Raw genomic sequence first — 51,975 nt, 5'->3', positions numbered from 1 at the left:
TATCGGCGGCAAACGTGCCCAGCGAGGTGGTCAGTTGCCCTCCACCCGCATTCACCCGGTATAGCGCCGTCCCCGCGGGGGGCGGCGTATCATTGGTAATGGTTACTTGGAACGTATCTTCGACAAACAAGCCATCCGCGTCAGTTGCCCTAATGGTCACGTTTGCGGAGCTTATGGCATTCGGAGCGTACGTTAGCGTTAGGGTAGTTCCGCTGAGGGAGGTAGAAACTACGTTCGGATCTGAGTTAGCGGTGACCGTTAGTTTAAGGTTGGCGGCACCGCCGTTATCAGCAAAAACAGTAGCTAGGTTGAGCTGCGTGGGGGGGCTATTTTTAGGTACTGTAACATCCGCGATAGGAGAACTGACCGTCGGAGCAGAAGTCGTGGGGGTATCATTTACCCCTGATGCCCACTGCACCAAACGCTGCGCGAACAGTTTGTTATCTACGCGGCTAAGTTGCGTACCTGGGCCCGCATTCCAGAAGGCATTGCGGTCAAAAAAGCCTAGGACCCGCCCTTGGCCTACTTTTGCGGATGAAATAGCGGCATCAGCAGGAGTAACGGCACCATCCAAGCTGTTGAGTTTAGCACAGCAGGCTGGCATATAGGCCAGAATGGTAGCAGGAGCGCTTGTACGAATAGGGCTGGCTCCTTCTGCCTCAATCGTTAAGCCGCTGGTTTTATTAAATCCATTAATGTAGTGGTCAGTTGTCCACTGCGTTAAACTAAATGTCGTCACCCCATTATCACGCAAGAACTGCATGCCAAACTGTTGGGTGAGGTCGTTGTCACTTAAGGAGCCCTGCGTGCTATTGATGCCCCCTCCAAATGCTCCATCAGACCAGGCTACTAAGCCACCACCCGCATTCACCCAGGTAGCAACGGCCGCTTTTTCGGCGTCAGTAAAGCGGCGATTATTAGAGCTTAAGATCAATACTTTGTATTGGTTCAGCGTAGTAGCATTTAAGGTGATACTAGCATCAAGCGCTTCTGTTGTCACCATGCCAACATCCTTTAACGCCTGATTGAATTGCGACATGCCTGTTGTGCCGGTGTCTGAGAGTTTCATATCTACCTCGGCAGGCGGAATACTACCATAGAGGTAGAGCACCTTTACTGCAGCTGCGGACCCTGAAACCGTTAGAGACACGGGCAAGGTAGCATTAGGGTACCCTGGTGCGGTAGCGGTAATCGTAGCGGAGTAGTTACCAGCCGATAAGCTCGTTGTGTTCACTGTCAGCGTGACCTCACTGCCTCCTAACAAGTCTAGAGTGCCTGTGGCCGGGCTTACTGTAAGCCATGGGGGGAGCTGGTTTGTGGCGATACTATAAGTAGGCGCGCCACTCAGTGACCACAGCAATACCTCTTTGCTAGTCGTAGACCCTTGCGTAGCCGTTAACTGTACCTGGGCAGGCGAGAAGCCTATTTTATAGTTAGGCGTGCGGGGAAAGTGCCGCTTACGGGCGGTCGTTTGCGGGTTAGTGCGGGCGTTGAGGGAGCCGTTCGAGACAAATAGCTCTTCCCCGATTACTTCAGCGCTGGGGCCAAACAAATTAACGGGAAGCGGCGCCTGTTCAGTCCAAGTGTCCGTTGTTGGGTCATATGTGGTGATCGTATTTAAAATATTATTATTCAGTGACACACCACCCACCAACGTTATCTTCCCATCGGCCACAAAGGTGGCCGATTCACTGTGGGAGCGGGCATAAGGCAATGCCTTCAGGTCGGACCACGTGTTCGTGGCTGGATCATAAACATTTGCCGCACTGACGTCTAGGACGGGCCCATCATGGCCAGTCTGGCCTCCTAGGGCATATATTTTGCCGGCCACGACCGCGCTAGCAAAGTGGCAGCGCGGCAGTGGCATAGGGGCAGCGTTACTCCAGCCCGCCGCGAGGTTATCTAAGTCCAGCACATAGTGGGCGGCATTGCCTGTTTGACGGTCGGGCATCATACCCCCGAACGAGTGCAGTTTACGCCCGACCCGAACGAGTGCATTCCCACCCATTACAGCTGGCAACTTGGGCCCGCTACTCCAGGTGTTGGTGCTTACATCATAGATCTGCAGCGCGTCCGTGTTAGGCTTGCCTGCCTCCAATCCTGTAAAGCCACCAGCTACGTATATCTTGTTCCCATCAGTGGCAACACCTGCGTGGGTGACCGGAAGAGGCATATCAGCTAGATACGTCCACGTGTTAGTTGCTGGGTCGTACGACTCACACTTGGGGGTAGTTCCTGTTTCGGCCGTAAAGAAGCCGGACATAACTTGCATTTTGTTGGCCACCGAAACACTGACACCAACCCATTTAGGGGTGTTAGAAGGGGCAATGGTCACCCAATCGGTTGTTTGCGTATTGGCGGTAACATAGAGAAAATCCCAGGTTGCTGTGAAGGGCGTGGCCCCCCGGGAAGTCGCGATAACACCCACCGCATAGGCTTTGCCAGTCTGCAGCGCGCTTAAAAGCGCCCCGCTTACCTGAATAGGATTGCCTAGGTTAGTGGTTGCCCCCCCATTGATTGCATACTTGGGCTGCACTGCGCCAGTAGTAGGGTTAACAGCAAAAAAGAAGTCTAGAGTGGAACTAGGGATGCCACCGGGTATGGGAAAGGTAGTAGTAACAGGAGTTCCCGCATTTTCATAGACTACTTCGAGCCCACCAGTACCGTTATTGGCAGTAAGCGCTATTTTCAAGTAGTTATCTTGATCCCCGTTGCTGAGGTAAATGCCTTGTGACTGAAAATTTTGAGGCGTCTTATTATTAAAAAAAGGCCCTAGCAGTCGTCCCTGCACCGTGAAAGGAGTTGTTGAAGCCTTCACACCAAATTGGAACGCATTTTCCTGGGTATTTAAGGCTCCCAGTGCATCGCCAGGCGTCGTATTTACTATTGAAAAGGCCCCTACAGCACCCCCGGCAATGAGATTATTTTCATCGTATAGCTCCGTATAAATGGTAGTCTTATTACTAAGCAAGCCTGTAAAGCCCACGCCGAAAAGTCCAGTTCCAGGGCTGTTGTTAAATAAGTCGTACTTAATGGGAAGGGCAGTAGTCAGCCCATTATCTTTATCTAAAGGAAAAAAATCGATGTTATCTGCAATAGCATCGTTATCATCATCTACATCATTTAAATCAGAGACGTAATCGCCGTCAGCATCAGGGGGCATACTGGAGGCTGAACAAGGCTGGGTAGCGTTGTCAATCTCGTCTGCATTCGTATAACGGTCTAGGTCATCGTCGTTGCTATCGTATTTGCCCGTGCAAACCAAAAAGTCCTGGGGCTCAAATATGGTAATAGAATTGGATCCATAGGTAATAGCCCATACTGAGCCGGGAAAGACATCATTATCACCCTGGGCAACAATATCTAAAGGGGTGGAGCCAAAACCGGAAGCAAAGGGTAGATCTTCATTTAATTTATTGGTCGTATTCCGGGGGTTCGTTACGTCGGTGCCATCGGCCGTCAGGGCGATTTTAACGATGTTACCATCGAAGCTGCAGGCGAGCAAGCTGCCTTGCAGGGCTCCTCCAAAATTGGAAGCGGTATACTCCGCCATTCCATTCGTTGAGGCGGTAAAAGTTAGCAGGTCTTTGCTCTGCGTACTTCCGGGCATTTTAAAATCACCTTCTATAGGATTGGCGGTTGCCACAGGTGGCCAGTCAGCAGGCAAGGGTGGCGTCCCGGTTTTGCTGGTACGCCACACACCCGAGGTACCATTATGGGTATAGAGTCCAGCACCACTAGGGTTAGCTCTAGTTGGATTAGGGTGACCACCATAGTAGCTGCCCGGCGTATAGGTGTCCAGGTTGCCGATATAGTCTAAGTTATCGAGATTATTGACCTGCGCTTCAGTAGGCGCTGGACCGGTTGAGCCAGGTTCGCCAACGACGTAGTTATTGTTGGCATTGGCCGTTCCCTCATTCTGTGGATACCCTCCCCACCCCTGGTTAGGACCGTTGTCTATGGTATACATCCGCCGAGACTTAGTAATCACTAAGTCATAAGCATTGCGATAGCCGGGAGAATAGATCTGTACCGGGCCACCGGGTACAATTTTCGCCTGGTTTAGACCGTCGTTGCCCCCAAAAGGATCAAAAGGATCAGAGCCATCCGGATTGTTAGCACGATCCGGGTCATCTAGCGTTGGGAGGTTATATTTATAGGCTGTATTGCCTGTTCCTTGCGTTGGCAAGGCGTCGATGGCGTTAAGATTAACCGAGAGAATAGCGGCTGAAAGCGCATACTCGGGAGTGTAGGCAAAGTTTTTGGATGTACCTCCGGCGTTGGTGTGCCCACCTTGGGCTACATACAAAATATTAGTTTTCTCATCCAACTGCATGCCATTGGATGCATGATTCTCTTCTGATCGTGGTAGTCCACGCACCAAATCCAGCTTGGTCCAGCTAGTGCCACTACGCGTGAGTCTGGAAATAATGCCGGAGTTAGTATCCAAATTAAAATCTCCATCGGGGCCACCGATGCGGCTGTCGCTGGACGTGACATAAATAATTGGAGTAGTCGCTGTGCCCTTAACGAGTATGCCGGTAACCTGTCGGCTAGTAACGCTCGTGTTTAAGCTTCCGTTATCGTTATGATTGGGAATCTGATTGATAATGTTAATTACCTCGGTGCCCGTAACCGAGTAGTCATTGGCTGCATTTCTTTTTATAGTAAAAGCTTGAATAATACCAGCTTGTTGAGCTACGTATAAACGCCCATCTGGCCCAAACTGAAGGGAGGTAGGTTGACCTATTGAGCTACCTTTTAACCCACTTGGGGCGAAGTTATACTGAGCATTCGCAAGCATAACCCCTGCGATATCGATGGGAGGCAGTTTAGCTCCTTTCTTTCTTTCTTTTTGAGCTAGTAAACTTGAGGGGTAAACGCTACATAGAATTATACCTATAATGGCAAGCCAACACGAGTATCTCCTCCCGACATACTGCTTAGCATAAAGTAGGTGCTGATCCATAGTAAGTGATTTTGAAAAAACTGAAAAACCTGAGATCAACCACCCTTATTTCGGGCACAAGTGGTTGAAAATCAATAAATAATAAAAAGGTGCGTTGAGCGCAAGCTATCCTAAGGCCGCAAAGGCCGGTTGGATAACGTGAGGAGTTTGAGTGTGAGGGTTGTGAGGTTGGTAGTGCGCCCCCATCAGGCTAAAGGCAATAGCCTAGGCTTTGACTTCAATGGTGGGTAAGTACAACCACAGTTAACCTTGAAAGCCTGCTTGCTTCTAAGTGATCCGCTCGTGATCAGGGCTAGCTGGAACATTACTAATACCCTGGTAGCTGAGGCAGTACCAATCAGCCTTAGTAGGCTAGTAGGCATTGGGCTGGCGGCCCAACCATAGGCCGAGCGTGCGGGCGATGATATGCACATCCAGCAGTAGAGACCAATTTTGCAGATACCACAGGTCAGCCTTGACGCGGTTTTCCATGGCGATCAGTTCCTTTGTTTCGCCTCGGTATCCATTGACTTGTGCCCAGCCTGTGATACCTGGACAAACGCAGTGGCGCAACATAAAGTAATCAATAGCTTGAGCATAAACTTCTGTCTGTCGCAGCATATGAGGCCGGGGGCCAACAACAGACATATCTCCGCGTAACACATTAATAAACTGAGGCAATTCATCAAGATTGTTGCGTCGCATAAAGGCCCCAACGCGCGTTACGCGCGGGTCGTTAGGGCAGGCCTGCCGCAGGTCGGCTTCGGTATTGAGACGCATGCTGCGAAATTTCAAGCAGTAAAATGGCTTGCCATTGCAGCCTGTACGTAGCTGTTTAAAGAAGACAGGGCCCCGTGACTCAAGCCGAATTAGTAAGGCTAGGAGCGGAGCCAGCCAACTCAGTACGAGTAGAACGGCGATTAAAGCTACTAGAATATCAAAGGTGCGTTTAAGGCCGTGATTGACGATAACTGGAGTATGAGGTACATTAGAAGCTAGTTCATACTCGATGATTTTCGTCTTGGGCGTAGTATAGGAGTGTATCATCTGCTGTTTATATTTTGTTACTTGACGATTACCATATTCCTTTAATTCATAGGCCTTCTTAGCTATACTTCCCAAAGTCCTAAAACAAGTGTAAAAACCCTGCAAAATTCTACTTTTAGACTTATCTCATATTTTTTATGAACATAGTAATAAATGTCCGCTTTTCTGAAGATTAAATCAAAAAAAATCTTCGAATATAAACAGATGAGCTAAAGCTAGCTCATCTGTTTATATTCGAAGATTTTTTAGTATATCACAGATACCCTAATTGAAAGAGCTTAACTTTCAGTTATATACACGGATTATAAATAGGATTCCTTAAATGTTTTTCTATCTAGAAAGGTGGGTACCACAGGTAAAACTTACTAGGAATGGATGATAGGTTCTGCCCAAGAAATCATGAATCACAGGTCATGACGCCCTTCACGCTATTCATTGGGAGGAGAAAAAACTCCCAGCGCGTACGGGTGTGGCAAGCTATGTATCCCCAATTTGCTGAATCAAAGTGCCCTTATCACATTAGTTAAGTAAGGATACCTACTCGCCTGAGGGACAGAGCACATGGTAGGGTACGTACGCTAAAGAGCCAGAATCAAGCAAGCTGGATACACTACATGAAGCTCTCAAGGAACATGATTTATCAGCCTTTTGCTTAAGGCCCGCCTCACGCTGAAATAATTAGTCTAACTGTATTGTGTTTATTGCCTGCTGGCGTCTCATTAGCTCATGACACATAACCCTCACATAGAAAGCAAATGCTTCCCTCGCGACTATTCGTAGGCTGTTAGCTTAAAGCCTACGTTTACGGGAGTTGTCCTTTAAGCTAGCAATTCTGCTTCAAGGATGTAATCTATAAATCGAAACCTGACTTTTACAGAACTACCTATGATTCTTATAGGGAGTAATAATGCTCCTATCTGTCTAATGCAGCTAAGTAGCGTACCCCCCCATAATGCCTTTATGAGTTTACCTAGTTCTTGCGGACTTGTTTCTTATAGTCCTGGCGTAACGCTTCCATTTGTAGTGAGATGGCTTCGAGTTGCTGGACAAGCAGGCCAGCCTGCTTTCCATAGGAGGTTTGTGGGTTGGTCCAAGTGATGAATTGCTTTAACTCCTCTTTTGCGAATCGCATTAGGGTGCTAGCATTCTCTATAAATTCGTCTTCCGGCTCCATAGAAAAGCAGATATACGTTTTATTGTCTCCAACCTACTACAGACAGAATAAAGGATGGGACCCTTAAGGATGAGGACTGCTTCAATGTCATCATGCCAAAATAAGTTACGTATTCGTTAACTACTGGTTTTTGTAATAGGTAGCCATTCGGCGCTGGCTTAGGATCGCCTAATAATACCCCTAACAGCCTTAAACCACTGTTTTTGGAGTATACTCTTGGGGCGAGCGCGGGATACCCAGGCTGTACGTCACCAGCGCACGGTTGATCTATCATAAAACCACGACGCTACGGCCACAACCCTCAGTGAGAAGCCGATCGGCTACGGGATCCAAGGCCAGCTAGAGGAGCACTACATCGTCATCTATTACCAAAAACGTTGCCCAATCATTAGAAGACCACCTACAGCCTCTTTAGGCCGACCTGCTGGTGCCAGGAGGGACATGGGGGTAGATCTCGTGGTTTTTGTAACAGATGGACATCTCTGACGCCCCCTCGGTTCTTTTAGGATCCTTTCTTTAACCGTCTCCAACCTAAAGTCAGCGGGGAGATGCCCAACCGCTACGAGCGGCGCTTAGTTCAATCCACGTTAATGCGCCGCCCCGCAGCACGACGCACGGACGGGAGGCGGGGATAACGATCAGGACCGCCTGAATTTTTATGATTAAGCTTGCGGAGGGGCGCCCCTCGCTTCGGTCTAGGAGCAGGACCCGAATTCAGCAATCGAAAATGCGATGCGTTGGGGCGAAGGTAGCTGCCGGTGCTCCCGCGCTGAAGGGCTATTGGGATGGTCGATCGGGTTCAACGGCGTAGCCGATGCGTCGGCCGGCGACTAGTGGGGGGCATTTAATGTTACCCGAGGAACGTGTTTGACGGGTACTGCTACATGCTTCTTTGATCCGACGACGAAGGATCATCACCCCTGCCTGTGGGCGGCTCAATTCGGTGCGGGCTCTGCCCCGTACCCGTGCCCGCGGAGGACAGGTCCACAAGGTTGTCCGCCCTCGCGCGGTGCCGCCGCTGTTAGTACTATTTGGTCTACGTCACCTTCTGCTTGGTAACGCCCAGGGCACTGGCTACCGCGCTCCCGGGGTGGTAGCCCATGGGAGCCGTGACCGGCACCGCCACCACTGCGTGTGGGGCGAACCTTCCGAGGGCGCACGTACCTTTTGGACCAACCTTTTACCTAAGGCCACACATGCACTGAATTATCAATAAATTAAGCGTTGTATGCCGAAACCTGTAATGAGTTACAAATAAATCTTCGCCGATATCAACAATTGGGGTAAGTTGTTGACTAGCCAATTGCTAATTAACAGACATGTGTAGGTGCCAAGCAATCGTGGAAGAAAACCCTAATGGATCATTACTTCGTTCTTCTTGCTATGCACATCAAGGATAAGGCACTTTCTTCAGCATTAGGATTTCGGCCCGATAGAAGGTTGCCCATTCTGTACTTTAATTCGGCTTTGCCTGGCTGACCTTGCAGAACTTCTGCTCCCATTTCATGATTGTGCCGAAATACCGCCACTTCAAACCCTAGGGGCTCAAGCGTGTTCACAAAGAAAGGTTTCGTCACACCATGTCCCGGCTTATGATGGATTTCGCATTTCAGGCCCCAATACTGTTGGCTGTTTGTTTTGTGAAACCCATGACCCGTAAGTTTATATATGATTAAGCGCCCGTTCCAGAGCAATTTAGCCAGCCCTTTATAATCCCAGGCGCTTAGCTGAGGGTCATGGTCAGTGATTAACAAACCGCCTGGTTTAACTAAGCGAGCGGCTTCTTGCAAGACGACGCTCATATCCTCACAGTGATGTAACGCAGCATTCAAGACCACGTAGTCGGCAAAGCCGGAGATAAAGGGCAAGTTGGTGGCATCAGCTAGCACAGGCAGTTAGCTAACTCTAGTGATTTGGCAGCTACATCAATACCAATAAGTAATTTAGGTTTCGCTTGTAGCGTGGCAAAAATATTACCGGGCCCGCAGCCAATGTCTACTACAATGCTGTCTGCACAGACACCGAGAGCAGCTTCCCAGCGGAGCTTGAATGACTCACTACGGGCAGTAGGTTAAGTAGTCTTCTGCCCATTCAGGATGGTTGAAGTAGTACGCATTCGCTTGGAGATCCGCTGAGGGATTATGAATCGGAAATTCTAAGTACTCTTCCCGTTCAACTACGGTGGCTCCTGAGCGCAAAAAAGGTTGAATTTGAGCAAGCATCATTCCTAGGCATTAAAATGAGACACGGTTCTGCCATTAAGCTTTCACCTGTGGAAGCTTAAACTGGTGGGAATGGGCGAGGGTGGGAGGGCGGCTAGTTAAAAAGCCTACTAAGAAGGCAACTTAGTAGGCATACAGTTAAAGATTGTATACATAAATGATCTGTAATTAATGAGATCATTTGTAGCTAGTCTTAACTTAATTTTTAATCAACTATGAGCATTAGGCTACTCTCAAATTAGTCGACAACTAAAGTACGTTTTTTATAAAGTGCTCTAAGCCCTTAGATGAGCATATGCTAACCCTTCTTTGTATTTGCTGAATACCATCGTAATAAAGGCACCAGAATAATTACAGGGACAGGGGACACAAGGAAATGCAAGAGGTGGCTAGTAAGGATTGTAATGGAAAAATTAGGACCAACCAGTTTGTTGGTTACCAGTAGCAACAGCGAAGCGACAGCTATAATGCCGTAGAAAAGAAGTACGTATCGTCGTTGAGTAGGGTAGGGTAAGAGCAAAAAAAGCAGTGCCAAACAGACCGTTACATACAACAGACTATATAAGATAACCGCTGGAATACTATGCGGTCGATTCATAGTCTGACCGATCACGCCACCTTGTTCAAACAATCTAGGTAGATACGCTGCAACGCCTAGAGCATCGAATAGGCTTTGACAAAAGGTACCGAGTACGGCATATAGCTGCTCAGCGAAAAGCGAAGCACTAAATAAAAGAAGGACTAATAATAAACAGCACCCTATGCGAATAATTCTATTGTCAGTAAGCCTCTCCAATGCTGGTTTGGGATCTTCATTAATGAGGCGTTTAAGCGTGGACATGCGGAGCCGAGTTAATAGGGACGCGAGGTGCTAGCCGTGTAGCCCACCAGATCCATAAAAGAAAAATAAACCCGTATACGATGAAGGTAAATGTAAAGTGATGATTAAAATCTACGGTCTGGTGCCAGTAAATATGATTAAGACAAAGGGCGGCAACACGTAATATATTGATGCTATAGATTAGAATCAAGCCCATGGGAATGAACCACAATTTATATCGGATGGGCCCGGGAAAAGCTAACACAAATCCAGTGAACAACGCGTATAATACTAGTCCGTCACAATAATATCCAACCTTAACGGCAGGTGTATTGGATAAAAGAATCAAATTTGCTTGTTCCGGGGATACGACGGCATCAAAGCCTACCAGGCGCAGTACGGCGGCTCCAGCCATGGCGATATTTTGCGTTAAGGCGGCATCCAATCGACCATCAATAGCCAAGTAATGTTCATACCCAAAAAGCCACACCAAATAAAGGCTTCCGGCTATCAGCATAAAACGTAGAAGAGGATTCATAGCTAGTATTATACCTTTGACATTATATAAATAAGACATTGCTGGATTAAATAGCTCTGCGAGTAAGCAGGCTATTTAATCCAGCTAGTAATGCTTATTACTGTGCCTTACTAAGGCGAGCCTTACTAATGCGGCGCAAGGCATAGGCTGCTCCCCCAGCAAGAAGCAAAGAAGCTCCTCCGTCAATTGGGACATCGGTGGGGCCACCATTCCCTTTACCGTTGCCTTGATTACCTTGGCAATTTCCACACTGGTTGGGTTCTCCAGGATTACCGTTTTGAGCCTGAGCAGGTGTGATTGTTAGCCCTAAGAGGAAGATTAGAGCTGACAGGGAAAAAAAACTCACAAGTTTTTTCATAAGAGTACTATTTAAAAAGGTGAAAAAGGGAAAAATAAAAAGGGTAAAAAGCTACTAGTAAGTTGTTGTTTCCTAAGTAAACTAAAGAAATTTATTCTGGCGTAATAGATAAAATAGGCATGTAAATGGCTAAAGCTCAACAGCTATCAATACGGGCAAGTCTCGATTAGAGAAATAATAATACTACATGAAAATGGGTTTTCAAACAGTTTTATCCAAATTTATTTGGTTTTATTTATATATTATAACATTATTGGTTTTATATAACTTATAAATTTCTTCTATTTGAATAGAAGAATACTTAAATTAATGCCTCAGACATGCGATTGGGCCTGTAGCTACTAATAGTTATTTGTATGGGACGCCTTGGCTTATTGGTAGCTGTATTCACAGCCTGGGAATGTGGTATTGGTTCGCTAGCTGCTAGCGCTCAAACTAAAATTTTTAATGCAAGCCCAACGGGGCGGCCTAGTGAAGCGATTAGTTTACAAGGCCATTTTAGTGCGACAGCCAAGGTTTACCTTGCTCAAGGAACGGGTACAGCTATTACTCCCCCCATCCTAGTGCAGAGTGCGGGGCAGGCTACCGTAGCTATTCCCGACAACTGGCCGTTAGACATGTATAAACTTTGGGTAGGGGACAGCACCACCCAAAGTCCTGTCGTCTATATAAACCGCGCTAGAGGGATGCATTATGACTCCCCCGAAGTCATAGCGGGGGGGACGGTGCGCATCTTTGGCCGAAATTTAAGGCTTGCCGAGGGCAGTTGTAGTGTTCGGTTCGTGCAGCATGATTCAGGTGCTTCTACGGACGCAACCATCGAGGAAAGTGGAGCCGAGGAATACAAAATCCGCGTTAACATTCCTCCCAGTTTAACCGCTGGCAAGACGTACGATGTCTATATAACAAACGGGCTGGGGGGCTTATTAGGAGAAACTAAAGTAGAGCAACCCCTTACTGTTATTGAAAGAAACACTAATCCGTATGACCTCCCTGTTGGCTGGGGCCATAAATACAACTTTACTCGTAACATCTACAATGTAAAAACTGATCCTCGCCTCACAGTAAAGGCTATAGGAGATGGACTAACGAATGATAAACTAGCTATTCAAACAGCAATAAGTGTCGCTAAAAAAGCGGGCGGAGGGGTTGTTTTCTTGCCAGAAGGTATCTATAAGTTGCTCCATAGTGGTTGGGGGGGCTTGGAAATGGGAGACCGTGTGGTACTAGCAGGGGAAGGAATGGATAAAACGGTGCTCCGCTATGGGTACAATAATGAGAGTGGTATCGGACTACGCCTCAATCCTGGGGTAAAAACCACTGGGTTTGCCGATTTAACTATTGAGAATATATCCGATGGTGGACAGTGGTCTACCAACTTAAGTGCATCGGGGATTGAGGAATTCTTTATGCAGCGGGTGCGCTGGAAGCTGAATATAGGTAGATGGCTGGACATAGCCGACGCCAATAAAGTATGTATCGTCAACTGTGACTTCACCCAAGGAATAACAGCTACAACCGGTTATCGAGGTCCCTTGCGCATGGATGGCAGCAAGAATGTTGTGTATGCAGACAATAAAATAGTATATGCAAATGATGGGCTGCACTTTGGCCATACACGCGCAAATGGTGGGGCGCAAAATATTGTGTTTGAGAACAACAAAACCTACCGGGATGGTAGTGCGCGATGGCCTGGTAATGCTCGTGTTATAACGCACGTCACTACGTGGGATTTTGCCCGTAATGTGGCTATCCTGAACAATACATTTCAAGTGATTAATGGACGCCCGCAGAATACTAATGACGGGGAAACCATTCTAGCTGAACAGGGAGCTAATTATGTACCTGATGAGTCCATAGGCACCGTAACCAGTGCAACGAGCAACACCCTAACTGACAATACAAAATCATGGGGAAGTCTAGTGCAACCTCGGGTTGGGGTAGGCATTGTACAGGGCAAAGGAATGGGCCAGTGGCGGCAGATCACCAGTCGTACTGGTACTACCCTTACCCTGAAAAGTAATTGGGAAGTGATACCTGATCACACGTCCCGGTATGCGGTCTGGACATGGGGGGCTGAAAATTGGCTGGTGCAAGGAAATGTAATGGAAGGTAACCAACGCGGGATTATGTTGTCGCAAAACGCTAACCACGATATAGCAATCGTCGGTAACACCTTGACTAATAATGGTTCAATTGATATTGCTCCCTTCCAACGAGAAACGACAAACTGGCACACCACCGTTGGGATGTATCCTACCTGGAATATACAGATAGTAAAGAACTCGGTTTCCGACCTTAATGGCGAAATGGGGGTATTTATTGGCGTTCATCCGACGCAGCATATTCAACAAAAGCCTTTTGGCACCTTAGCGCTTGGCGTAGAGATGCGAAATAATTCGCTCACAGCGCATACCCCCAATGCAGTAGCGCGAGTGGACGATAATTTCCCCAATGGGTACCTCAATTATTTAGAGTTCCATAAGCTTACGCACAATTATGTAGATGAAGGTATTCCTGCTATACTAGGCAGTATCATTCAAAACAATAGTGCAACCAACTGCGACAATGCCGTTTATCTTAACTCCGGTACGTACAATGCGGTTGTATGTAATACCAGTTTAGTTAATACGGCAAATAGCATTAAGGATAAGACCTTGCAAGGACTGAATCATGCCTCAGTCCATACAAGTACCTGTGCGGACGCTACCACTGGTCAACTCCCGCTAGCAGATCCAAAAACTAACCTGCCCATTCCCAGCAGTGCTGGCCTAACTCGTTTGCTGCCCCTTACCGGTTCTGCTCCCAGTGGACCGATTACTGCCTTCGCTATTAGCAAGTTGCCGTCCGTCACGAGTGGCGTCCTCTATATTAAAGAGACTCCGATAGCAAAAGATACGGTCGTATCGATTGATCAAGCAGCGTTGGTAAGCTTTCAGCCTAGCCTTAACTATACTGGCAAAGCGAACTTTGCCTATAGCGCTATTGATAGCAAAGGCAATAGTAGCTTACCAGCTACTTTTAGTATTCCCATCATTTCCCCGCCCCCCGTCCAACAAATACAATTCACCGTTGAAGCTGATAGCGCAAACGCATTTCTACATTGGGAAACAGCCTCCGAAACGAATGTCAAGCACTTTACGGTGCAGCGCAGTCTCGACGGGCTTTATTTCACTGCAGTGGAGCAACTAAATGGGCGAGGCAGCCTAACATCAGCCAAAACAACCTATAGCTACCAGGATATAGGTATCGGTAAAACCCTTAAGGGCCCTATCTACTATCGATTAGAACAAGTTAATACTGATGGTTCAATCCAGCATAGCCTCGGGCGATCAATCGACTTTCTGACGAAGAATGCCTCTAAGGTCAATATCTATCCCAACCCAACCAACAACAATTTATTCGTGGTTTTATTGGCCCCCTCGGCGCTACTTGAAATTTACTCAGTAGCAGGGGCATTGATACAAACTACTTATACGGCTACCAGAGAGAGTGTACTCAATGTGCGAAAACTTCCAGCCGGGGTATACATTTTGTTAATCAAAACCCAGGTGGGCGGTCAAACACGGCACTATTTTATTAAAAATTAAAAGACAAAAATAACCTAAACACAAGGTATAGGTTGTAATGCTAATACTTGAAACGATTTCATAATCCTGTCAATTTCTAAGTATCGATCCGCGTAAGAGCGAGCATTTATTTTAATCTCATCATTAAGTTCATTTAAGGCTTCTGTTAAACCCTTATATAACGCTACTTGATTTTCTGGTTCAACAACCAAAGCTATATTGTGTTTCTTAATCATAGAGCTAAGGCCAGAATCGTTATTAGCTGTTACTAAAGCTAACCCCCCAATAGCCAGTATGGTAGTGAGTTTAGAAGGCATCACTAAATCACACGTACTACATTTTTGAATAACTAAATGAACATCAGCTAGGTTGAGAAAACTATTAAATTTTTCAAGCGGCTGCACTGGAAGAAACAGGAGGTTGGTAAGTTTTAACTCTTGGGATAACTCTATTAAGTGTTCTTTATAGGGCCCGGATCCACAGATAATAAATTTAACATTCATGTCGCATTCTCCGAATCGTTTTGCGACAGACAAAATGTTTTCTAATCCTTGCTTTTCCCCAATCGCACCTGAGTATAAAACAATTCTTTCGGCGTTTCTAAATCCAAATAATGATTTCAGTTTGCACTTGTCTTGGATAGGGAAGAAAAGGCTGGTATCGACCCAATTGGGGAAAAGGTGAACCTTTTTTTCGGATTTTTCATATATTTTGATTGCCATGGCTTCCGATATGGTAGTGATGAAATTCGCTTTGTTGAAAATAAACTTTTCAATTTTTAATAATAACTTGAACAAGAAGGTAGATTTAATCATATGCAGATCTCGAGCGGCCTCGATTTGCATGTCTTGTATATGATAAATAAAGGTAGATTTTTGTAAAATTTTACATAAAATTCCTAATAAGCCGAGTTTAAAAGCGGGAGCGATAGTAATTACATATTCAAACTTGTGTTTGCCAAGCAAGTGAATTACTTTGATTAATGCCGTAAATAGAAAAGATAAATCTAAAATAACCCTTTTGATTCCCGAAGGCCTGGATGGCACGTAAATGGGACAGCGACAAATTGTGGCCTTACCTCCCGCTGGATAGGCTACAACTTCTGTTGTAAAGGAAAAGCGATTTTTAATATAGGGTTCTTGAACCTTCCAGTAGGGATAATACGGATAGGTAGTTATTACGGTACAGTTGTATCCTTGTTTAGCAAGCCAAGCAATCATCTCTCCATTATATTTGCCTATTCCAGTAGGCTCTGGGTAGAAATTATAGCCTATCAATAAAAGGTTTTTTTTGCTAGTCATCATGGCGTTTGATTGTTTAATAGCATGTCTTTAAAATATCGAACATTTTTCGTTGTCCGCTATGGGAAAGATGAATATTATCTCTGTAATCCTGGGGTTGCATGTTATAATCTAATTCTTTAACTAATCTTATTTTGTTACTTTCGCAAAACTCAATTATCAGTTGCCCATGTGCATTGTAGCGCCGGAATCTAAGTTCGCTGATGTCAGCATGCAGATAGATAGTTAACGGTATTTTAGCACTATCACAGTAAGATTTAAAAGCACTAAATCCGTTATTAAAGTTTGCGCCTCGCTTATATTTATTTATTAATAGTTGATCGGTTTTGCTACTGGTTACGCGCTCTTTTTGAGTGAAAAAATCTTTGATGTAAGGATAGTAAATGTATCGTACTAGGACCTCACAGATTGCTGAATGATATTGAGTATTAGGATAGTTAGGATGAATGCCAACTATTTTTTCAAAAGTCATATTATCATAAGCATCGTGAGAGCTTACTACCAACAAAACACCTTTAGCCCTAAAGTTGCCATATTTCTTTAAATAAGCATAGCAATTGTCTGGACCCCACGATCCCGCGCTAATGTTAGTGAATAATACATCCTTCTTGTATTTTTTGGACAGGTAGCTAGAAAGCATAGTTGTAGCCAAGCTATCTTGATCGGTCAAGGCGCCCCCATTTAAGATAGAATCGCCGAATCCAAGGATAACAGTTGAATCAGTAGTTAACACTTCTCGGTTCCTTTGAGAAAAGGAATTATATACATTATTGTGACCAAATCTTTGTTTTGATTGCGGAACAGGAATATACTCCACATAGGGATCTTCTTTAAATAAAATCGCATTGCCAAATCCCAAATATTCACGCAATCCTATCTCGGTAATAGATAAAAATAAAATAAAGATAATAATCACATAAAATAGATTTATCCTTGGTATTTTTTGCATACTCAAGCTTGAACTAAGCCGAGAATATTTTTTAGTAACGGTATTCATATCTGGGAACACTTAAGATAAAAATATATTCGAACTACTTTTTTGTGATATTCTAACTTCGCATGGTGCGACCTCTGACGAAGGCTGCGGGATTGCCTGAATAAATTGACCAAGCATCCATATTCTTCGTAGCCACCGATTGCACCGTTAAAATCGAATGAGATTTACAAATAATTCCCGGGCAAACAACCGCACGAGCTCCAATCCATACGCCATCTTCTAATTGTATTTTTCCCAGGCGATAAGGAAAGCTACTTACCCTATAATCATGGTTGCCTGTAAGCAGCATGGCCCCTTGTGATATACTTACATTATTTCCTATGGAAACAGTATCCAGGTTGTCGATCCACACCGATTCTCCTATCCAACAATTGTTTCCGATGGTTAACAACCAAGGATATTTGATTCTTACTTTAGTTTTGATTACGATTCCCTCCCCTACGTGAGCACCAAAGAAGCGTAATAATATTTCTTTGAATTTATAGGGCCAAGGGACTGCAGTGTCAAAAACGTAGTAATTAAGTAAATACCAGGCAATTATTTTTACTTTAGAGCCCGCTTTGTAATCGCCTACATTAAATTTGGATAGATCAGTTTGCATTGAGCAACGAGTACATTAGTAATGTGACAGTTATTAAAAAATAAGCTCTAATATTCTTTTCAGGCAGCCAGGCAATACTATAAATCTAAAATTATGTATTCAATGACTGCATCCTTCCCTCCAAGCTAAACACAGTAGCAACTTTGCTGCCCAATGCTAATTCCATCGGTAAAGACCAATAATTGTAAGGCTGTTACAGCTTGTATTTTCAATGTATGGTTAAATTATTTAACAGAATGCGAAGAAAAATTTTTAATATAAATTCGGTAGCCTCATGCAGCTTAAAATTAGAAATCTCTTTTAAGTAAAAGTTTTTTTTGCTTTCGTTTAACGCCCATAACTTTTTATGAAAACAAATTATTGATTCATACTTTTTAACGCTTCTGACAATGTCTTCGCAGCTGCTGCAATACCAAAATTATTTTGGTACGCATCCAGTGCTCGCTGTCCCATCAGTTTTTTCTGAGCGGAGGGGGAATTTATCCAGCGTTCCAATAATTCTTGTGTGCCCGTTAAGGTGTCATCCGCCACTAATCCGCAACCGTTCGCTACAACCTCGCGCCAAATATTTACTTTATCAGTGATAAGAACCGGCTTGCTACATGCTAAGGCCTCCACTACTGCAATCCCAAAGTTTTCTTGATGGCTAGGCAGCACAAAGGCCTCGCAGCCGTAGAAAGCCCCCCACTTAGCGGCACCAGTAAGCATCCCTGGAAAGAAAACGGCAGATGCGGGTAGTTCGGCAGCTGCCTGACGCAGGCGCTGGCCGTAGGGCGAGTTCAGTCCTGGACCGGCAATGACGAGAGTTGGCATTTCCGCACAGGCGAAAGGCAGAGAAGTCGACCCCTCACCAAGGCCAGCGGCACGAGCACCACATGCCGCATCTTTAGCCAACTGACGAAAGAGGACTTTGTAACCGTTAATCAACAAATCGACGCCTTTTTTTTCGTCTATCCGGCTCAGAAACAGCAGATAGGGACGATTGTGCAACGCAGGGCAGGTTGCCAAAAAAGCCTCCTGCATCCGAGGTGTAAACGGGGGGGGCGCTTCTACACCTAGCCCGACTACCAGTTCTCGTTGGGGGCGATAGGGGGTAAATGGCTCGTGGGCCAGTAGACGTTCCGTTTCACAAGTGAAAAGTAAGCCAGTGCTCTCGTTTACCACTCCCGCTTCGATCAGGTGCCAGTATGCCCAATTTCGCCACGCTTTCAGCCGCCGACCAGAAGCTCGCTGGAAGTAGGGGTCCAGCATGCCATGCGGCATGATAAACAGACCAGGCATGTTCCTTTTTTTAAGCCCTGCGACAGAGCTTTGCCCCTGCAATTGGCGCACGGCCTTGTGTACGGCGTAGCTATGATAAAGCCATAGGCCGTGCACAATCACGGCATCAAATCGCGATAAGTTCTCCAGCAGCCAAGGAAGAAAAGCGGGACTGTACCGCCAAGGCCCTCGTCCGGGGCCGAGGGTATGAAGGCGAAAGGAATCGGCCTGAATTTCTGGAGCAGCGGGAGCATCTAGGCTTACAACTTCACTAAGGTCTCCGAAGGGAGTTAACCCCACAATTATAGTGCGGACCGCTTGGGCAACCCCTCCCTGTTGGGGGTCCATACTGGCAACAGCGTGAAGCAGCCTCATTCGTTTGGAAATGTGTCAAGAATACTGTGATAAATTTCTTCTATGCGGTTCAATGCCATATTGGTCTCAAATCTACCCGCGTTGGTCAGCCCCACGGCCACAACCTGGGCCCGATCGCGCGGAGGGAGCGTAACGACCTGCTCGATAAGCAGCGCCCCGTCCTGCGCCCAAATGGTGGCATCGCCTGTCGCGGGCCGGCGTGGCAGGTAAAAGGCCGCCGTGCCTCCTACCTCCGTCATGGGCGCTTCACCGGTTGTAATGACTGGACAGCCCGAAGCCATAGCTTCAGCAATGGGCCATCCAAAGCCCTCAGCTAGTGACGGAAAAAGAAGAACCAAGGCTCCTGCATAAGCTAGCTGCACTAATTCATCCGGAACGCTGCTAAAAAAATGAATGTTTTTTGCATAAGGCGACTGAATTTGTGCTTGTAAAAGGCGGGGGTTTGGTTCTTCGCCCATTAATAAGAGTGGTAGGTCAACTCCCCCTTGTAAACGCCAAGCATTATAGAGCTCAATAACGCCTAAGCGATTTTTGTAAAACAAGTTGCCACCTACATGAAGCATGTAACCGGAAGCGAGATTTAAGCCCATAGCTTCCCCTACTAATAGCCGTGCTTTACGGGGGCCGAGTGGACTGTACTTCCGGTTAAGACCATTATATACTACGGTCGAGTACAGGGGTAATTGTGGAAGAAAGTGGTGCAGATCACGCTGCGTTTTTTCCGAGACCGAGATAAAATATTTTCCTTTTGAATAACCCCGGTGAATAAACGATTGATATAGCCGGCCAGTCCAGCTCGTTGGATTTTCCTGAATTTGACCTTTTGCCGATTGCTGCGCTAAAAAATCGTGACAATGAATGATATGGGGGCGATCATGAACTAAGGGGACCCATGGACCTAGCGCTTGATCAGTGAAGACAAAGAGCGTATGGGGAGAGCATAACTTAATTCGAGGTTGTATTTGGCTGGGAAATAGGATGTACTGATCTATATAGCCCAACCATTTTTTCAACGCTCTTGGGCCCGCTAAGCGGCAAAGTCTGGGGGGGGGGGACCAAATTTCTACCTTATGCCCGCGTTCACGCATCCCCTCTGCAAGCATCCGGGCGAAACGAGGCATGCTTTGAGAATCTATAAAATTGGGATGGGTAAAAAAAACAAGCTGCATGGCAGATTCTTATTAAGTACGAGTAATAAAGTGGTTAGCCAATACGCAAATGGGTCAAAATTTTGCGGCAAATGTTCTCATTTCCAACTTGTAGTGCTAGTACTCGTTTTTGGCCCGCTACCCGTATATTCTCCCGTAGCGAATCATTCAAAAGTAGCCTGTGGCAAATACTTGCGCACTCCTTGGCATCGGCCCAAAAAACTGCTTCTTTTCCTTCCTGATACATTTCCAGATGCTCCGTTGTGCGTTCCGCACATAATAAGCCCGCGGCAAACGGTACTTCTAAGGATCGTTGGGTATGGAGATCACGATTTCCTTTTGAGAGTAAACCGAGGCAAATTTTGGATCCCTGAATGGCAGCAACATAATCGCGACCGCTCAAGGAGCCCCCACGGTAGGCAATTTGCAACTTGGCCCAATGCGGTGATTTTTTCCAACGGCTACCCCAAATACTAAGGGGAAGACCTTGTTCTAGGAGGTGGAGCAGGAACTCATCCCGTTTTTCATAGCGCATCCAAGTGCCGATAAAAATCACTTCGGAGCGAAACTCGGTTGGAATATGTGTTGGGTTCAGAAAAGGTTGATGCGCAACCTCGTCATAGCTTCTTATCACCCTCATCACCTGTTTCGCTCCCAAGCTTAGGCATTCTGCTTCCGTTTCTTTACGTACTACCACTACTAAATCGTACAGAGGCAACGCTTTTAACAAGGAGTCGAACCTTCGACCATCTCTGTGGCCTGTAGGGTCATCAACATTGTAGAGTAATATGGGACATGCTAGTCCTTTTAAACCGGCAATGGCCGTAGGCCCAAAGAATTCACCGCTATCCACCCAAACGAGATCAGGCTTTGGTATTGAATCAATAATTTTACTTAGCCAGGAACGTATGGGTGATTGCAAAATCCGGTAGCCCGTCCGGTAATGAATAGGGTCAAGCCATGAGGATCCCATGAATCCAGTAGCCGCCGCCGCAGGATTATGATGCGAAATAGTATGTCCTAGCCGGGCAAGCGCTTGCGCCCGGTGGAGGGATGTAGAGCCATGCGCATCACATCCTAAATAAAGAATATTTGCCATCACTTGCTCTTGTTCTATTCAGTAAATTATTGGAATACCCTTAATAAATCGGCTGGCTTTGGGGCTTAACCCGTCGGGAAGGAGCAAATCCTGTTAAGGCCTTATCCAAAAAATAAGTGAGATGATATAATACGAAATATAAGATAATCATTTGCAGCCAGCCACGTAACAGAAACGCACCAATTTTTTCTACACTTTCTGCTGGAAAGAACTGAAAAATGGGGGTTAGGAATAACAAGCCGCAAAAACTAAAGCGCAGTTTAGTATGAAATGCTGCTGTCGGTTGGTGCAGAGCACGTGTTTGAATAGTTAACTTATCATATAAGAAATAAACCGGAATTATGCCTACCCCTAATATTGCTAAATACCACCAGCCAAAGGCAGCCATACCGGTGCCAGCAAAATGACCAGTAAAAAAACTGCCTAGTGCTTGAGGTTTCGCATAAACTTTAGAAAAAAGATAATCCCCAAATGATACTTGGTTAACTGATCTTTTATCGAAGTTAACTCCTAATAGGTTCAATACGGGCGAAGGTAAATTGGCCAAAAAATGATTGATGGTAAAATCAAACACGTCGGGATCATATTCACTTATTTTTGAAGATAGTAATAAACTAGTATCGTTGTATTTTAAGTTAGAAAACCTAGCTATAAATATATTATTTAAATAGTGCTCATCCCAATCCTGCTTTTCAGAACTCTCAGCCATTCTATATAACCGAATAGATTCTTTGTCGTGGAACGCTTCTAACGTTAAACTTACAAGCTCGGAATAGGGGATGTCATTGCGTTGTTGTCGTACCAGAACCATAGCCGTACCAATATCAGCTACCGGTCCGGTAAAAAGCCAGAAAGAAGTTAAGGCAATAAACAGATACCGTAGTGTAAAAAAACGGGCCTTGTAATATCCTAGTAGAAGTCCCAATGCATAGGCGAATGCTAATGAAGCAAATCCAATCATAAAAGTGCCACGGCTATTGCGCGCAATACTTATAGCAAAAATGGCAATAGTGTAAGCGGTTAATAACAGCGCAGTTCTTTTCGATAATGGTTTTGCTTCGCCGTATAATTTAGTGAATGGAATAAAATAAGGAGCGTATGAGAATGGAACTAAAGCTTCTATAAACTTATCTGTTGCCGTTCCAACTGTCTTGGTTGCTGTTAAGGCATACAAATAAACATAAAAGGTAGCAGCCAATCCAATGAATCCCATAAGCCACAATTGCAGGGCACTAGGAGGAGTAAAGAATTTATATTTCTCCAGAGTTGACACCCTTCTTGTACTAAACTGCTCCACTAAACCCCGATATAATACGTGCGCCAGTATTAATATAAGCAATGCAGCAAATGAATGGAAAAAAACCCGTAATGGCAGTTCCAGATTGAAAATGAGCGGTTTTCCTTCTAGCAAAGTAAAGATTAGGGGGAAATAAAATTGAGTCGATACGTATCCTATTAAAATAAAACTAGACAAGGGATAGGTGTTTATATTTTTATAGCTGAGTACAGCACGGCAAAGCAGTAACCACGCAAGAATTACAGCTCCGGTGGCAATGCTATTATCTAAACTGCCAAATAAAACAACTTGGAATAAGGAAGCGAAGCCAAGTATGATCCAAGACCAGCGAATAAAGGCAGGAAGAGATTGCTCTTCCTGTCTAGATAAGACAGTCCTAAGGTTCCAATGGATATAAGGGGGCTGCGTTTTCATCAACTTGAGGAGCTTAAAAATTGCGTTTTTATTAATTAATATACTATTAAACGCCTAGGTTTTTTAAAGTGATTTTATTAAATGGGTAAATGAGTTGCCATAACTATTCCAGCCTCCTAAGGCCTTCACCCTTAGTTTGGCAGCCTCCGACATTTCTAGTCTTAACTGATTATCTTCTAGCAATTGCTCAAGTCGTTCCCTAAGCTTTTCTGGCGCGCGAATGGGTACTATATATCCTTCTACTCTATCGCTAAACAGGTCTTCGGCACCAGTATTCGTCGACGCAATAACGGGACACCCGCATGCTAGTGCTTCGCCTTGCACCATGCTCAACCCTTCTTCAATACTAGGAAGGACAAAGACATGGGCCGTGCTGTAAAGCATGGGCAATTCTTGGTTCGACACGGTACCACGGAAGCATACCCCCTCTACCTTTCGCCGCCTTTTTAACAAGCTTTTCATTTCTGGCTCTACTGACCCGACGACGAGCAATTCTTTGTTAGGGGATTTAAGCGATGCAAACGCCTCTAGCAAATCGAGGAACCCTTTCCGTAGGCTAACACTCCCTACCCACAGCACTCGAAATCGATCCTTCGGCGGCTCTCCAACTTGTTTAAAGCGATCTAATCGGGCTCCATAAACCATTTTTACAAGTTTCCCTACCGGTACTCCCATTTCGATAAATGATTTTTTAACGAACTCCGACGGTACCGTTATAAAATCAGCCTGTTGGTATTCCGCTTCCTCTTTGGCTATTATGCGCGGGTCAATGCCCGGAAATGGAACGCCAAAGCGGGCGTACTCCTCCCGTAAGATTCGGTCTTGAAACCGTATATGAGACGAACCACGATCACATATATGATAACCACCTTGTCGCTGGGCCACTGCTCCTGAGTGCAAACCAGATCCTGACAGGGCGATTAATGCGGTTGCCTGCTTCAGATGTGCCGCTACATGGCGGTCCAAGGTATCTTGCGCTAACCATGACCATTCTCTGGTGAGCCATAACCACTTGGCTAATCCAAAGCGCCCCCGCGCCATATAAGGAGTGTGCAACCAAGGAAACGTCCGAATTTTGCCCTTGGGAATTCCTTCCTCATCTCGTAATTTTAGTGAGGGATACCCCGTCCAGATGCAGGTCAACAGGCCGTTTCGTTCCATTTGTCGTGCTAAATGGAAATGATGAAACCGCCCAAGTGAAATCTGAGTAACATGCATACGAGACCAGATTAGTTGCTTGTTTGATCATACCGTTAATGTTGCCCTTCTCCATGGAAGCTTACTTGCTAGTCGCAGAATGTGCTGTACAGCGATTGCAGGCAAGACTCGCCAGTAACGCCAAGTATTTACACTCAAAAGCAGAATGGAAACGGCTACGATTGCCCATTTTGCTAACGGAAATACGATCATGAGAACCATCGCCACGGCCGCGATACAAATGGAAGTAACTGCCACCAGAAAGGAAGAATTAGGCCATTTCATGCCGTGTTGATGCATCCACCGTTGCGCCACCGTCTTGTAGCCTGCCGATGTAATCATTTCAGCCCCTAGTAAGGCAATACCAGCACCTACAATACCAATTCGGGGTACGAATAGGTATATCCCCCCTACCACGCTTAGCGCGGCCAAGGTCGAGAGCAGTAATTGGGGTTTAAGTAAATTATTCCCTACAACGATGGTCGTGGCTGGCTGAACTACGGCGAAAACAAGCACACTTAGAGACAGCAGTGCAAACAGCCAAGGGTTAAAGGCAATATGTCCCCTAGTCCATACCAAGTACACCGGTTCAATCACTGCTTGGAGTACTACAACTGCTGGCGCCATTAGGGCCACTACGATAATCCAAACCGCCCCAAAAACTGACTCGCATCGTGCTTGATCACGTTGCTGGAGAAAGCGCATTAAATCCGGAATCAATGGATTTGTGATGGTATTGAGGCCCTGTAAGGCAATGTTAGATCCCGTACGCATGGTAGAAAAAGCAGCTAAGCCACCCACCCCCACGAGCGGTGCCAGTACTATCCTTACCCCTTGCTGACGAATATTCTCAAGGGATATTTTTCCAAAGACAGCAAGGGAAAGTAGGAAATTAGCATAGCCTACTTGCCAAGAGGGATAGCTGAACGGAATATTTTCTTTGCGCATCAAGCGTACCAAATCGCAGTATTTCGGAATACTGAAAATGACGGTGACAACAGCGGTGACAACCCCAGTAGTGAGCAGATCAGCGCCCAGCGACACTGCAACTAGGGGAGTTAGGGCGGATATAATAGCATCAATAAAATTCCACCAAGCCATCCTCGGATAATAGCCGAACGGGGCGAGGACTCTAAATAACAAGCCTGAAATGCTTGTTCCAATAAGCCAGGCAATTCCTTGTGCAATTAAAATAATGCCAACCATCCGTATGATTCCCGGGGCAAGAATACTTGAACTACCAAGTAAATCTGATATAACGCCAGTAATTAAAAAAAAACTGATTAATAGAAGTTGAAACAAATTAATTCCAATACTAAAAACGATACCTGACCAAAGGTAGCGGCTCAACTTTGAGCAGCTGTGTTTTCCAATGCGCATGAACTCATAGCCTAAAAACTCTTGGTGTCCTAGATCAAGGGTAAAGAGTAAGCTAGCTAGGGCGTGGGTAGCCAGCCATATTCCGTAGAGTTCGACGTCCCAGTGCGTAAGATAGAGGGGAACTAATGCAATCTGCGCCACTACTGTAACGCCCACGCGTGCCCAAGAGGCTGCACTTGCCGAAAGAAACCTTTTTACGGTTGACATAAGGGAAGAAAAAACAAGCTATTCTATTTATTATAGCGCACCAAAGGCCAGAGAACCTGTGAACCCTTCAAATAAGCTTTGCAGGTAGCTTCTACGTTTGACACTATATTTATTGGTTTCCCTAACCCATTTAAATACAGCCAATAAACTAGTTGTGCGGGGGAAGTAGATGATAGTTTTTGTAGGGCGGCAAGCAACTCTTTTTTCTCTGTTTCGTCGTAGATGTCCCAAGCCAAACAATTCGCATGTTTGCACGCGAGCTGGGTTTTGCTAGCCAACACGTCTTTTATTTCCCACCCCCGTTGATGGTAAGCTGGCTCCAGGACCTCTTCAAATACCCGTTGAAGACCTGTAATTTCCGTGAGCTTGCGTTTGCGTCTTGCATGTCCAGTCGTTTCCCAGACTCGGTAAAAAGCTAGGGTTTCATCCAGATAAATGTTATCGTAACCAGCGGCACAGATAGCCGATGCTAAACTATAATCTTCTACTTGGGTCGGCCTACCTGATACATAGTTCACGGTAACCAGTGCTTCCCGTTTAAACATGATGATGTTGGCTGCTACTCGGTAGCCTTTCAGCATAGACCGTAAAGCCTCATTACTTGCTTGAGAACCTGACTTCCTAAACAATTTTCTATGTTGTAAAAACGCCCCAGCATGATCAATTTCCTGAACAGCAGCGTGCGCATATCCAGCTTTAGGAAACTTAAGTAATTGCTGCCCTAATTTTTCTATGTAATTAGGTGATAAATAGTCGTCAGAATCAAGCCGAACAATAAAATCCCCTGATGCGTGGCGAAGACAGGCGTCTGTATTCCCCATTATTCCTACATTCTGCCGTTGTCGAATAACCTTTAAATAAGGGATTTCAGCCGCAAGCTTGGCTAAAAGCGCAGATGTATCATCGGTACTACAATCATCTGCAACAATTATCTCCAAGGGAGTATGAGATTGTTTTGCAGCGCTCTGAATGGCTTGCTCTAAATAAGCGCTTTGGTTATAGGTAGGAATACAAACCGAAACTTTCATGATTTATTAGCTTATTTCAGGTAGAAAATAAATATTAACAGATCTTAAAGCGTACTTAAATCACGATAGCAAGGACTTTTTTGCAGATTTACTTTGTTTATAGCCATATCCGTAACCATATTTTGGCAGATGATTATCCGCAGCATCATTCAGTACAAGCATGCAATTAGTTAATCTTTTATTTTCACACATTTTATTCATTAATCTAATCTGAGATTTAAGGGTATAGTTATACCTTGCTATATAGATGGTAGCATCAACATTGTGCGCTAAAGCAAAGGCATCCGCCACCTGGCCTACCGGGGCCGTATCAATAATAATGAAGTCAAAGTTTTCCCTTAATACGCGTAGTAACTGCTCGATTTTAGGGCTCGTCATTAGCTCTGCAGGATTAGAAGGAAGTGGCCCTGAATTAATGATATACAGGTCTGGGATGCTCTCTGAAGGCCTGACAATGTCATCAACAAATACATCGATATGCATTAGATAATCGGTTAGACCACTAACCGACTCGGAATTTAAGGTTTGCTTTCGCAAGTCCATATTTATTATAACTACCTTTTTTCCAATTAACAATAAGCTTGATGCAAAATTAACGCAAAAGAAAGTTTTGCCTTCGCCACTCATACTAGACGTTACTAATAATACACGACTAGACTTATTTACATTAATAGTAAATTGTAAATTCGTTCGAATAAGTCGAAACATTTCTGATAGTGGGCTGCGGCTATCTTTAGCGACCACAATTCCATTGCTAGATTTATTATGCATAAGTTCCCCTAAAATGGGAACAGCGGTAGCTTGTTCAATATCCTTTATTAACTGGATTTTATTATTGAAATGATGTTTTATAAATATAATGGCGAATGGTATGCCTAGCCCAAGGATAAGAGCTATCAAATAGATAGCTGGTTTCTTTGGGCTAACGGGCTTGGTGTACCAAATCGCGGGATCCACAATTTTTGAATTAGAAACAGTTGCCGCTAAAGTCAATCCAGCTTCTTCTCTCTTTTGCAAGAGATATAAGTACAACGAGTTCTTAATTTCCTGTTGCCTGTTTATCCCCATAAGTTCACGTTCAATAGTGGGTACTTTTTGAATTCTAGACGAAAACTGATTGGATTTAGCGGATAAACTCCTGCTTGTAATAATTAAGCTGTTCTTAGTTGATTTTAGATTATTTAGGATGTTATTTCTTAAGTAAGCTAATTGTTCATTCATGTTTTGCACAAATGGATTAGTCGGGGATGCTGTTCGCAATAGCCGTTCACGGTCCAACTGTAGCTCGTTAAACTTAACGATTAACCCCGCAAGCGTTGGGTCTGCGACACTAAGAGCACTAGGAATTAATTGATTTTGGACATTGTTACCCTTTGTTATATAGTTTTCAATGGATTCTAATACCTCGAGTTGAATTCGTGCTTCCGATAGCTCTTTATTATACCCACTGGCATCTTGCAGTGATTGGTGAATTTGTGAACTGACATCGGCTACCTCATTCTTGCGCTTGAATTCCTCAACTCCTTTTTCAACAGTTGATAACTCAATCCGCAAGCCTTTTAGTCGCTCATCAATGAATTTTATAGTATTAGAAGCTATTAAATTCTTGTCTTCGGTAGCCTCTTTGTTATAAACATCCATTAATTTATTTATAATGTCCTGTCCTTTATTGGGGACAGCATCCGTCAAACTTATAGTAACTACTGTTGATAACTTATTCACTGGATTTACCCGAAGCTTATCTACATAATCATAAGCTAATGTAGTAAGGTCATGGAATCTTACGATGATAGGTTTATTATAGGTTAGTGGCAGCCGCGCTGACGACGCAATTACCGTAAAAGTAGCGTACGGTTTTTTTATTAGTTCACCAAACTTATAAACAGATGCTTTTCCGTTATCTTCTAGTAAAAAAGTGTTGTTGTTTTTTGTTGTAATAGTGATAGGCTTTTCATATCCTTCCGGAGCTAAATTTTCTATAATTACTTCGAAAGGCACAGATTTCTTATATATTTCTTGTTCTCTAGCCCACCCCTTTATATAATAACTGGTTGTTAATGATAATTCGGCTAAAACACGCTGGACTAAGCTATGGGATTTTAAAGCTATAATTTCATTATCAATGTTTGTAGTATTGGGCATCATACCTAACTCACTTACAAGTCCGTTTTCTGAATACCGACTTACATTTCTTCCGTCCTTAATTAGCAACGTTCCGTTTACAACGTACTGCGCCGCAGAGCGATTTATATACAGAAATGCTCCCGTCAAACTCAAGGCCAGCCCAAGTAAAAACAAAGGCCAGTATTTCAAGTATTGAGAAAGCAATAGACGATAATTTGCTTCTTCAACCCCATCTAAATTGATTTTATTATCGTACATCTCATTGAATTTCATAATAACAAATTTCTAAATTTAGCAAAAAATCAAAAAGGAGCGCAACCCATACTCTTTTTTTAAGCAAACTTATGTGCAAGTGTGCTTACAAAGTGAGCTAAAATTATTTCCTTCATCCAGGTTAAGTGTTACTTGTCCCGTGAAGGAATGACTGCTGCATTCATTGTAATATTATTGGTGTATGAGTCACCTTTTTTTATCGCACAACTGCCTCATTATCCGGTGAATAAATAATTTATCATTTTCAAAAGTGTAAAGTTCCGTAGAATGGCCTAACCAAAGGCCAAACTGATCCATGGGCTGGAAAGTATAGATCAAACTTAACCCTTGAATAGGATAAGAGCAAATAATAATGCAATTGATTTGTGGTAAATTACAATAATGCAACTGTTATTAAAATAACACAAAATAAGCTTCTTTATTTACTATCGCTCTCGCTTGAATGGCTATCAAGAGTCTTACTACTCACGCAACAAACGCTAGATTAAAATTGTATTTAACAGTAGTATTTTTGTTATTAGATGAAAGGCGTAGCAAACACTCTAGATGATTCGTGGTCTTTACAAGCTAACTAATTTTAAATTAAGTGGTTTTATGGATATAAAGACAGTTAGATAAGGTTTTGTATTTTTTGCTTGTTAAGCCTCTATTGGCCCATCAAGTGAGAACCGACTTAGTACCGATCATTAACAGCTAATCGGGGGTGCTTTATAATTAAAAATACACTTAGATCCATGATTGAATAAGATTATACTTTCCGATATATGATTATAAATTTTGCTATATAGTTGCACTATTAGAATCTTTATCGATCTTTTCTACTAAAGACTCCGATAAAGTTTACTTAACAGAGGTAGCTGAAAGTCATAACCTACTGCAGGAAAGGTCAAGCAAACAAAACGGGTAGGGCGACCTGCTGTTTTGCTTTTAAGGCTTCTTGTGATTGTATTCTAACACTTAGAGCCTGAGTCGAACCGCTACATTGTGGGCTTCTCAACCCCACACTTTTTCCATCTACACCTTCTTCTGTGCGTCAGCGACTTTGGCGTAGCGCATTAGCGTTTTGAGGTCTTTGTGAGTAGTAAATTTCTGAAGTACTTCTATGGGCATCCCGCGTTCCAGGCTCTGAGTCACAAAGGTGCGCCGGCCTGTACAAAGGATAAGAGGTTATACTTTGGTACGCGCTCCATAATTCGTTTAGTGCCTTGATAATGCACCACAAGTGTTGATTTATCGAGACCACAGCGCTGTCCCAGTTCTTTCACATATTCATTGAACTTCTGCTAGGAGAGCTTGGGTAGCCCATTAGAATAGGGCTGTAGAATCGTTCGCGAGTATTGGTTAAGATCTAATCTAAGCCAGTCCCCCATTTTTATGGTGCGCAGCACTAACTGATCACTCTCAATATTCTCTGGGCGAATGGTGCTGAAGTCCGAATGCCTTAGCCCAGTGATACAACCTAAGGCAAATAGAAATAGGTCACGTACCTTGGCCAGGCGCGACTCCGCTGACAAGTCTGCTTCGAAGAGAATTTGCAGCTCGCTTTGGGTTAAGTAGATAACATCGGTCTCCGTATGCTTCAGGAGCTTGAATTTGCGGAAAGCAAGATTATCAGTCAATCCTTTTTTCCAGTGCATAACTCATCACTACTTTAACCCGCTTAAGATGGTTATTGACTGTGCCATTCGTCATCTCTAACTCTTTGGTCAGGAACTGAACAAAGTCATGGTAAAAGTTGGTGTCTAAATAAGATAGAGTCAGTTTGATGCCTCGTTTCGTCACATAGGCTTTAACGAAAGTTGAGGCTTTTTCAATGCCTCCGTATTCTAGTTTACTGCAGGCTTGTTGCCTTAGGCCCCACGATCTACAGAGCCCACAGCTCATCCCAGTTAGTAGTATAAGCCCCACTTTTAAAGTCAGCATTGCCAAGCCAGGGCACTGGCTGCTTGCCTTTGGGAATTACGGCCGTCGCAAACTGTACGGTGCCCGCCCCGAAGCGCTGATTGAGCTGGTCGAGGTCTTGCAGAAGCTTGGCGCGCGCTTCCCCTTTATTGGAGGTCGAGAACAAATTAAGCTGTTGCTGACCTGCCGTTTCCAGTCCGGCGAGCACCACCCCGGCCTTCGTGTAAGCCGAGCCGGGCTGCCAGATGCGCTTCAGGGCAATACGGGCGTGCCGTAGCAAATCGCTGGTATCATCAGTGGCTACGGGCAGGGATATAACAGTGGAAAAGGTGTAGGGTGGAGGCTCGATTCCGTACTTGTTTTTACTGATAAATACCGTCATCGTGTTGACGGCCGAGCCTTGCCGCCGCAGCTTCTCGGCAGCCCGTGAGGTGAAGGCCCCAACCGCTCCTAGCAAATCGGGGAAAGTGGAGAGGGGCTTACCAAACGAGCGGGTACAGGCAATGCTTTGACGGGTGGTTGTACCTTCATCGCAAGGTTGGAAGGCGTGGCAAGGAATACCTTGTAATTCACGCACCAAGCGGGCACCAACTACGCCGCCTACGTGCTTACGCACCCACGACTCGGAGCACCGGGCCAGCGCGGCCGCGGTCTGGATGCCGGCCTCGTGCATTTTAATAGCATACTGCTGCCCAATGCCCCACACATCTTCCACGGCAACCTGCTCCAGGGCCCACTGGCGTTTTTCTGTGGTATCGAGGCAAAAAATGCCCCCCAGCTCTGGATTTTTCTTCGTTATGCGGTTCGCGAGCTTCGCCAGCGTTTTGGTGGGACCGATGCCAATGCAGGTGGGAATATGCGTGCGCCGGTAAACCTCTTGTTTGATGTTGGCAGCGTAATCAACTAGGTTGCCGCAGTAGCGCTCCATGCCGCGCAGATCCAGAAAGGCCTCATCGATGGAGTAAAGCTCGATATCCGGCACCACCGAGCTCAGGTAGTACATCACCCGGCGCGACATGTCGCCGTAGAGGGCGTAGTTGCTGGAAAATACCCGCACGCCGTGTTGTTCGAGTAGCGGCTTTACCTTAAAATACGGTTCGCCCATTCTGATTCCGAGGGCTTTGGCTTCCTGGGAGCGCGAAATGATGCAGCCGTCGTTGTTGCTGAGTACTACCACGGGTACACTTCTCAGCTTTCCTTGAAAAGCCCGCTCACAACTCACATAGAAGTTGTTGCAGTCAACGAGCGCGAACATACTGGCCGAGTTTGCCGGGACGGGTTTCGTTCACGATGTGCGTGACGACGCCCCAGACGGTGAACACGTCGGGGGTATCAATCGGGATGGCCGGGTAGGTTGGGTTATCCGGCACTAGCCACCACGACTGATCGGGGCGCTGAATGAGGCGTTTGAGCGTGTAGTCCATGCCATCCAGCGAGGCAATAACGACGTCATTGGAACGGGGCTCGAGCGTGCAGTCCACGGCCAGCAGGGAGCCGCTGCGGATGCCGTCCTCGCCGCCCATCATGCTGTCGCCATAGGCCCGAATCAGATAAGTAGCATCGGGATGAGGCAGCAATAAGGCATTCAAATCTAGGGCAGCAGATTCGTGATCCTGAGCGGGCGAGGGAAAGCCAGCCGGTACCAGACTTTGAATGAAGGGTAGCCACACGGGCTGGCGCAAAACAGAGACAACAACAAATTCACGCATAGCAACGCAGCAGTAGGTTCGCTGCAAGTATACGATGTGCTAATTAAATTAGTATAAGTATTGACAATATTTTTAGTAAAACAACTGCAACGTGTGGCAGCTAATGGCCTATAAGCCGCTTTCGCCCCGGCCCGCAGCTAGCCAACAGGCTTCACTACTGGTCTGCTTGAAGGCTGTATTCACTAAAAGAAAGATGTTACCTTAGGCGCATTATCCACTCCATTGCAACACACCAATGATGTTCAAACCCTTACAAAATGGCGCAGATTTGCCCATTACCATAAACTTGGATCAGGTCGTTGCGTTTCGCCAGACGGAGGCTGTTCCAGGCCTGATCGACGTAGCCATCATCATGACGCGCCCCGAAGCCGACATTACCATGAAAGGCATTCCGCAGGAAAAAGTGGAGAATCTGATCCGGGATATTCTGGACCGGGATGGGGAAATCAAGCCTAAACCCAAGCACATAAACTCCACCTTTTACAAAGCCGATGAGCGGTGGGAGCCGGGCGAACAGTATAATTAGCCGCCTGCCTGAGCATCTTGCCGAAATTCATCAAAAAAGCCCCCCAGCGAATACCTGGGGGGCTTTTTTACGAAGTGTTTTACCACTGTGCACTTAGCCGGAAACCAATGGCAGAAGCCAGTCGAGGAGGAGTACGCCCAACAAGCCCACCACCGAAACGATGGTTTCCATGGCCGACCAGGAGCGCAGCGTATCGCGCACCGACAGGTTAAAATATTCCTTGAACAGCCAGAAGCCGCTGTCGTTGACGTGCGAAAACAGGAGGCTGCCCGCTCCGATGGCCAGCACCATCAGGTTCGGATTTACGGCTACCTGCGTCATGGTGGGCAGCATTACGCCGGCCGCCGTCAAGCCTGCTACCGTGGCCGAGCCCAGGCACACCCGAATGAGGCCCGCAATCAGCCAGCCCAGCAGCAGGGGCGGCAGGCCAGTACCTTGCAGGCCAGCCGCAATGACGGTGCCGGCGCCGCTGGCCATCAGCACTTCCTTCAGGGCGCCGGCGCCGCCGATGATGAGCAGGAGCAGGGCTACGTCGCGGATAGCGGCGCCGTAGGTTTCCATTATCTCAGGCATGCTTTTGCCCTGGCCACGGCCCAGGCTAAACGTAGCCACCAGCACCGACAGCAGCATTACGACGCCCGGATCGGCGACAAACGCCAGCACCGGGGCCAGCGGCCCGCTGGGGGGCAAAATTGCCTGCAAACTGAATACCAGCGAGAGCACCAGCACGGGCAGCAGCGAAGACAGAAAGCTGTTTAGCCGGCCAGGCAAAAGGCTGGTGGGGCGTGGCTCGCTCACAAACCCTGTCAGAGGCTGCGATACAATGCCGCGTAGCGTGCGACTATAAAAGATGCCGGCCAGGAGCACGGCCGGCACCGCCACCAGCAGCCCATAGACGAACGTGAGGCCTACGTCGGCCTTAAATAGCACAACCAGCGCGGTGGGGGCGGGGTGAGGAGGCAAAAAGCCGTGCAGGACAGACAGCGCGGCCAGCAGCGGCAGGCCCACGAACAGGGTTGGGAGGCGGTATTGGTAGGCTACGGAGAAAATAAGCGGGATGACCAGCAGAAAGCCCACGTTGTAAAACAGCGGAATACCGATGATAAAGCCCGTGGCCATCATAGTCCACTGAATATTTTTGGCCCCCAGCCGACCAACCAGCACGGCGGCAATTTGCTGGGCCGCGCCACTTTCGGCCACCAGTTTGCCCAGCATGGCGCCTAATACCACCACCAATACTACCGAGCCCAGGGTGTCGCCCAGACCTTTTTGCACGGCCGCCAACACCTGCCCCGGCCCGAGCCCCAGGGCCAGCCCCGCGGGAATGGTAACCAGCAAAAAGGCCAGAAAGGCATTCACCTTACCCCAGTTGATGAGGGCGATAAGCGCCAGCACCGCCAGCAGAATGATAAGTAGGGTCATGGGGGCAAAATAAAATGAGCGGACAGAGGAAAACTACTGCTGTCCGCTGGCTTTCGAACCTTTGACAATGAGTAAAAGCCCCCACAAGAGGAGATTTTGCTGTTTTACTTACATTCCTACAGCTTATGTGAGGCTCGCCAGCAGAGCGGGAAATATCCGCCCACTTTAGCTCACTTCGCCGCGCAGCACTTCCAGCGGTGGGCGCGTCAGCACGTCGCGGCTATTGAGCAAACCGATAAGCGCGGTGAGCGCCGTGGTAAGCAAGGCCAGCAGGAGCAGCGGACCGATCTGGGGGGCAAAAGGCACCTCAAAAACGAACGCACCCAAGGCCCAGGCCGCCATTACCGCCAGCCCTAGTCCGGCCACCGCCGAGAGCAGACCCAGCAGCGCATATTCGACCAGCGTAATGCGCAGAATCTGGGCCCGGCTGGCGCCGAGCGTGCGCAGCAGCACGCTTTCCCGCACCCGCTGGTAGCGGCTCACCACCACTGAGCTCACCAGCACCAGCAAGCCCGTGGCCATGCTGAACAAGGCCATAAAGCGGATTACAAAGGAGATTTTGGTGAGAATCTCGTCCAGGGTTTGCAGAATCAAGCCCAGATCAATGGCCGATACATTGGGATAATCAGCGACCAGCTCGCGCTGCACCAAGGCCAGCGTGGCGTTGTCGGGCACGCGGGTGAGCAGCACGTGAAACTGCGGGGCCGGCTCTAGCACGCCCTTCGGAAAGACCACCAGAAAATTGGTTTGGACCCGGCTCCAGTCGACGGTGCGGGTGCCGCCCACGATGGTGACCAGCGGCGCGCCCTGCACGTTGAAGGTCAGCGTATCGCCGATTTTAATCTTGAGACGCTCCGTAAAGCCGTCATCGAAGGAAACGCGCGGAATACCATCCGGGCCAACAAACGGAGCCTTGCCAGCCGCCAGCGTTTCGGAGCTAATGAGAGAATCGCGGTACGTAACGCGGTACTCCCGCCCCAGCGCGCCCTTAGAGACACCGCTGGCCGTATCCTTTTTCAGCTCCGCCGCCGAGCGCCCGTTGATGGCCGATAAGCGCATCGTCACAACCGGAACTTGCTGCAATACGGGTAGTTTATTGCGCTTTACGAGCTGAGTGACGCCTTCGCGCTGGGCCGACTGGATATCAAACAACACCAGATTCGGCTGCCCATTGGTAGACGATATTTCCACCTGACTCAGCAGCAATCCTTGCAATAAATACAGCGTTGCGAGCAGAAATACGCCCAGCCCAATAGAAACAGTGAGCAGTAGCGTCTGATTATTAGGCCGGTACAAGTTGGCCAAGCCCTGCCGCCACACGTAGCTCCAGGAGCTGGGGAAGTAGCGCCGAACCGCCCGCCGCAACCCTTCGCCCAGCCCGGCCAGCACCGCAAACGTGAGCAATAAGCCCCCCGCGAAGCCCAAAGCCAGCTTCCAGTCGCGGGTTTGCAGGTAAGCGAAGCCGGTGATAAACAGGATAATGAGCCCGTACACCAAGCCCCGCAGCGGATCAGAGCCGGCAGTGTCTTCTTCCAGCGAGGCCCGCAGCGTACGCAGCGGCGACACCCGCCGAATGCTCAGCAAGGGGAGCAAGGCAAATAATACGGCCACAAATACGCCCGTCAGAATCCCTTCCGCCACCGCCGACCACGAAATGCCCACGCTCACCGTGACGGGCAGAAAACCTTCCACCACCTTCGGGAGCAACAACTGCACGCCGGTACCCAGAGCAGCGCCCAAAATGGCCCCCAGCAACCCCATTAGCGCCGTTTGAAGCAAATAAATCAGGACGGCCTGCCAGCCGCTGGCACCCAGGCAGCGCAGCACAGCCACGGCGGCCACCTTCTCGCGCACATACAAACTCACGGCACTGGCCACGCCCACGCAGCCCAACAACAGCGCCACGAAAGCCACCAGATTCAGAAAGCGGGTGACGTTGGTAAAGGAACGACCGGTCTGCCGCTTGCGCTCGGCCACCGTGTCGCTGTCGATGTTGGCTTGGTCGAGGCGGGCCTCCAGGGGCTTAATAGTTTGGTCGACGTTAGTGCCGGGCGCAAACTGATAATATGTACGATACTGCACGCGACTGCCGCGCTGCAACAGGCCGGTTTGCTCCACCAGTTCGCGGGGAATAAAAACCGTGGGCGCCACGGAGGCGCTAAAGCCAGATTGGCCCGGCGTCTTGCGCACCCGCCCCGCAATGCGGAAAGTCAGCTCACCTACTTTTATAGAATCGCCGGGGCGGGCGGCAAACTGAGCCAGCAGCGCATCATCGACCAGTGCCACGCGTTGGCTATTGGCACCTGCTTCCCGAAACGCGGCTACGGCAGTGGTCGGCTCCGTAAGCCATTCGCCGTAGTACGGAAAGCCCCCCGTAAGGGCCCGCACCTGCGCCAGCCGCACGCCCTGACCTTTGGGAAACTGCACCAGCGAAGCAAATGCTACTTCGTCGCTGCGGCGCTGGCCGAGTTGACGCAAAGTGGTTTGGAGCGTAGAGTCGAAGGGCTGGTTGGCGGAGAGGACCAAATCGGCCCCCACCAGCTCGCGCGCCTGCTCGTCGATGCTGCGGGCCAGGTTGTCGCCGAAGCCGTTGATGCCCACCAGCGCCGCAATCCCCAGCACAATGGCCGAGGTAAATAGCAGCAACCGGGAACGACTGCGGCGGCTGTCGCGCCACGCCATGCGCCAAAGCCAGGGAAGATTAGACATGAGATAAAAGGGAAATTAGTGTTTGCAATAAGATAGGCGTTCCTATACTAGAACGTCATGCAGAGCGCAGCGAAGCATCTCGCTCGCGGTCGTTGCCACACATCAGGCGGTCATGCTGAGCGAAGTCGAAGCATCTCTCCTGCTTCGTTGAGCACCGATTGGAATTAGTCACAGTAGAGATGCTTCGACTCCGCTCAGCATGACGTTCTTCTTGGTTGAGTTTAGTAACCTCTCGTCAGCACGCGAGATGCTTCGCTGCGCTCTGCATGACCGCCTTTATAAAATGGCCTTTGTGTGCTCCCTATATTTCCACCCGTGCACCTACCTGATTAACCGTATCTGACACGACAGTGCCGCCTTTGATGCGGACGATGCGCTGGGTGCGGGCGGCTAGCTCCAGGTCGTGGGTGACGAGCACGAGTGTGGTGCCGGCTTCGCGGTTTAGCTCAAATAGCAGCTCTACTACCGTGGCGCTGGTGTCGGCGTCGAGGTTGCCGGTGGGCTCGTCGGCGAAGAGGATTTTGGGCCGATTAGCAAAGGCACGCGCCAAAGACACGCGCTGCTGCTCGCCACCCGAAAGCTGGGTAGGGTAGTGGTGACCGCGCCCGCCCAGGCCCACGCGCTCCAGTAGCTCCAAAGCCGTTTTTGTGCCCCCGCGCACGCCGCGCAGCTCCAACGGCACCAGTACGTTTTCGAGGGCGGTCAGAGAGGGCAGGAGCTGAAAATTCTGGAAAACAAACCCTACGTGCTCGTTGCGCACGGCGGCGCGCTGGTCTTCGCTGAGATTGTCCAGCTGAATTCCGTTGAGCCACACGCTGCCCGCACTGGCCCGGTCGAGGCCGGCGCACAAACCCAGCAGCGTGGTTTTGCCGCTGCCCGAGGGCCCTACAATAGCAAACGTGTCTTGCGGCTGTAGTTCAAAGCTGACAGCCTCCAGCACCGTGAGGTCGCGGCCACCGCTGGCGTATGATTTGGTGAGATTTTCTACTTTAAGCACGAAGGATGGGCGTATGGATTGTTATGAAAGAGGCAATAAAATGAAAATGGGCGGTCATGCAGAGGCGAAGCCGAAGCATCTCGTGTGTTTATCAGGTTTAGTAACCCTGCGTCAGCAGGCGAGATGCTTCGCTCTGCTCTGCATGACGTTCTGAATACATTCTAAACGACGTTTTAATCTTTATAATACTTTCTGTCGTTACGCATATACTTCAAAAAGGCCCCCCACGCATGAAAACCCTGTTGTCCGTATTTAGTTGCTGTCTGCTCCTCGCGCTGACCAGTTGCGGCTCCGATTCGCAAACCGCCACGTCGGTGGCTACGCCGCCGGTTGCTGCTGATAAAAAGCCCCCCACGGCACGCTCCCGCACCATTCTGTTCTTCGGTAATAGCCTCACAGCGGGCCTAGGAGTAGAGCCGGAAGAGGCGTTTCCGGCGCTGGTAGGGCAAAAGATTGACTCCGCTGGCCTGGGTTATACCGTGGTAAATGCCGGTTTGAGCGGCGAAACAACCGCCGGCGGACGCAGTCGTGTGGGTTGGGTATTGCGCCAGCCCGTGGATGTATTTGTGTTGGAGCTGGGGGGCAATGATGGCCTGCGCGGCCTGCCGCTCACTGACACGCGCCGCAACCTGCAAGCCATCATCGACACGGTGCGCCGCATTAGTCCGCAAACCCAGATTGTGCTGGCTGGCATGCAGATTCCTCCCAACCTCGGCGCTGATTACGCCACCCAATTCAAGCAGACCTACATTGATCTGGCCCGCGAAAACAAGCTGGTGCTCATTCCTTTCCTGCTCGAAGGCGTGGGCGGCGTGGCCAAGCTCAACCAGCCCGACGGAATTCATCCAACGCCCGCCGGCCACCGCCTCATTGCCCGTACCGTTTGGGATATTTTGCAGCCATTATTAAAGCAGCCAGTGGCAACAAAGGCATTGTAACGTGACCTCACCCGCGGCCCGGTTCGCTTGATGCGCGAAGCCTCGGGGAGAGGGGAGCCAGACGATACTTAACTAGGCCATTGGTAAGCAAGGCTCCGCGCAAACGCTTAATGCGCGTTACCCCGAGGTGAGAGGCCGCGGGTGAGGTCACGCGCTAGGTTCTGGCACATGCTTCCTCACCAATTTCTCCGCCCGAAATAAATCGTCGCTGGCTTGCAGAATCTTCGCTTTGAGCTTCGGATTGTACTTGGGATTTTTCGTGATAAATGCGCGAACCGTGCGGGCCGCCGCTGGCGACTGATAGCTCCCGAATGTGGCTTGCAACCAGGAATACGGAAAGAAAATATCGCCCGTCTGCTGAATTTCAGCCAACAGGTTCAGGCTCTCCGGTAAATACTTCTCCGACGATTCAGCGCGCAGCGGATGGTGCAGATAGCCTAGCGCGGCCACTACCCAAGCTTCCTTGCTGCGGTTCTTTTCTTCTTTCAAAGAAGCAAAAAACGCATCTCTGGTTTTGACGTCCGCGGATAGCGCAGGCATCAGAAATTCCATGCGCTTTTTGCGGTCTTCATTCTTAATTCGGGTCAGCTGCTTCCGCAGTATTTCGCCGTCGGTGCCGTAGTCGCGCACGGCTAGCGCCAGGGCCAAAGCGGTGTAATCATCCTCCGTTAAGTTGACGCCAGCAGGAGATTTTTCCGTAGCCCACACCTCGTATAATTTGGCTTGCGCGGCGGGGGTTAGCGCCAACGATTGATAGGCCTTAAACAGCTGCTTTTTGGCGTTGCTATTGGGGATTTGCTGCATCGCCTGCCAGATCTCATTTTCCAGGGCCGGAGCCAGCTCAGGACGTTTTGTGGGGGGCAAAAATTTCCAGAAAATATCGCCTAGCTGGCTGGTCAACAGCTTCAGATTCAGCTCTTCTTTTTCCTGCGTAAGCCCTTGTCTGGTTAGCGCCAACAGCTGCAATGGCGTTGCTACGCGGCCATTGAGCATATTCTCGTACAAATTCACGTAAGCCGCCGCCCGCGCTACTGGGTTTTTGAGTGCAAACACGCTGGGGGGCATTTTTTGATCTACCGGAAACAGACCGTAGCCCAGCCCTGTCGAATTGAAGAGAATATACGTCGGTGCGGGCTCGCCTTCCACGGCTTTTAGCGCCACTTCGCGCTGGTCCATGGTCACGGTAAACTCCTTCGTAGTGGTAGGATAAACCAGCGTTATTTCGAATAGCTGCGGCCAGAGGCGGTCCGACTTATCCTCGGCTTTTTGCGTCAGGGTTAAGCGTGAAATTTTGCCCCCCAGCGTCTGCAAATCATACCCGAATACGGGGCGGCCGGGCTCATTTACCCACACCTGATTCCAGGCCTGCAAATCGGCCGGTGTGCGCGCATCGAGCAAGCTGATCAGGTCGGGCCAGGTGGCGTTGCCGAAGGCGTATTTGCGCAGATATTCCTGCAAGCCCAGCTGAAATTGTTCGGGTCCCATCAGACGCTCCAATTGGCGCATCATAATGGGCGCTTTGTGGTAAATAATGTTGCCGTACAGCGAGCCCGCATCCTGCAGATTCTCCAGCGGCTGCCGAATCGGGTTGGCCCCTTCGGTGCGGTCGATGCCGTAGGCGGCCGGGAAATGATCCAATACAAATTTGAGGTCGTAGTTGGAGTTCTTGACGGCAATCTGGGTGATTTTGTCAGCCATAAAATTGGCAAATACCTCCTTCATCCACACGTCGTTAAACCACTGCATGGTCACCAAATCGCCGAACCACATATGAGCCGTTTCGTGGGCGATAAGGTTGGAGCGGCCTAGCTTCTGATCCTGCGTGGCGCCTTCGTCCAAAAACAGCGTGGACGCTTTATAATCGATAGCGCCCACGTGCTCCATACCGCCATATTGAAATTCGGGAATAGCCACGAAATCAAACTTTTGGAACGGGTACGTAATGCCGGTATACGTCTGCATAAATGCCAGCGCATCGCCGTGAATCTGGAAGATCGGGTCCAGACTTAGCTTCAGTTTATTGGGGTCCGTTTCGCGGTGCAGAAACTGCATGACGCGGCCCTTTTCGGTGCGCGAAATGCGGTCGAACTTACCGGCCGCGAAGGAGAATAAATAGGTGCTGATAGTGTCGGAGGGCGCGAAACGATACGTATTGCTGGCCGCGGTTATGGTAGAATCCCGCAACGGTCCGTTGGCTATAGCTTGCCACTGTTTTGGCAAAGTCAGAGTAAGCTGAAAAGTAGCTTTTAAGCTAGGCTGATCGAAGACCGGAAACACCGTGCGCGCCCGGTCAGGCACCAGCAGCGTGTACAGAAAATCGTCGCTCCGATTCAGCGACAAATCACCGGCGATAAACTCAATGTTAATCTGATTTTTGCCCTCTTTTAAACTTGTCGCTGGGATAATGATGTGCTCATTGCGGTGGTCAATATCAACCGCCTTTTCATTGACCGTAAGACGCTTGAGATGGTTGGTATTTTCCTTGAAATCGAGCTGTAGGGGGCTTTTATTTTCATTCAGATTAAACGACACCGATTCAGTAGCCAGAATAGGTTCTTCCTTAGCCACCTGAATCGTAAAGTGCAGCACATAAGCCAGATTTGACACTACCCGGCTGCGATATGCCGCCAGCTGTTGCGAAACGCCTTTTTCCACTGCTATATCGGTTGTTTTCACTGCCTTATTGCAACAAGCCAGCACAGCCGCGACGAATAATAGTAAACCAAAATGAGCGTACTTATTGAACCTGTTTTTCATAAAGGGAATGCAGCGAGAGAGAGCCACAAGATCAAACTAAATCGCGGATCGATGACCAAAATAGTTCGTTTGTCTTACGTTGGCTTTGAAGTTGATTCGGTTAGCCAAAACGTGGTTGAGACGCAAGATTTTGCGCCTCCTCGTTGAAGAATTAGTGCCGCGCCGTTCAGTCAAACAACAGTAGCAAGGAGGAGACGCAAAATCTTGCGTCTCAACCACGTTCTGATCAGTTACAGCTTAACACGAAAGCTTAGAAGCATTTGCGTTAAGTAACAAAACAAAAAGCCCCGTTGGGATGGCACTGAGTACCATCCCAACGGGGCTTAGCTTATGAGGCTAACGGCTAGCTTTGCTTTTCAGCCAGTCGCTTTAGCTTGTCATATGTTTGCTGCGACTGCGTGTGCTGGCGCTCTACTTCCTGACGCAGTGCGCCGGTTAAGCTCTTGTCGCTGAGGGCTTCTTTGTAGGCTTTCAGCGCCCACATCTCACCGTGGATATTGGTAGCCAGAATCGTCTTTTCGCTGTGGCCGGTTACTGCGGATGTAGCCTCCATGAAGCGACGATAGATTTTGCCCTTCACCGTAGTGCCGTCTTCCCGCTCGCCGCCTTGCAGGCGCAAGTGGTTATTCAGTTCGCTGGCAAAGCGTTGGCTCTGACTTACCAGCTGCTTGTAGTAGCCCTGCAGCTCTGGGTCCTGGCTTTCGTCAGCGGCCTTTTTGTAGCCTTCAATGCGGTCATTGACGAAGAGCAGCAGCTCATGTAAGGTGTCGGCTTTCTTGTCGCCGGTGCCTTTTTTACGGTTCGTAAGCAACAAACCTACGCCTAGCGCAATGGCTGCGCCACCAACTACTTTCTGAGTGGTGCTGAGCTTGTTATAGCCGGTAGTGGCTTTGGTGCCCAAATCTTTTACCGAGTTGGGTAACTGGCCAAGCAAATCGGATACGTTGCCTTTGTTGAGCAGTTGCTTTGCTTGATCGAGTAGCTGGCCTGCGCCTTGCGACTGCGTGGAGGTGCTATTTTGCGGAGATGATTGCTGTGATTGGTCCATGACGTAATAAGTGTTATAGTAATGATATCCCTTACGGCGGTATGGGGCAACTAGTTAAGTTGAGCTTGCTTAATCAATGAGATGCTTCAGCGCTAAGCCCGATATTTTTGTCGATTTTCACCTGCAATTCCAAGCTTCTAACAACTGTATAGATGCCTGCTAGCTAGCCAAGCACGCCAAATAACTGGCTGTGCAGCGCTGGAGCCGGACGAGCCAAGCACAGATTCCGGCGACAAATTTCGCCGACAAAAGAGAGTTGAATTTATTTAATCAGCCGATGCAAAACCAACGTAGGGGGCAAATTCAATGGTCGCAGCCCCAGATCTATCCGTTGGGCGACTCGGGCATCGTGCTGCAATTCAGCCGCGTCTACAACGCGGAGGTTCAGCAGCGTATTCGGGCCTGCTGCACCTACCTCGACCAGCTACAAGTGACGGGGCTGCTGGAATATGTGCCGGCCTATACAACACTCACGCTGTACTATAACCCCTGGCTGGTGAGCGAGGAAGGCCGCCTCGACCCGTACGCCCGCATGACCGAAATTGTGCAGGCCATGCTGGCGCAGGTGCACACTCCTCAACCGGAAATGGCCCCCACGCTGGTAGAAATACCGGTGTGCTACGGCGGCAAATGGGGCCCCGATATAGAAGAAGTAGCCCGCTATGCAGGCTTGTCGGAGGCGGAAGTGGTGCGGCTTCATGCCGAGGCGGAGTATGTGGTGGCCATGGTGGGGTTCGCCCCCGGATTTCCTTACTTAGCCGGCCTGAACAAGCAGCTAGCCACTCCGCGCAAGCACCAGCCCCGTACATTGGTGCCGGCCGGATCAGTGGGAATCGCCGGCCAGCAAACGGGCGTATATTCCATTCCTACGCCGGGCGGCTGGCAGCTGATTGGCCGCACGCCCCGGCGGCTTTTTCGTCCGCGCCAGGAGAATCCGAGCTTGCTGCGGGCGGGCTATCAGGTACGCTTCGTGCCCATCACGGCCGCGGAGTTTGAGCAGCAGAATAGACATGAGTCTTAGCATCATCAGCCCCGGCCTCCTGACTACGATTCAGGATTTGGGTAGAATAGGCTACCAGAAAGAAGGCATTATTGTGAGCGGGGCGATGGACGCGCTAGCGCTGCGCGTGGCCAACCTGCTGGTAGGCAACCCGGAAAATGAAGCCGGCCTGGAAGTCACGCTGCTCGGTCCTAAAATCCGGTTCGACGAGGATCAGCTTATCGCGCTTACCGGCGCCAATCTGGCGCCCACCATCAACGGGCAGGCGGTGAAAATGAACCGGCCTGTGTTTGTGTGCCAGGGCAGCGTGCTGCAATTTGCCCCCCAGGGCTCGGGTTGCCGCACCTATATGGCTATTGCGGGCGGCCTGAGTGTGCCTACGGTGCTGAGGTCGCGCTCCACGTATTTGCAGGCCGGCATCGGGGGGCGGCAGGGGCGGGCCTTAAAAACCGGTGATGTAATTGCCTGCCCCGGACCATCAGCAGTAGCTAAGCAGTTTTGGCAAAAAATGCTCGCTGCTACTCCCCACAAAACCTGGCTGCAGGCAGCCTGGACGCCCAGCCCCGAGCTGTATCAGGGGCCGCAGGCTAACCCCAGCATTCGGGCGGTGCCGGGGCCGGAGTATAGCCTGTTCTCAACGGATTGTCAGCAGAATTTCTGGGCCCAGGAATACACCGTGACGCTGGCCTCCAACCGCATGGGCTACCGTTTGCGCGGCGACGGCACGGCACTGGCCTTGATGCAGCCCGAGGAAATGCTTTCCAGCGCCGTGAGCTTCGGCACCGTGCAAGTGCCCGCCGAGGGCAACCCGATTGTCTTGCTGGCCGACCACCAAACGACGGGCGGCTATCCGCGCATCGCTCAGGTAGTTACGGCTGACTTTTCCCTGCTGGCGCAAGTGCCGCCGGGGGGCAAAATCCGCTTTCGGGAGGTGTCGCTGGCCAAAGCGCAGCGCTTGTACTGCCAGCAGGAGCTGAATATTAGGCAGCTTCGGCAGGCGTTAAGACTTAAAATGCGTTTGTGATAGACATTAAGAATGAGCCTCTAGACGGTCATGCAGAGCGCAGCGAAGCATCTCGCGTGCTGACACAAGATTACTAATCCCACTAAACACGCGAGATGCTTCGCTGCGCTCTGCATGACAACCGTTTTTGAGCCATAATCAAGGAAACACTATATGACCCAACCGTTTACCGTTGACTTAAATTGTGACATGGGGGAAAGCTTCGGGGCCTATCAGCTGGGCAACGATGCAGCCATTCTTCCTTATATCACCTCCGCCAATATTGCCTGCGGCTTCCATGCCGGCGACCCAGCAGTGATGCGCAAAACGGTGCGCCTCGCCCTCCAGCACCAGGTTGTCATTGGTGCTCACCCTGGCCTACCTGATATAATGGGTTTTGGCCGCCGTGAAATAGCTGTTTCCTCAGAGGAAGCCTTCGACATGGTAGTATATCAAATTGGAGCGCTGGGGGGCTTTTTGGCCGCCGAGGGAGGCACGCTGCACCACGTAAAACCCCATGGCGCCTTGTACAATATGGCAGCTGTAAGTGCGCCGCTGGCTGAAGCTATTGCCGAAGCCGTGTACCGCGTGAATCCGGAGCTGGTGCTCTACGGTCTGGCGGGCAGCGAGCTAACCAAATCCGGCACCAAGCTAGGTCTGCAAGTAGCCCACGAGGTATTCGCCGACCGCACCTACCAACTTGATGGCACCCTTACCTCCCGCCGCCTGCCCAATGCCCTGCTCACCACGTCCGAAGAGGCTGCCCGGCAAGTAGTACGCATGGTAAAAGAAGGCCAGGTTTGCGCTCAGCAAGGCACCGACGTAGCCATTCGGGCCGATACCATCTGCATTCACGGCGACGGTGCTCACGCCCTCGAATTTGCCCGCCATATTAACCAAACCCTGCAAAACGAAGGGGTGAGCTTGCAGGCGTTTACCAAAGCCGCCCAATGAAGCAGGCCCGAAACTGGAGTGTGCTATTGGGGGCTGGTTTTCTAATGGCTACGTCGGCGGTGGGGCCGGGCTTCCTCACCCAAACGACCGTTTTTACTCAAGCGCTGGGAGCCAGTTTTGGCTTTGTCATCCTGACTTCTATCCTGATTGATCTGGGCGTGCAGCTCACCATCTGGCGGGTAATAGCGGTGTCTGAAATGCGGGCTCAGGATATTGCTAATACGGTGCTGCCGGGCCTGGGGGGCTTTATTTCCTTCCTGATTGTGCTCGGCGGCCTAGCCTTCAATATCGGCAACGTGGGCGGCGCCGGGCTCGGTCTGCAAGTGCTATTCGGGATTCCCGTGGAGGTCGGGGCCGCTTTGGCCGCCGCCCTCACCATTGCCATTTTTCTGGTTAAAGAGGCCGGCAAAGCCATGGACCGTTTTGCCCAGCTCATGGGCCTGCTCATGATTCTGATCATCGTGTACGTGGTTTTCACGTCGGAGCCGCCGGTGGGTGAGGCCTTGGTCAGAACTTTCGCGCCAACCAAGCTGGATGTCATGGCTATCGTTACGCTGGTGGGCGGCACGGTGGGCGGCTATATCACCTTTGCCGGCGGCCACCGGCTGCTCGATGCCGGCGTGAAGGGCCCCGCCGCTCTGCCCCAGGTAATGACCAGCGCCGTAGCGGGCATCACAGTCGCTTCCGTTATCCGGGTACTGCTGTTTCTGGCGGCCCTGGGCGTCGTAAGCCAGGGCCTAACCATTGCCGCCGATAATCCGCCAGCTTCGGTTTTTCAGCTGGCTGCCGGCAACTTTGGCTACAAGCTATTCGGCGTGGTGATGTTTGCCGCGGCCGTTACCTCCGTAATCGGGTCGGCCTACACGTCGGTTTCCTTCATGAAATCATTTCATCCCAGCATCAATCGGCACGAAAACCGACTCATTATCGGCTTCATCATCGTTTCTGCCCTCATCTTCATCACCATCGGAAAGCCCGTCAGCCTGCTTATCCTGGCCGGGGCTCTGAACGGCTTTATCCTGCCCATCACGCTGGCCACCATGCTGGTAGCGGCCTACCGCAAAAAAGTGGTTGGCGAGTATCGGCACCCGCTGTGGCTGGCCGTGGTAGGCGTGCTGGTAGTGCTGGTGATGACGTGGATGAGCGCCCAGGTTTTCACCCAGCAGATTGGGGGGCTTTTTAGCTGAACTTCATACTGCTGAAAACCAAAGCGTTTCGATTAGTAGAATCAACAACTGTTAGGAGGTCATGCAGAGCGAAAGCGAAGCATCTCGCTCACGCATTCAGATTAGTAATCCAGCATCAGCACGCCAGATGCTTCGCTTTCGCTCTGCATGACGGGCCAGTGACATAGATGCTAGGTTAAGCATTGCCTATGATCCCTCATTGGTAGCTATTCCTTGGAGAAGGCATTACCTTGCTACTTGTTCTTTAAAGCTCATTCATGCTTCCTGCAACGTGGTACGGTTTGATCGGTGTGCGCACGACCGAGGTCAAAACGGTGTGGCTATTCTTTCTGCATAACTTTCTGCTGGGCATCGGTACCATCCTGGTGTACGTGTCGGCCAACGTTATCCTGCTCGAAAACAACCCCGAGCGCAACCTGCCGCTGGCCTACGGCATCGCCGCGCTGGCCATGATGGCGGCGGGCAAGGCCTATACTTATTTCGAGCATCACTTGCCCTTGCAGCGCCTCGCCGTGCGGGTATTGCTGGTCGTGGTGGCGTTTACGGGCGTGATAAGCGTGCTGGTGGCCGTGGGGCATTCGGTGGCGGCGGCCGTGGCTATTATGGCTGGCTACCGGGTTATCTACCTGCTTACCAATTTGGAGTTTTGGGGCGTATCGGCGGTGGTGTTCGATGTGCGACAGAGCAAGCGCTTGTTCGGCCTTATTGGGTCGGGTGATATGCCGGCGAAGGCGCTGGGGGCCATTTTGGCGCTGCTCGTCCACGCCCACACTGATCTGCTGTTTCTGCTGTTGCTGGCGCTGGGGGCCTATTTGGGAGCTTTGTACACCTTGCGCGCCACGCTACGCTCGCATGCGGTAGAGGCGCGGCCTACATCCCGTCCGCAGCGCCTGGCCAGCTTGGCGCCAGGGTTGCAGCGCTGGTTCGGCGACAGCCAGCTGGTGCTGTCTACGTGCCTGAGTATTACGGCTATTGCGGCGGTAACGGCGGGCGTGGAGTATTCATTCTTCGTCAACGTCAAGCACAAGTTCCACGACCAGGCCACCGTGATGCGCTATGTGAGTAGTGTGCTGGTAGTCACGTATTTGCTGGCGATGATCTTCAAAATGCTGCTCACTCAGAAAGCCCTGGAGCAGGTTGGCATTCGTCGGATGCTGGTGGCGCTGCCTGCGGCTTTGTTGGCTGGGCTGCTGCTATTTGGCGGCTTATGGCTCGTTGGGTCCGACGATTCGGTGCTGCTGCTTTATTTCTACGGCTTGTATCTGGGCTTGGAAGTGCTGCGCCGCGCCGTATTCGACCCTGTGTTTCTGGTGCTGTTTCAGCCGCTTTCGCCGCCCGAGCGACTGCGGGCCCACACACGGGCCAAAGGATTTTATGAGCCGCTGGGAATGGCGCTGGGGGGCTTTTTATTGTTTGCCCTGCACGATTTGCCCGGCCTGAATGAGTGGGCGCCGTTTGTCTGGATGAGCCTGTTTGCCGCGGGGGCGCTGTTCTTCCTGCACCGCACCTACGACCACTATATGGCCGAGCTGCAACACGCCCTCGGGCGCCGCTTTGGCGGCTCAGCGGAAACGGTAGTTGTAACAAGTGAATTTCTCGCCGAAGATCAATTGCCAGCGAGTCCAGCAGAAGTGCAAGCCCTGATTGAAGCGCTGGAAGACAGAACCCAACGCCGGGCTGCCACGGCTCAGCTGCTACAGCTGAGTTCCACGGTCTTGCCCGAACTGATTCAAACCCTGGAATCACCGGCCGCCAGCGATGCTCTGGTGCGGCGCGTGGCGCAGCTGTGCGCCCGTCAGTCGGTGCCCTCCAGCCGTGAAGCGCTCGTGGCGCTGGCCCGCCGCCCCAACCTCCACCAGCGCGAAACCGCGCTACGGGCCCTGCGCCACTTGGAGCAAGTAGAAACCGACGCGCCCATCTTTCAGGGCTTGGTGCAGGAGGAAATGCGACTGGCGCAGCAGCTGTTGCAGGGCATTGCGGCCTTCAGCCACGACGAGCTGCGCCGCTGCCTTTCCTACGAGCTGGCGAAGGGGCAGCAACGGATTTTTGGTCTACTTTTCCAGCTCTACCCCCCGCATATCATTGCCGATGCCCAGCGCGGCGTAGACCACGCGGCCCGCGAGCGCCAAGCCAACGCCCTCGAAATTCTGGACAACATCATTCCGCGCTCCTTATATCAGGGCCTGCAAGCCTTGCTCGACGTAGCGCCGGTGGCGGAAAAAGTGCGTGTATTTGATCGGCTGCTGGGGCCGCTGAGCCAGCCCGCGCGCGTGGTGCCGTTTATTATTGAGCAGGGGGAAGCTGCTTTTTCCGACTGGACCATCAGTGTAGCTTTGCGTCACTGGCATGCCGAACCCCACACAATCAAGCAGTTATTACCGTATATACATAGTTCCAACTACCTTATTCGAGAAAGTGCCTTCTTTGTGCTGAAAAAGCTGTCGGAGCGCCAACCCGAACTCTATGAACAGCTTACGGATGCCGAGCCTGCCTTACCTGCCTTGCTTATGAGCCACACCCACGCTACCACCGCCACCATTTCGGCCCGCGACCGGGTGCATGTCCTTCAGCAAACGGCCTTGTTTGCCGAGACGCCCGAAAACGTGCTGAGCAGCATTGTGCCCATTATGCGGGAAGTGAGCTTCCGCGACGGGCAGCAGATTTTTGCCAAAGGCGACCTGGGCACGTCGCTCTTCATCGTGTACGGGGGTGAAGTTGGGATTTTCAACGGCACCCAGCACCTCACTACCTTCCGCAAAGGCGACTTCTTTGGCGAGCTGGCCCTGCTCGATGCTGAGCCCCGCTCCGCCTCCGCCGTTGCCCAAGGCGAGGTCGTCGCCTTCCGCCTCGATCAGGAAGACTTCTACGATGTGATGGAGGAGCGCAGCGAAGTATTGCGCAACATTATGAAAGTGCTCTGCCAACGCCTGCGCCGTCAGAACGAGAAGATGCAAACGCAAGCCCCACTCAGCAATCCGGCGTGAGGCTAGTCTCACCCCCGGCCCCCTCTCCCAAAAAGAGGGGGAGCCAAGCGCCCGGCCTACGCGGCCACGTCGGCTTGCGCCTCCGCAACCGCTACCGTGCGACTCGCTTTAGCTTAAAAAAGCCCCCCAGATGTGTATCTGGGGGGCTTTTTTTCAACTCTTTACTTCCTGACGAAAGCGGTAGCCGTACTGGAGGCGCGAGCCGAAAGTGCGGCGTAGAACAACTCACGTCAGGTTCCCCCTCACCCTTTGGAGAGGGGGCCGGGGGGTGAGGCCAATCTCAGGTTGCTATTCCAACTTAAACGCAGCTTCCTGTACGTCGCGAGAATTGCCCCCCACAAACACTTGAAAGTCGCCGGGCTCCGACACAAACTTCAGGTCGGTGTTGTAGAACTTCAGATCGTCGGGGGAGAGGCGGAAGGTGAGGGTTTTGCTTTCGCCTTTTTTCAACGCTACCTTCTGGAAGCCTTTCAGCTCCTTTACGGGCCGGGTAATAGAGCCTACCATGTCGCGGATGTAGAGCTGGGCGGTTTCCTCGCCGTCGTAGTTGCCGGTGTTGCGCACAGTCACGCGTACTTCGAGGGGCTCATTTTGCTTAATCGACGTTTTGCTTAGCTCCGGCTTGCTATAGCTGAAGGTGGTGTAGCTCAGGCCGTAGCCGAAGGGGTAAAGCGGCTCATTGCTCACGTCCAGGTAGCGCGACTTATACTTGTCGAGCTTATCGGTGCCATTGAAGGGGCGGCCGGTGTTTTTATGGTTGTAGAAGATGGGCACCTGGCCTACAACCTGCGGAAAAGTAGCCGTGATTTTGCCCGATGGGTTGTAGTCGCCAAACAGCACGTCGGCAATAGCATTTCCGCCCTGCGTACCCGAAAACCACGTTTCTAGGATGGCATCCGCGTTTTGGTTTTCCCAGCTCAGCGCCATAGGCCGGCCGTTCATGAGCACCAATACCAGCGGCTTACCCGTTTTCTTAAGCGCTTTCAGCAATTCCATCTGCGGAGCCGGAATACTGATATCGGCGCGGCTGGCCGCTTCGCCCGTCATGCCCTGGCTCTCACCTACGGCGGCCACAATGACGTCGGCACTCTGGGCAGCTTGCACTGCTTCCTGAATCATCGCCTCGGGGGTGCGTTTGTCGATGTTCAGGTCGCCGCCGTGAGCATTCAGGCGCTCAATCATCTGCTGATCATCGGTGATGTTGGCGCCTTGCGCATACACTACTTTCACGCCACCGGCCACGTTTTTGATGCCTTGCTCCAAGGAAACGGCCTGCTTCCAATCGCCGGCGCCGCTCCAGCTGCCAATCATGTCGCGCTGCCGGTTGGCTAAGGGGCCTATCAGCGCAATCGTGCCGGTCTTTTTGAGGGGCAGCGTGTTCTTGTCGTTTTTGAGCAGCACCAGACTCTTGCGGCTGATGTTGCGGGCATCGGCGATGAACTCCTTCTTCATCATGGTAGCC

The 51,975-nt window shown here is 49.6% G+C and carries 36 protein-coding genes (1 of these 36 running past the window's edge); 8 read left to right on the top strand and 28 right to left on the bottom strand.

Annotation, left to right across the window (positions count from 1 at the left end; all coding sequences use genetic code 11):
* The 7 genes from IEW06_RS18055 to IEW06_RS18025 form a co-directional block, all read right to left on the bottom strand.
* Positions 1-4,381, bottom strand: a 4,381-nt coding sequence (locus IEW06_RS18055) for a Kelch repeat-containing protein (RefSeq protein WP_229743168.1), incomplete at its 3' end; no start/stop codon positions are given.
* 939 nt (positions 4,382-5,320) lie between these two features.
* Positions 5,321-6,070 (bottom strand): exopolysaccharide biosynthesis polyprenyl glycosylphosphotransferase, encoded by a 750-nt coding sequence (locus IEW06_RS18050; protein ID WP_229743167.1) that lies wholly within the window; start codon positions 6,068-6,070, stop codon positions 5,321-5,323.
* 895 nt (positions 6,071-6,965) lie between these two features.
* Positions 6,966-7,169 carry a hypothetical protein gene (locus IEW06_RS18045; protein WP_187731482.1) on the bottom strand — a complete coding sequence of 68 codons (204 nt, stop codon included), beginning with the start codon at positions 7,167-7,169 and terminating at the stop codon, positions 6,966-6,968.
* A 1,364-nt stretch (positions 7,170-8,533) separates the two neighbouring features.
* Entirely contained in the window at positions 8,534-9,058 is a 525-nt protein-coding gene (locus IEW06_RS20795; RefSeq protein ID WP_223284431.1) for a class I SAM-dependent methyltransferase, read from the bottom strand.
* A gap of 631 nt (positions 9,059-9,689) precedes the next feature.
* The gene (locus IEW06_RS18035; RefSeq protein WP_188548696.1) at positions 9,690-10,232 is read right to left on the bottom strand and encodes an XrtX-associated membrane protein; all 543 of its coding nucleotides are present in this window, start codon (positions 10,230-10,232) and stop codon (positions 9,690-9,692) included.
* Positions 10,219-10,749 carry an exosortase X gene (gene xrtX / locus IEW06_RS18030; RefSeq protein ID WP_229743166.1) on the bottom strand — a complete coding sequence of 177 codons (531 nt, stop codon included), beginning with the start codon at positions 10,747-10,749 and terminating at the stop codon, positions 10,219-10,221. The genes IEW06_RS18035 and xrtX overlap by 14 nt, the downstream gene beginning before the upstream one ends.
* Before the next feature lie 97 nt (positions 10,750-10,846).
* A complete protein-coding gene (locus tag IEW06_RS18025) occupies positions 10,847-11,107 on the bottom strand; it encodes a PID-CTERM protein-sorting domain-containing protein (RefSeq protein WP_188548695.1) in 261 nt (86 codons plus the stop codon).
* Between the two features lie 356 nt (positions 11,108-11,463).
* Between IEW06_RS18025 and IEW06_RS18020 the strand changes: the two genes are divergently transcribed.
* Positions 11,464-14,697 (top strand): T9SS type A sorting domain-containing protein, encoded by a 3,234-nt coding sequence (locus tag IEW06_RS18020; RefSeq protein ID WP_188548694.1) that lies wholly within the window; start codon positions 11,464-11,466, stop codon positions 14,695-14,697.
* Positions 14,698-14,711: 14 nt separating this feature from the next.
* On the opposite strand, the gene IEW06_RS18015 is transcribed toward IEW06_RS18020, so the two are convergent.
* The 15 genes from IEW06_RS18015 to IEW06_RS17940 form a co-directional block, all read right to left on the bottom strand.
* Positions 14,712-15,980 (bottom strand): WcaI family glycosyltransferase, encoded by a 1,269-nt coding sequence (locus IEW06_RS18015; RefSeq protein ID WP_223284433.1) that lies wholly within the window; start codon positions 15,978-15,980, stop codon positions 14,712-14,714.
* A 13-nt stretch (positions 15,981-15,993) separates the two neighbouring features.
* Positions 15,994-16,974 carry a hypothetical protein gene (locus tag IEW06_RS18010; protein ID WP_188548693.1) on the bottom strand — a complete coding sequence of 327 codons (981 nt, stop codon included), beginning with the start codon at positions 16,972-16,974 and terminating at the stop codon, positions 15,994-15,996.
* 52 nt (positions 16,975-17,026) lie between these two features.
* The gene (locus IEW06_RS18005) at positions 17,027-17,575 is read right to left on the bottom strand and encodes a WcaF family extracellular polysaccharide biosynthesis acetyltransferase (protein ID WP_187731487.1); all 549 of its coding nucleotides are present in this window, start codon (positions 17,573-17,575) and stop codon (positions 17,027-17,029) included.
* A gap of 357 nt (positions 17,576-17,932) precedes the next feature.
* Entirely contained in the window at positions 17,933-19,183 is a 1,251-nt protein-coding gene (locus IEW06_RS18000; RefSeq protein ID WP_373285387.1) for a glycosyltransferase, read from the bottom strand.
* A gap of 23 nt (positions 19,184-19,206) precedes the next feature.
* The gene (locus IEW06_RS17995) at positions 19,207-20,379 is read right to left on the bottom strand and encodes a glycosyltransferase (protein ID WP_188548691.1); all 1,173 of its coding nucleotides are present in this window, start codon (positions 20,377-20,379) and stop codon (positions 19,207-19,209) included.
* Between the two features lie 34 nt (positions 20,380-20,413).
* On the bottom strand, positions 20,414-21,457 hold the full coding sequence (locus IEW06_RS17990) for a CgeB family protein (protein WP_187731488.1): 1,044 nt from the start codon (positions 21,455-21,457) through the stop codon (positions 20,414-20,416).
* Between the two features lie 40 nt (positions 21,458-21,497).
* Positions 21,498-23,168, bottom strand: coding sequence for a hypothetical protein (locus IEW06_RS17985; protein ID WP_187731489.1), 1,671 nt, complete (start codon positions 23,166-23,168; stop codon positions 21,498-21,500).
* A 63-nt stretch (positions 23,169-23,231) separates the two neighbouring features.
* Positions 23,232-24,386 (bottom strand): glycosyltransferase family 4 protein, encoded by a 1,155-nt coding sequence (locus IEW06_RS17980; RefSeq protein WP_187731490.1) that lies wholly within the window; start codon positions 24,384-24,386, stop codon positions 23,232-23,234.
* A 27-nt stretch (positions 24,387-24,413) separates the two neighbouring features.
* On the bottom strand, positions 24,414-25,952 hold the full coding sequence (locus IEW06_RS17975) for a lipopolysaccharide biosynthesis protein (RefSeq protein ID WP_188548690.1): 1,539 nt from the start codon (positions 25,950-25,952) through the stop codon (positions 24,414-24,416).
* Positions 25,953-25,975: 23 nt separating this feature from the next.
* Entirely contained in the window at positions 25,976-26,980 is a 1,005-nt protein-coding gene (locus tag IEW06_RS17970) for a glycosyltransferase family 2 protein (RefSeq protein WP_187731492.1), read from the bottom strand.
* 60 nt (positions 26,981-27,040) lie between these two features.
* Positions 27,041-29,377 carry a GumC family protein gene (locus IEW06_RS17965; RefSeq protein WP_187731493.1) on the bottom strand — a complete coding sequence of 779 codons (2,337 nt, stop codon included), beginning with the start codon at positions 29,375-29,377 and terminating at the stop codon, positions 27,041-27,043.
* A gap of 1,014 nt (positions 29,378-30,391) precedes the next feature.
* Complete coding sequence (locus IEW06_RS21035) at positions 30,392-30,511, bottom strand: hypothetical protein (protein WP_223284436.1); 120 nt, start codon at positions 30,509-30,511, stop codon at positions 30,392-30,394.
* Positions 30,512-30,988: 477 nt separating this feature from the next.
* Positions 30,989-31,261: a phage integrase SAM-like domain-containing protein gene (locus IEW06_RS21030; protein WP_223284437.1), complete on the bottom strand. Its 273-nt coding sequence runs from the start codon at positions 31,259-31,261 to the stop codon at positions 30,989-30,991.
* Positions 31,242-32,534 (bottom strand): Y-family DNA polymerase, encoded by a 1,293-nt coding sequence (locus tag IEW06_RS17945; protein ID WP_188548689.1) that lies wholly within the window; start codon positions 32,532-32,534, stop codon positions 31,242-31,244. Before IEW06_RS17945 ends, IEW06_RS21030 begins: the two co-directional genes overlap by 20 nt.
* Entirely contained in the window at positions 32,518-32,988 is a 471-nt protein-coding gene (locus tag IEW06_RS17940; protein ID WP_187731496.1) for a LexA family protein, read from the bottom strand. The genes IEW06_RS17945 and IEW06_RS17940 overlap by 17 nt, the downstream gene beginning before the upstream one ends.
* Positions 32,989-33,223: 235 nt before the next feature.
* Between IEW06_RS17940 and IEW06_RS17935 the strand changes: the two genes are divergently transcribed.
* Entirely contained in the window at positions 33,224-33,514 is a 291-nt protein-coding gene (locus IEW06_RS17935; protein WP_188548688.1) for a hypothetical protein, read from the top strand.
* A 93-nt stretch (positions 33,515-33,607) separates the two neighbouring features.
* On the opposite strand, the gene IEW06_RS17930 is transcribed toward IEW06_RS17935, so the two are convergent.
* The 3 genes from IEW06_RS17930 to IEW06_RS17920 form a co-directional block, all read right to left on the bottom strand.
* Positions 33,608-34,936 (bottom strand): gluconate:H+ symporter, encoded by a 1,329-nt coding sequence (locus tag IEW06_RS17930; RefSeq protein WP_187731498.1) that lies wholly within the window; start codon positions 34,934-34,936, stop codon positions 33,608-33,610.
* A gap of 165 nt (positions 34,937-35,101) precedes the next feature.
* Positions 35,102-37,645 (bottom strand): ABC transporter permease, encoded by a 2,544-nt coding sequence (locus IEW06_RS17925; RefSeq protein WP_229743164.1) that lies wholly within the window; start codon positions 37,643-37,645, stop codon positions 35,102-35,104.
* A gap of 301 nt (positions 37,646-37,946) precedes the next feature.
* Positions 37,947-38,642 carry an ABC transporter ATP-binding protein gene (locus tag IEW06_RS17920; protein ID WP_229743163.1) on the bottom strand — a complete coding sequence of 232 codons (696 nt, stop codon included), beginning with the start codon at positions 38,640-38,642 and terminating at the stop codon, positions 37,947-37,949.
* Positions 38,643-38,872: 230 nt separating this feature from the next.
* Between IEW06_RS17920 and IEW06_RS17915 the strand changes: the two genes are divergently transcribed.
* Complete coding sequence (locus tag IEW06_RS17915) at positions 38,873-39,580, top strand: arylesterase (protein ID WP_188548687.1); 708 nt, start codon at positions 38,873-38,875, stop codon at positions 39,578-39,580.
* Between the two features lie 147 nt (positions 39,581-39,727).
* On the opposite strand, the gene IEW06_RS17910 is transcribed toward IEW06_RS17915, so the two are convergent.
* Positions 39,728-42,256: a M1 family metallopeptidase gene (locus IEW06_RS17910; RefSeq protein ID WP_308422037.1), complete on the bottom strand. Its 2,529-nt coding sequence runs from the start codon at positions 42,254-42,256 to the stop codon at positions 39,728-39,730.
* Positions 42,257-42,680: 424 nt separating this feature from the next.
* Positions 42,681-43,385 carry a PA2169 family four-helix-bundle protein gene (locus tag IEW06_RS17905; protein WP_187731501.1) on the bottom strand — a complete coding sequence of 235 codons (705 nt, stop codon included), beginning with the start codon at positions 43,383-43,385 and terminating at the stop codon, positions 42,681-42,683.
* Between the two features lie 277 nt (positions 43,386-43,662).
* Between IEW06_RS17905 and pxpB the strand changes: the two genes are divergently transcribed.
* The 5 genes from pxpB to IEW06_RS17880 all read left to right on the top strand — a co-directional run bounded on the left by pxpB (position 43,663) and on the right by IEW06_RS17880 (position 50,513).
* Positions 43,663-44,406 (top strand): 5-oxoprolinase subunit PxpB, encoded by a 744-nt coding sequence (gene pxpB, locus IEW06_RS17900; protein ID WP_187731502.1) that lies wholly within the window; start codon positions 43,663-43,665, stop codon positions 44,404-44,406.
* Positions 44,396-45,409 carry a 5-oxoprolinase subunit C family protein gene (locus IEW06_RS17895; protein ID WP_187731503.1) on the top strand — a complete coding sequence of 338 codons (1,014 nt, stop codon included), beginning with the start codon at positions 44,396-44,398 and terminating at the stop codon, positions 45,407-45,409. The genes pxpB and IEW06_RS17895 overlap by 11 nt, the downstream gene beginning before the upstream one ends.
* A 153-nt stretch (positions 45,410-45,562) precedes the next feature.
* The gene (locus IEW06_RS17890) at positions 45,563-46,342 is read left to right on the top strand and encodes a LamB/YcsF family protein (RefSeq protein WP_188548686.1); all 780 of its coding nucleotides are present in this window, start codon (positions 45,563-45,565) and stop codon (positions 46,340-46,342) included.
* Positions 46,339-47,529 carry an NRAMP family divalent metal transporter gene (locus IEW06_RS17885; protein ID WP_187731504.1) on the top strand — a complete coding sequence of 397 codons (1,191 nt, stop codon included), beginning with the start codon at positions 46,339-46,341 and terminating at the stop codon, positions 47,527-47,529. The genes IEW06_RS17890 and IEW06_RS17885 overlap by 4 nt, the downstream gene beginning before the upstream one ends.
* A gap of 257 nt (positions 47,530-47,786) precedes the next feature.
* The gene (locus tag IEW06_RS17880; protein WP_188548685.1) at positions 47,787-50,513 is read left to right on the top strand and encodes a cyclic nucleotide-binding domain-containing protein; all 2,727 of its coding nucleotides are present in this window, start codon (positions 47,787-47,789) and stop codon (positions 50,511-50,513) included.
* Positions 50,514-50,801: 288 nt separating this feature from the next.
* Here the strand turns inward: IEW06_RS17880 and bglX are convergent, their stop codons facing one another.
* A protein-coding gene (bglX, locus tag IEW06_RS17875) for a beta-glucosidase BglX (protein ID WP_188548684.1) crosses the window boundary here: on the bottom strand, positions 50,802-51,975 show its 3' portion. Its footprint extends 1,142 nt past the window's final position; 1,174 of the gene's 2,316 nt are visible here — the last part of the coding sequence; its start codon lies beyond the right edge, outside the window; it ends in the stop codon at positions 50,802-50,804.

The sequence above is a fragment of the Hymenobacter qilianensis genome, from assembly GCF_014638675.1.
Lineage (GTDB): Bacteria > Bacteroidota > Bacteroidia > Cytophagales > Hymenobacteraceae > Hymenobacter > Hymenobacter qilianensis.
This window is presented reverse-complemented; position numbering and strand designations above follow the sequence as displayed.

Bases quoted from the DNA above. Each gene is read 5' to 3' on its own strand.
- IEW06_RS17945 (WP_188548689.1), bottom strand. From the start codon at position 32,534: ATGTTCGCGCTCGTTGACTGCAACAACTTCTATGTGAGTTGTGAGCGG.
- IEW06_RS17895 (WP_187731503.1), top strand. From the start codon at position 44,396: ATGAGTCTTAGCATCATCAGCCCCGGCCTCCTGACTACGATTCAGGAT.
- IEW06_RS17990 (WP_187731488.1), bottom strand. From the start codon at position 21,457: ATGGCAAATATTCTTTATTTAGGATGTGATGCGCATGGCTCTACATCC.
- IEW06_RS17975 (WP_188548690.1), bottom strand. From the start codon at position 25,952: ATGTCAACCGTAAAAAGGTTTCTTTCGGCAAGTGCAGCCTCTTGGGCA.
- IEW06_RS18005 (WP_187731487.1), bottom strand. From the start codon at position 17,575: ATGCAAACTGATCTATCCAAATTTAATGTAGGCGATTACAAAGCGGGC.
- IEW06_RS18045 (WP_187731482.1), bottom strand. From the start codon at position 7,169: ATGGAGCCGGAAGACGAATTTATAGAGAATGCTAGCACCCTAATGCGA.
- IEW06_RS18025 (WP_188548695.1), bottom strand. From the start codon at position 11,107: ATGAAAAAACTTGTGAGTTTTTTTTCCCTGTCAGCTCTAATCTTCCTC.
- pxpB (WP_187731502.1), top strand. From the start codon at position 43,663: ATGCAAAACCAACGTAGGGGGCAAATTCAATGGTCGCAGCCCCAGATC.
- IEW06_RS17935 (WP_188548688.1), top strand. From the start codon at position 33,224: ATGATGTTCAAACCCTTACAAAATGGCGCAGATTTGCCCATTACCATA.
- IEW06_RS17885 (WP_187731504.1), top strand. From the start codon at position 46,339: ATGAAGCAGGCCCGAAACTGGAGTGTGCTATTGGGGGCTGGTTTTCTA.
- IEW06_RS18015 (WP_223284433.1), bottom strand. From the start codon at position 15,980: ATGATGACTAGCAAAAAAAACCTTTTATTGATAGGCTATAATTTCTAC.
- IEW06_RS18000 (WP_373285387.1), bottom strand. From the start codon at position 19,183: ATGGACCCCCAACAGGGAGGGGTTGCCCAAGCGGTCCGCACTATAATT.
- IEW06_RS21030 (WP_223284437.1), bottom strand. From the start codon at position 31,261: ATGAGCTGTGGGCTCTGTAGATCGTGGGGCCTAAGGCAACAAGCCTGC.
- IEW06_RS17985 (WP_187731489.1), bottom strand. From the start codon at position 23,168: ATGAAAACGCAGCCCCCTTATATCCATTGGAACCTTAGGACTGTCTTA.
- IEW06_RS17995 (WP_188548691.1), bottom strand. From the start codon at position 20,379: ATGCAGCTTGTTTTTTTTACCCATCCCAATTTTATAGATTCTCAAAGC.
- IEW06_RS17880 (WP_188548685.1), top strand. From the start codon at position 47,787: ATGCTTCCTGCAACGTGGTACGGTTTGATCGGTGTGCGCACGACCGAG.
- IEW06_RS17930 (WP_187731498.1), bottom strand. From the start codon at position 34,936: ATGACCCTACTTATCATTCTGCTGGCGGTGCTGGCGCTTATCGCCCTC.
- IEW06_RS18010 (WP_188548693.1), bottom strand. From the start codon at position 16,974: ATGAATACCGTTACTAAAAAATATTCTCGGCTTAGTTCAAGCTTGAGT.
- IEW06_RS17940 (WP_187731496.1), bottom strand. From the start codon at position 32,988: ATGCGTGAATTTGTTGTTGTCTCTGTTTTGCGCCAGCCCGTGTGGCTA.
- IEW06_RS17890 (WP_188548686.1), top strand. From the start codon at position 45,563: ATGACCCAACCGTTTACCGTTGACTTAAATTGTGACATGGGGGAAAGC.
- xrtX (WP_229743166.1), bottom strand. From the start codon at position 10,749: ATGAATCCTCTTCTACGTTTTATGCTGATAGCCGGAAGCCTTTATTTG.
- IEW06_RS17970 (WP_187731492.1), bottom strand. From the start codon at position 26,980: ATGAAAGTTTCGGTTTGTATTCCTACCTATAACCAAAGCGCTTATTTA.
- IEW06_RS17965 (WP_187731493.1), bottom strand. From the start codon at position 29,377: ATGAAATTCAATGAGATGTACGATAATAAAATCAATTTAGATGGGGTT.
- IEW06_RS17925 (WP_229743164.1), bottom strand. From the start codon at position 37,645: ATGTCTAATCTTCCCTGGCTTTGGCGCATGGCGTGGCGCGACAGCCGC.
- IEW06_RS17915 (WP_188548687.1), top strand. From the start codon at position 38,873: ATGAAAACCCTGTTGTCCGTATTTAGTTGCTGTCTGCTCCTCGCGCTG.
- IEW06_RS17980 (WP_187731490.1), bottom strand. From the start codon at position 24,386: ATGCATGTTACTCAGATTTCACTTGGGCGGTTTCATCATTTCCATTTA.
- IEW06_RS17905 (WP_187731501.1), bottom strand. From the start codon at position 43,385: ATGGACCAATCACAGCAATCATCTCCGCAAAATAGCACCTCCACGCAG.
- IEW06_RS18020 (WP_188548694.1), top strand. From the start codon at position 11,464: ATGGGACGCCTTGGCTTATTGGTAGCTGTATTCACAGCCTGGGAATGT.
- IEW06_RS18035 (WP_188548696.1), bottom strand. From the start codon at position 10,232: ATGTCCACGCTTAAACGCCTCATTAATGAAGATCCCAAACCAGCATTG.